The organism is Actinoplanes sp. L3-i22 (assembly GCF_019704555.1).
Taxonomy (GTDB): domain Bacteria; phylum Actinomycetota; class Actinomycetes; order Mycobacteriales; family Micromonosporaceae; genus Actinoplanes.
Window position 1 is genome coordinate 10157501 of record NZ_AP024745.1, and the last position, 57671, is coordinate 10215171.

Genomic DNA, 57671 nt, shown 5'->3' on the forward strand with positions numbered 1-57671 from the left:
GGCGTCGACCGCGCGGCGCACGAGCCGGCGCAGGACGTCCTGGCTGAACGGGCTCTCCCCCGCCGCGGCCTGCCGGATGCCGTTGAGCAGCTCGGTGGGTGGGGCGTCCTTGAGCAGGAACCCGCAGGCGCCGGACTGCAGCGCCGGGTAGAGGTGGTCGTCGTCGCCGAACGTGGTGAGGATCAGGACCCGGGTGGCCGGGCGCTCGGACATGATCCGGCTGGTGGCGGTGATCCCGTCGACGCCGGGCATCCGGATGTCCATCACGACGACGTCCGGGACCAGCTGCGCGGCCAGGGTGACCGCGGTCCGGCCGTCGCCGGCCTCGCCGACCACCTCCATGCCGGCCTCGGCGTCCAGCAGCATGCGCAGGCCGGCCCGGATCAGTTGCTGGTCGTCGACCAGGAGCACCCGGATCACCTGTCCTCCCGGACAACGACAGCATCGGCGGCGACAGCATCGGCGACGGTAGCATCGGCGGCGGCCGGAGCAGTCGCGGGATCCGCGGCAGTGGACCCGGCGACCGCGGAGGCGGGCAGCACGGTGGCGACCCGCCAGCCCGCACCGTCCGGACCGGCGGTGAGCGACCCGCCGAGCACCGCGACCCGTTCCCGCATCCCGGTCAGCCCGTGCCCGCCACCCGGCGGCGGCGCCCCGGGCGCGGACGCGCGCAGCCCGCCGTCGTCCCGCACCGACCAGCACAGGTCGGCGTCGTCCATCACGGCCCGCAGCGAGGCGCGGGCCTCCGGGCCGGCGTGCTTGGCCACGTTCGTCAGCGCCTCCTGGGTCAGCCGGAGCAGCGCCAGCCCCCGGACCGCGTCCAGGGTGGTGATCGCCGGGTCGATCTCGGCCTCCACGATCACTCCGGCGCGGCGGGCCGTCTCGACCGCGCCGTCCATCGCGGCCGGCAGCGCCGTGGGGTCGATGGCGGTGAGCGCGGCATCCCCCCGTACGCGATCGGGGTCTCGAAGAACCGCGACCAATCGGCGGAGGTCGGCCAGCGCGGCGGTCCCGGTGCGGTGCACGTCGTCGAAGACCTCCGCGACCCGCGGATCGGCGTCCGGCATGACGTGCCGCGCGACACCGACCCGCAGCACCATCGAGGCGACGTGGTGCGCGACCACGTCGTGGAGCTCGCGGGCGATCGCGCCGCGCTCGTCGGCGCGGGCCGCCCGCTGCTCGGAGACGGCCTGCTGCTCGGCGCGCTTGCCGAGTTCCTGGGTGGTCCGCACGACCAGGCCGAGCAGGGTCGGGAGTCCGAGATTGATCGCCAGGCCGGCCAGTGAGGGCATGATCTGGCCGGTCTGCTGCGGCAGGTCGCACACCACGTAGGCGGCCGCGACCAGGCTGATCCCGGCGACCAGGTAGCCGGTCCGGGGCGCCCAGAGGGCCAGCTCGCCGACCGCCCACGCGGTGCCCACCTGGTTGATCGTCGCGTCGTCGAGCCGGAGCATCGCGACCGCGAACAGCGCGGTCTGGATGATCAGGTTGACCGGCGGGCGGCGGTGCAGGAACAGGGCGGACGCGAACGCCAACCCCGCCAGCAGCCACTGCAGCGGGGTCGGCGAAGGTCCGGTGTGATTGATGACGAGCAGGTAGCCGAGTCCGCTGCAGTCGAGCAGCACCATGCGCGTGAGCGTGTCCCGCGCATCGAGGAACTTGGCCATGGCGCTCAGCGTAGAGCCCCCAGCTCCGGAGCGGTCGGCGCCGGCAGCGGCCAGCGGGTGCGGGCGGCGAGGTAGGCGGCCAGGCCGAGCGGCCCGAGCAGGATGGTGAGCACCAGGATCGGGGCGACGACCAGGTGCGGGATGCCGCGTTCCCGGGCGTCCAGCCAGGCCCAGCGGCCGACGAACAGGTCGAACGCGATCATGTGGGCCCAGCCGGCCGCCGCGCCGTCCGCGGTGCCGAGCAGGTCCCGGACGCCGCCCAGGGTCGGGTTGGTGACCGCCGGCAGCACCTCGCCGAAGGCCGGGATCACCAACGCCGCGTAGATCAGCACGACCGGGAGCGCGATCAGCGGCGAGGCGATGATCCGCCGGGTCCAGGACCAGCCGGGGAGCAGGATCATCAGCGCCCAGAACGGCGCGGCCAGCAGGAAGGTCAGCTCGAACAGGAACCCGGTCATGCGGTCACCATCTCCGGCTTGCGTGCCCGGTTCAAGACCAGACCGATTCCGGTCAGGGTGGCGACGGCCAGGGCGGCGAACGCGGCGAGGGTGGTCGCGTCCGGCTGCAGCAGCGGTTGCGCGCGTAGCGCCTGCCAGGTCAGCAGCGGCACGAGTACGGCGTAACCGAGCCCGGCCACCAGCACCAGCCGCGCCCGGGTCACCGCGTCGAACCGGCCGCCCGCCCACCGGTTCAGCGCGTACGCCAGCAGCGGCAGCGCCTGCAGCGCGTGCAGTCCGACGAAGTGCCCGATCCGCAGGTCCCCGCCGACCGTGCTCCAGCCGGTGATCGGCAGGCCGGGCCCGCCGTCGGAGACGCCGACGCTGTGCGCGCCGATCGTCCCCTCGAGGCTCTTCCGGGACGTCATGGGGAACGCGGCGGCCATCCCGAGCAGGGAGATGAACAGGCCGAGCCGGATCGCGTACGCGGTGGCCCGGTCCGGGATCCGCTGGATCAGCGCGACGATCGAGATCACCAGCTGGGCCAGGAACAGCACCATGATCGACGCGCCCATGATCGACCAGAGCGTCGCGTTCAGCGGCGTGGTCTCGTTGTAGTGGCTGGTGGTACCGCGGATCACCTGGGTCACGATGACCGCCATCTCGGCGACCAGCATGGCGACGATGACCGTGGCCGACCATTCGGCGACCCGGCTGCGCTTGGGCAGCACCGAGAGCAGCCAGGCCAGCGTCCAGCTGTAGACGACGAACGAGACGGCGAACTTGAACGGCTTGAGCCAGATCGGCACCCCGGTCAGGATGCGCGAGTCGGCGAACAGGCCGACCGCGGTGATCAGGACCAGGGCGACCGAGGCCCAGGTCAGCACGGTGAGCGGCCGGTGACCGCGGGGCGGCTTCAGGACGTCGACGATTGTCATATCGACAGACTCGGTTCCCGGCGGGCCGGAATCGCCCGCCCTGGGGCCGCACCCGCGGCCGTTCGGCCGGACCGTCTCCTACCGGGGTAGGAGACGTCACCCGTAAGGACGACGCGATACTGGCGCGGTGCACCCCGCATCCCCTGGCGTGACCGACTTCCCCTCCGACTCCGACGGACGCCGCAGCAGCGCGGCCCTGGGCCGCGCGGTGGTCGCCGACGCGCTGCGCCCGGTCGACCCGGCCGCCGCCGCGGCCGCCGAGCGCGAGACCGACTGGCGGCGTGGCTACCCGCGGCATTTCCGGGCGCTCGTGGAGGCCGGGCTGAGCGCGGACGGCGCGGCCGGCTACGAGATCGCCGAGGCCGGCCTGCTCTCGCTGCAGTCCCGGATGCGGTACGTCCGCGACGACGGCGAGTTCACCCTGGCCCAGGCGCTGCTCGCGGAGCCGGAGCGGCCGTACGAGTCGATCGAGTTCACCGGCTCGGCCGCGCCGGACCGCGAGCTGGACCTGGTGCCGAGGCTGGACGCCTGGGTCGCCGCCGGGGTGATCGAGGAGTCCTGCGCGGACGCGGTCCGCGAGGTCGCCGCCAACCCGGACTGGCTGGACCTGAGCGACCTGAAGTTCGCGTTGCTCGGCGCCGGCGCCGAGATGGGCCCGCTGAAGTGGCTGCTGAGCTGGGGCGCGACCGTCCTGGCGGTGGACCTGCCCCGGCCGGACCTGTGGGAGCGGATCACCGGGGTGGCGAAGGCCTCGGCCGGGCGGCTGATCGCCCCGGCCGGTAAGGACGGCGCGCTCGGCGCGGACCTGGGCGCCGAGTTCCCGCAGATCGCGAGCTGGCTGCTCGGTTTCGACGGGCAGCTGGTGCTGGGCAACTACGGGTACGCGCCGGGCAACGCGTACCCCAAGCTGGCGGCCGCGGTCGACGCACTCGCCGTGCACGTCCGGCAGCAGCGGCCGGACACCGCGCTCGCGGTGCTGGCCACGCCGACCGACGTCTACGCGGTGCCGGCCGGCGCGGTCGAGGAGTCCCGGGCCCGGTTCGCGGCCCGTGGGCTGCGAGCCCGGGTGACCGCGCCGATCTCCGGCGGGCAGCTGCTGCGACCGAACTATCCGCAGGCGACGGTCCCCGGGATCAACGACAGCCTGGTGCCGCAGCAGGGCCCGAACTACGCCCTCGCCAAGCGGATCCACCGGTGGCGGGCCACTCTCGGGCGGCGGGACGGCCTGGTCAGCTTCGCGGTGGCGCCGCCGACCCGGACCCGGTCGGTGCTGAACAACCGGCTCCTCAAGGCCGCCTACGCCGGGGCGCACCTGTTCGGCGTGGAGGTCTTCGACCCGGCGACGGCCAGCCGGCTGATGGCCGTCCTGATGGTCCATCAGCTGCGGAAACCCCGGGTCGCGGACGCGGCGGCGTGGCGGGACGAGACGATCGCGGCGGCGCACGGCGGGCTGTGGCGGACGGCCTACTTCCCGCGGACCGCGCTGCCGCTGGCCGCGGTGCGAGGTTTCCTGTAACAAACAACGGCACCACGCGCGTAACACGCCGTAGTTAGGCTCGATGGATGATCACGGCCGGTCTTGTCCTGGCGGCCGGGGCGGGACGTCGGTACGGCATGCCGAAGGCGCTCGTTCCGTACCGTAATCGGCTTTTGGTGCGGAGCGCGGCCGCGACCCTGAGCGAAGCCGGTTGCGAGCGGACCTTGGTGGTTCTCGGCGCTCGCGCCGACGAGGTCCGGCAAGCGGCGCCGGACCTGCCGGAAACCGTGCTCAACCCGGACTGGGCGACCGGGATGGGCTCCTCGCTGCGCACCGGGCTGACCACGCTGAGCAGCGACGACTCGCTGACCTCGGTCGTCGTGCTGCTGGTCGACATGCCCGGCGTGACGGCCGAGGCGGTCCGCCGGATCACCGCGCACGCCGCCCCGGACGCCCTCGTGATGGGCGGCTATCAGGGGCGGCGCGGGCATCCGGTGCTGCTCGGGCGGGAGCACTGGGCGGGCGTCGCCGCGAGCGCGACGGGCGATCGGGGCGCGCGGGACTATCTGCGCGCGCACGAGGTGCTGGTGGTCGAGGTCGGTGACGTGGCCGACGACCGGGACCTGGACCACCCGGGGGATCTCGATGCGTGACGTGCTCGGCGACCTGTTGCGCTGGTGGTCGGCGGGCGAGCCGGCCGGGCTGGCGATCGTGACCGCGACCTGGTCGAGCGCGCCCCGGCAGGTGGGCGCGGCGATGGCGGTCGGGCCGGACGGGGTGGCGGTGGGCAGCGTGTCCGGCGGGTGCGTGGAGGCCGCCGTCTACGACCTGTGCCTGGAGGTGGCCGAGACCGGCGAGGCGCGGACCGCCAGTTTCGGGGTGGCCGACGATCTCGCGCTCGGCGTCGGGCTGCCCTGCGGCGGGACGATCGACCTGGCGATCGGCCGGGTCGACCACACCACATTTCCGGATTTGCCGGATTTGACCTCGGCGGTCGAGGCCGAGCGGCCGGTCGCCCTGCTGGTGGAGCAAACCGGATATTCCATTCTTAAAACCGATTTTTACGTACGCTCGGAGCCCGCCGACAACCGCACGGTGATCCCCTTCTTCCCGCCGCCCCGGATGCTGGTCTTCGGCGCCACCGACCACGCCGCCGCGGTCGCCCGGATCGGCGGCTTCCTCGGCTACCGGGTGACCGTGTGTGACGCCCGGCCGATCTTCGCCACCCCCCGCCGCTTCCCCGGCGCGGACCAGGTGGTGGTCGACTGGCCGCACCGCTACCTGGCCGCCGAGGCCGCGGCCGGCCGGATCGACAGCCGCACGGTCCTCTGCGTCCTCACCCACGACCCGAAGTTCGACGTGCCCACCCTGGAGCTGGCGCTCCGGCTGGACGTCGGCTACGTCGGCGCGATGGGCTCCCGGCGCACCCACCACGACCGGCTGGCCCGGCTGCGCGAGGCCGGCCTGGCCGAGCCGGAGCTGGCCCGGCTGTGCTCGCCGATCGGGCTGGACCTGGGCGCGCGCAGCCCGGAGGAGACCGCGGTGAGCATCGCCGCGGAGATCATCGCGCTGCGGCACAGCGGGACCGCCGAACGGCTCTCCACACTCTCCGGGCCGGTCCACAAAAAACTCTGAACCGGCGAGCAACCTTTCCGGGTCGCGGGCGCACTCCCCGGATGTCCCCCGACACCAATCCCCGAAGGGTTCGACGTGTTCAAGAATCTGCGGAAGCGCTGGCGTGCCGGTCTCGTGGCGATCACCGCGGTCGGGCTGGGTCTCGGCGCGGTCGTCTACACCCAGGGCGCCTCGGCGGCGACCTGGCCGACCGCCACCGGAACCACCAAGCTGACCGCGACCAAGGCGGTCTCCGGCACCTTCGACGGCGCCCTCAAGCGGTTCGTCGGCAGCGGCGCGCTCGGCACCGACTCGCAGGACGAGGACCAGGACCCGCTGTTCGAGCTGGCCGACGGCGCCGTGCTGAAGAACGTGATCCTCGGTGACCCGGCCGCCGACGGGGTGCATTGCCTCGGCTCCTGCACGCTGACCAACGTCTGGTGGGACAACGTCGGCGAGGACGCGGCCACCTTCAAGGGCGGCACCTCGGCGGTCTACACGGTGAACGGCGGCGGGGCCAAAGGCGCCGACGACAAGGTGTTCCAGCACAACGGCGGCGGCACGCTGACGATCAAGAACTTCGCGGTCGACGACTTCGGCAAGCTGTACCGCTCGTGCGGCAACTGCAAGACCCAGTACAAGCGCAAGGTCGTGATCGACAACGTGACCGCGACGTACCCGGGGCTGTCGCTGGTCGGCATCAACTCGAACTACGGCGACACCGCGACGCTGTCCAACATCACGATCGTGAACGACACCAAGAAGAAGCTGGCCGTCTGCATCACCTTCAAGGGCAACAACACCGGCGCCGAGCCGACCAAGCTGACGACGTTCACCGGCGCGACCGGCGGCGACGGGGTGAACTGCAAGTTCACCACCGCCAACGTGACCTACAAGTAGTCGGCCAGGTCCCGCAGTGAGCCGATGCGGTGCGGTTCGTCGGCCGGCCCGATCCCCAGCCGGTCCAGGTGAACCGCCCGCAGCCCGGCGGCGCGAGCCGCCAGCACGTCCAGATCGTGCCTGTCCCCAAGACTGAGGACCTCCCCGGGCCTCAGTCCCCAGCGGGCGACTGCCCCGCGGAACGCGCCCGGATCGGGCTTGGCCATCCCCAGATCGTCGGGAGTCCACACGGGCCCGAGATCGGCCAGGCCCATCCGGGCGAGTTTTCCCCGCTGCTGCGTCGCGGCGCCGTTGGTCAGCACGGCGGTCTTCAGACCCTTCGCGGCGACCAGGGCCAGCGCCTCGGCGACGTCGTCGTAGGCGTGGTAGGCCTTCTCATACTCGACGAGATAACCGGCGAAGATCAGATCAAGAGCTTCTTCGCCGTACGGGAAACCGAGCTCCCGCAATCGTCGGCGGCGCTGTTCGGCGTAGTCGACCTCGCGCCGCCGCCAGGCGGCCAGATGCTTCTCGGCGACCGCGTGCCAGCGGGCGATCGCCTCGTCGTCGGCGACCATCCCGACCGTCGGGAGCCAGGCCTTGAGCGCCGTCTCGACCGACGAATCGTGATCCCCGAGCGTGCCGTCCAGATCGAACAAAACTCCTTGTAGCGTCAACCGGCCCTCGCTCGTAGTCTTCGCAGCATCCGTGCGTCGCCGAAACCTACCGCGCGGGCGGCGGCCTCGATCGTCGAGCCGTGGCCGATCAGATATTCCGCGCGCTCGACCCGCAGCGTCTGCTGGTAGCGCAGCGGGGTGCGCCCGGTCGCGGCGGTGAACAGCCTGGTCAGCGTCCGTTCGCTGACGCCGGCGCTGGCGGCCAGCTCGCCCAGCAGCAGCGGCTCGGCGAACGACCCGTCGATCCGGTCCTGCACCCGGTGCACCACGTCGGACAGGTGCGCGCGGTGCCGCAGCATCGCGCTGGCCTGCCGCTCGTCGCCGTTGCGCCGGGCGTAGACGACCATCTCCCGGGCCACCCGGGCGGCCACCGCCGGGCCGTGCCGCAGCGCCACCAGGTGCAGCGCCAGGTCGATGCCGCTGGCGATGCCGGCCGAGGTGACCACCCGGTCGTCGGCGACGTAGAGGACGTCGCGGACCACGCCGGCCTTCGGGAACGTCCGCGCCAGGGTGTCCTGCAGATCGTGGTGGGTGGTGCAGCGGCGGCCGTCGAGCAGGCCGGCCCGGCCGAGCGCGTCGGCGCCGGCACAGACGCTGGCGACCGTGCCGCCGGCCGCGTGATGCCCGGCGATCCGGTGCAGCGTCGCCGCGCCGAACCAGCCGTAACCGGAGCGCCACCCCGGGACGACGACCAGGTCGTCCGGGGTCAGCTCGGGCCACTCCAGCTCGGCGTGCAGCACCGCGCCCTGCCAGGTGGGGACGCTCGTGCTCTCCGCGACGTAGTGCAGCGTGTAGCCGGGCGCGGTGGAGAAGACCTGGGCCGGACCGGCCAGGTCGAGCAGGTGGACCTGTGGGGTGAGCACGAAGACCACCTGGCTCACGATCCGGTCACCCCTTCTCGACCTCGGCGGTGGTCTTGATCGTCGCGAAACGGCCGGCCAGCGCGTACTCCGTCCGGGTCACGATGTCGGCGGACGCCAGCGTACGCGGGTCGGCCAGCAGCTCCGCCACGGTCAGGTCCGCGGGGGCGTCCCAGTGTGGGATCGGGAACGTCGCGGTCGCGTCGGTGACGTAGGTGACCTCGTACCCCAGGTCGGAGCCGACCCGGGCGGTGGTCTCCACGCACTGCTCGGTGCGCAGGCCGCACACGGTGATCTTGTGGACGCCCGCGGTGGTGAGGCGGAACTGCAGGTCGGTGGTGGTGAACGCGTTGTGCACGAACTTGACCAGGGTGGGCTCGCCGTCGGCCGGGACCAGCTCGTCGACCAGGCGGACGAACCCGTTGGCCGGGTCGAACGTGCCGCCGCTGCCCGGCTCCGAGTGCAGCACCCAGATGACCTGGTGGCCGGCGTTGCGGGCGTGGTCGACCAGGCGCTGCACGTTCGCGATCACGTCCGGGTTGTTCAGGGTGGACCAGAGCGGGCGGGCCCGGAACGATTCCTGCACGTCGATGACAATCAGGGCTTCAGTCATGACTCCATCTCACCGCCGGACGGGGCGCCGGGACAGACACCATCCGGCCCGCTGCCGGACCGATCCGGTCACCGGGCCCGGCTGCGGGAACGCCGGTGGGCGTGCGCGATCAGGTCGGTGACGTCCGACTCGGGACAGACGATCGAGCCCCAGCCCTGGGTGGCGTAGACCGGATGCGGGAACCAGCGATCCGCCTCGGCGAAGTCGATCCCGTCCTGGTGGGTGGGGAACTCCTCCGGGCCGTACCCGAAAAGCTCGTTGAATTTTGCCCGGCCGAGCTCGACGTTGAGCCGGAAGACACCGGGGCGGTCCAGGGCGGAGCGTTCGTCGAAGCCGGGCACGTTCTGGACGACGATCGTGGCGAACGGGCGCATCCGCTCCTCGCCGACGAAGAAGAAATGGTCGCCCCAGCTCAGCTCGGGTGCGCCGGTGCCCGGGCCGGCGATCAGCTGGAACACGTCCGGCAGGCTCCGGATCCGGTCGGCGAGGAGGTCGAGGGTCGGGAGATCGGTAGGCATGACCTCTATCGTATCGTTGAGGCACCCGGTGAGGGTTGTCGTGCAGAATGCCTGGAGAGCGATGCCAAAGTCTCAAAGTACGGCGTTCCGGCCGGTGGATCTGGCGCGGCGGCACGGGCTTTCCGCGCAGGCTATTCGTAACTATGAGCAGGACGGGGTGATCCCGCCGGCTCAGCGCACCGCCAGCGGATATCGCGCCTACGAGGAACGGCACATGGTCGCGGTGAGTGCTTTTCTCGCGCTCGCCTCGGCGTATGGGCACGGGCCCGCTGGGGTGATCATGCGGGCGGTGCTCGGCGGTGATCTCGAGGTCGCCTTCACCACGATCGACGCCGGTCACGCCGCCCTGATCCGGGACCGCGAGACCCTGGCCGCGGTCGAGGCCACCGCCGGGCTGCTCACCCAGCCGCCGCCCGCCGCGGCCCTGGGGTTGCCGGCCGGCGCGCCCACCCTGGAGCTGCCGGCCGGCGGGCTCACCCCGCAGCAACCCGCAGGCCGGGGGTTGCCGGTCGGTGCGCTTGCTCACCGGCTCGGGGTTACCCCGGCCACGCTGCGCAAATGGGAGGAGGCCGGGATTCTCGTGCCGGCTCGGGACCGGGCCAGCCAGCAGCGGCTCTACTCCGCGGACGACGTCCGGGACGCCGACCTGGCGCATCTGCTGCGTCGTGGGGGCTACGGGCTGGCGCACATCGCGACGGTGCTGCGGCAGGTCCGTAGCGCGGGCGGGGCGGATTCGCTGGCGTCGTCGCTGGCCGAGTGGCGGACCCGGCTGACCGGGCGAGGGCAAGCGATGCTCACCGCCGCGGCCCGGCTCGCCGAATTCCTCGCCCAGGCATAAGCGCCGCCCCGCGCCCGAGCACCCCTCGCCGCCCCGCCCCGCCCCGCCCCGCGCCCGAACGGCCCTCGCCGCCCCGCCCCTAGCCGGCTCGCGCTGAGAGGCGTCTCCGCGGGCTCACGCTGAAGGGTGCGTCTCCGTCGGCTGGCGCTGAGGCCGCGCCGGCCAGCAGGGGCGAGGCGCCGCTCAGGGCTCGATTGCGGGGGCTGAGGCACCCCGCAGGGCCACCCGACCGCGCGGCCCGGGGCTAGCCGCGCGGCCCGGGGCCAGCCGCGCGGGCCGGGGCCAGCCGCGCGGGCCGGGGTCGGGCGCGCGGGCCGGGGTCAGCGGTGGATGTCGGCGCCGGTGAGGGCGGTGAGCTCGGCTCGGGTGGGGGCCCCGTCGCAGTCCCCCGGGACCGTCACCGCGAAGGCGCCCGCCGCGATCGCCGTCCGCAGGCGCTGCTCCGGCACGGCGCCGAGCAGGCGGTCGGCCAGGTAGCCCGCGACGAAGGCGTCACCCGCGCCGACCGGGTCGATGGCGGTGACCGGGAGCGCCGGGAGGGTGTAGCGGGCGCCGTCGATCAGCGCCACGCAGCCCTTGGCGCCGTCCTTCAGGATCACCTCGGACGGGCCGAGCGCGGCCAGCCCGTCGACCGGGTCGGCGGCGTCGACGAACAGGGCCGCCTCCTCCGGGCTCGCGAAGACCACGTCGGCGAGCGCGGCCAGGTCGCGCAGGACCGGGGTGGCGTCGAAGCGGGACCAGAGCTTGCCGCGGTAGTTCACGTCGAACGAGACCGGGACCCCGGCCGCGCGGGCGGCCTCCACGGCGGCGAACACGGTGGCTCGGGCGGTCGTGCTCAGGGCCGGGGTGATGCCGGTGACGTGCAGGACCCCGGCCGACTCGATCGCCGGCAGCGGCAGGTCGGCGGGGGTCAGGCGGGATCCGGCGCTGCCCGCCCGGTGGTAGTCGGCGTGGATGAACTGGGCGGATCGCCGGTAACGGATCATCAGGCCGGTGGGGGCCTCGTCGGGGACGGCCCACACCCGTACCCCGGAAGCTCTCAACCGCCCGGTGATCAGCGACCCGGTGGAATCCGGACCCAGCCGGCCGAGCCAGGCGGCGGAGCCGCCGAGGCGAGCGACGCCGACCGCGACGTTGCTCTCCGCGCCACCGACCGCGAGGGTGAAGGCCCGGGCGTGCTCGATCGGGCCGATCCCGTCCGCGACGAAGATCCCCATCGCCTCACCGAGCGTGAAGAGCCCCCCGGACGAGCCCGCTGCCGAGCCGGCAGACAAGGCTGCGGCCGGGCCGGCAGACGAGGTTGCGGCCGGGCCGGAGTCAAAAGCCGGCCCCGGAGACGAAGCCGCGGCGGACGGCGAGGTGGTCATGATCGGGCGGTGGCGACGGCGTCGACCGCTCGCCGGGCACGGTCGGCCAGCGCGGTGAGGCTGCCGCCGGTGCCCGCGTCCCCGATCAGCGGGCCGCCCAGCCCGACCGCCGCGGCCCCCGCGCCCAGCCAGGCCCCGATGTCGTCCAGGTTGATCCCGCCGGTCGGCAGGATCCGGACCTGCGGCAACGGACCACGAAGATCTTTGAGGTACGCCGGTGTCAGCCCCCCGGCCGGAAAGAGCTTCACCAGCGGCGCCCCGGCCCGGTACGCGGCGTAGACCTCGGTCGGCGTGTAGGCCCCCGGGTAGCACGGCACGTCCTGCCCGGCGAGGGTGTCCAGCACCGGCGAGACCAGGAACGACGCCCCCGCGGCCACGGCCGCCTCGGCATCGTCCGGGGTGAGCACGGTGCCGGCGCCGATGATCGTGCCCGCCGGCAGCCGGCGCCGCAGATCGGCGATGGCCTCCAGAGCGCCGTTCGACGTGAGGGTGACCTCGAGGGCGGTGATGCCGGCGTCGACCAGCACGTCGGCGATCGCGGCGAACCCACCCGCGGACGGGGCCCGGAGGATGGCGACGATGCCGCTGTCGACGACGGCGGCGGAGACGGGATCGAGCGGAGCGGGTTGGTCGGTCACATCGTCGATCCTGCCCGATGTCCGAGTGCCGGGCCAGCCCCGGCGGTAAGTTTCCCGGGCTGCAGGAAAGCGTATTCCCACGGCCCGGGAGCGATCAGTTCCGATCCTCGGCCGGGGCTTTCCGGGGCAGTCGGCGGACCTTGCCGTTGGACGTGTGCGGGAGCGGCGCCGGCGGCGTGTCCTCGATGCCGAGCTCCTCGCGCACCGCCGCCTCGAACTGCTGCATCACGAGCGGGACCTGGGCCAGCAGCTCCCGGAAGTGGGTCTCCGGCCGGACGCCGCTGACCGCGGCCGGGTTCATCTGGCTGTGCAGGCGCTCCAGCTGGAGGTGCACGGCGAGGGCGGCGCTGCGGACCGGCCCGGAGGCGAGCAGCCGCACCGGCATCAGCGCCGGGCCGATCTCGTCGACGTAGGCGAGCACGGTCGGCGGCTTCTCCCCCGCCTCGAAGGTCGCGCGCAGGCGCACGGTGGCCCGCTCGAAGCCGGCGAGCAGTTGGACGTAGGCCTCCTTGCGCTCGTCGTACCAGCGGCGGGTGCGCCGCCGACGACTCAGCAGAAGATTGTCGCGAGCGGCCACGAACCGCACCGCAGCGGCACCGGCCAGGGCGAACACGGCGGCGACCAGGGGCAGCCCCCACCACGGGATCTGAGACACCCGCATACCGTATCGAGCCCGGCCGGTGCGGTCTGTCAACCACACCCCCTCCGGCCGACCCAGACCCCGATGCCGTCCAGGAAGCGCGCCAGCCCGAACTCGAACAACACATCAAGATCAAATTCAAAGTCCGGCGTACGGAGGAACAGCTCCTCGTACGTCGGCGACGGGTGCTCCGCCACGAACCGGTGGAACGTCGCCTCCTGGGTCTCCATCCACTCGTCCCCGGTCATCCCGGTGTCCCGCATCGCCTCGGCCTCCGGCTGGATCGCCTCGGCCACCCCCCGCACGAAGCTGAACAGCAGCACCTGCACCAGCATCCGGTCGGACGCGGCCAGCCCGGTCGGACCGAGCGACCCCATCACCCACTCGCCGAGCCGCATCCCGTTCAGTGAGAGCTGCGGCCGGGTCAGGGACATCGTCGCGCCCAGCCACGGGTGCCGCTGGAACAGCTCCCACATGACCCGGCCGCACTGTTCCAGGTCGGCCCGCCAGTCCCCGGTGTACCGCGGCGGCACCCGCAGCTCGCCGAGCGCCGCGTCGATCATCGCGACCTCCAGGTCCTCCCGGCTGGGCACGTGCCGGTAGAGCGACATGGTGGCCACGCCCAGGTCGGTGGCGATCCGGCGCATCGACAGCTCGGCCATGCCGAACCGGTCGGCGACCGCCGTCGCGGCCGCCACGATCCGGTCCAGGCCCAGATCGGTGTCGCGGCGCGGGGCCGGGCCGGCCACCACCGTGCCGACGCCGGGGCGGGCCACGGTCAGGCCCTCGTCGCGTAGTACGGCATGCGCCTTGGTAGCGGTCGCAATGGCGACACCGAACTCCCGGGTGATCGCCCGCGCCGACGGGACCCGGTCGCCGGGCCGCAGCTCACCGGCCTCGATCCGGCGCTTCACCTCGGCCACGATCCGCGTGTAGGCCACCTCCGCCACCTAGTACACCCACCCTTCCGTACTAGTGCGGTTTGCCCTGGTCAGAGCGCCGCACCTACCGTCCCTAGTACATCGATATACAGAGTACGCAGAGGAGCGGGGAGATGCGGGTACTGATTTCCGGGAGCAGCATCGCCGGGCCGGCTTGTGCGTTCTGGCTGCACCGGGCCGGCGCCGAGGTGACCGTGGTGGAGAAGTCCCGTGCGCCGCGGCCGGGCGGGCACGCGGTGGACATCCGCGGCGTGGCGCGGCAGATCGTCGAGTGGATGGGGATCCGGGAGGCGATCCGGGCCCGGCAGGTCGACGAGCGCGGCTGGGCGCTGGTGGACGGCCGCAACCGGGTGCTGGGCCGGATGGGCGCGGACGCGTTCGGCGGCGAGGGCATCGTCGCGGAGATCGAGATCTCCCGGGGCGATCTGGCCGAGGTGCTGCGGGACGCGACGGCCGGGTTCACCGAGTACCGCTACGGCGACCGGATCGCCGAGCTGGCACAGGACGCGCGCGGCGTCGACGTGACGTTCGCGAGCGGCGTCAAGGAGCGCTACGACCTGGTGATCGGCGCCGACGGCGTGCATTCCGGGGTCCGCGAGCTGGCCTTCGGCCCGGACTCGGACTACGTCCGCTACCTCGGGGTCTACTCGGCGTACTTCACGGTGACCGATCCGGGCGACATGGACAACTGGTACCTGATGTACAACGAGCCGGGCCGGGTCGCCGGCCTGCGCCCGGAGCGCGGCGGCACCGCCAAGGCCCAGCTCGCCTTTCGCGAGCCGCTGGCCCGCTACCAGCGGCTGAGCCGGGACGAGGAGCGGCGGGTGGTCGCCGAGCGGATGGCCGGCGGCGGCTGGCGGATCCCGGAGTTGCTGGCGCAGATGCCGGACGCGCCGGACTTCTTCTTCGACTCGATCGACCAGGTGCACGTGAAGCGCTGGTGGCGGGGCCGGGTGGCGCTGGTCGGCGACGCCGGCTACTGCGGGTCGCCGCTGGCCGGGCTCGGCACCAGCATGAGCCTGGTCGGCGCGTACGTCCTGGCCGGCGAACTGGCCGGCGCGGCGGACCCGGAACGGGCCCTCGCCGCCTACCAGAACACCATGGCCGACTACGTCGCCGAGGGCCTGAAGCTGCCGCCGGGCGGGGCGAAGGGTTTCGCTCCGAAGAGCCGGCTGCTGATCCGCAGCCGCGCGCTGTCCATGTCGATGATGACCGCGTGGCCGTTCCGGAACATCATGGCCAAGCAGTTCGGCAAGGCCGACGCGATCACCCTCGAGGACTACGGGCTGGGCACGCATGCCCCGGCGGCTCAGCTCAGGTAGGCCAGGCCGTCGATGGTCACGGTGGGCCGTCCGGCCGTGCCCTCCGGCTCCACCTTGACCGTGTGCGTCGCGGTGTCCGGCCACGACTTGCTGAACACCAGCCGGCGGTACTGCGGCGTGGCGGCGTTCAGGTCGGCGTACCCGGCGAGGACGCCGTCGATCGAGACCTTGACCCGGCCGGACGTCGCCGACCTGGCCGCCACCAGGCCGACCGAGCGGCCGGTCACGGTCCAGCTCAGCGAGGCTCCGGCGGCCGCGGCGGCGGCCGCCACCCCACCGAGGTGGTTGGCATCCCGGGCCGCCCGCCAGCTTCCGGTCCGCGTCGCTTGCGCTTCGGCCAGGATCATCGGCGTACGGTCGACCGTCGCGACCCGCCGATTCCCGGCGTGATCGACGACGCCCACCCGCCACGTGCTGGTCACGCCGACCGGCGCCGGCCCGGTCAGCGCGCGGATCGCCCCGTCGAGCACGGTCGCGCTGGTCCCGGCGACGATCGCGGTGCGGATCCCGGCCGGGTCGGTCGCGGACCAGCTCACCTTGATCGGCACGCTGGTCCCGACCGTCCCGCCGGTCAGGTAGACCTGCGGGAGCGCGGTGAAGACGGGCGGCTCGACGTCCGCGACCACCTTGGCGACGGCGGTGGCGGTCCGGCCGGAGAGGTGCCGGGCGCGCACCGCGACGGTGTGCGGGCCGGGGCTGAGCCGGATCGAGCCGGCCCGGATCGAGCCGGCCCGGGAGTCGACCATCTCGCCGTCCACGTAGACGTCGAACCGGTCGATCATCCGGCTCGGGGTGAGCAGGTCCCAGAGCGGGGCGATCGCACCCCGGGTCCAGTACGTGTCGCCCCAGACCCCGGCGCCGTCCACCTTGACGACGTGCAGCCCGGCCGGGGCGCTGCCGGCCAGCTGCCGGATCGCCGGCAGCTGGCGGTAGAGCGAGGTGCCGGGGCACTCGGTGAGCCCGGCGTCGCGGTGCCCGGAGATCCGGTTCAGCACGACCCGGCGGCCGACCGCGAACTTCGGGCCGCCGCCGGAGGTCAGCGCGACCCGGCTGGCCGGCGCGTTGCCGGCCCCGCCCAGCTTGTACGCCGCCAGCTGGGCCACCGACAGCCGGGCCGCCGCCGGGATCGGCGTGGACCGGAAGTCGCCGATCACCGCGACCGCGCTGGCGTTGGTGTTGAAGCCCAGGGTGTGCGCGCCGAGCACGTTCCGGTCCACCCCGCCGCGACGGCCCTCGAAGATCGTGCCGCACTTGTCGACCAGGAAGTTGTAGCCGATGTCGTTCCAGCCCTTGCTCTTCACCTGGTACGCCTCGATCCCCCGCACCACGCTGGTCGAGCTCGCGCAGCTGTAGCCGTTGCCGGTCGCGGTGTGGTGCACGAAGAACACCTGGACCGGCCCGGTGTACGTGGGCGCCTCCTTGACGATCTTCTCGTTCGCGCCCCACGCGGCCCGGCTGAGCAGCTTCGGCTCCGGGCGCGACGGGATCTCCACGCCGTTGACCCGCCGCGGGCGCTGCATCGCGACCGGGGCGATCTCCTCGCGCGGCCGGCCCACCACGTCCGGGTTGATCAGGTCGACCCGCATCCCGGCCGGCAGCGCCCGGACCTCGTCCCCGGCGACCACCCGGGCCCGCACCCCGTTCGACGGGCCCACCCAGAGCGGGTCGCTGGCGCCGCGGGCCGGGCCGCCGTCGGCGCCGCCGGACTCGTCGGGGGCGTCGGTCTCCAGGTCCTGCCAGGGCGTCCAGCTCCGGGCGCCGACCGGCCGGGTCCGCACCTGGATCGTCCCGCCGGTCACCGCGCGCGGGTCGTCCCAGGTCACGCCGACCAGGCTGAACCGTCTGGTGTCCCGTTCCGGCACCTCGGCGGCGACCCCGTCGGTGGCGCCGCCGGTCTCCGCGACCAGGCGCAGCCCGCCGGTGAAGGCGAAGGTCTGCAGCATCGGGTCCGGCCCGGGCGACCTGGTGAGCCCGCCGTAGACGGCCAGGGCCAGCACCGGAAGACCGGCGACCAGGGCGGTGACGAGACGTTTCCGGCGCATGCGAAATATCCCCCAGTCGCCGGTGGAAGGGGTCAATTCGGTCGTGAACCGGCGACCATCTGACACCTTGCCGGGGACTTGAGTGGCGCGTGGTGCCTTCTGCGAAAAAAGCTCTATTTATCCGCGGCGGGCCCGCACCGTCCGGTGCGGGCCCTCGCGGTGGTTTAGCGCCGCGCGGCCATGGGGTAATGCGTCGCCGCCCCACCCCCACGGCTTCGAGGAGTATCCATGTCCACTCAGGGCGTTCTTTACATCATCGCGGTGATCCTTCTGGTCCTGGCCGCGCTGCCGATCGGCACCCGCGGCATCAGCCTGGCCCTGCTCGGCGCGGCGTTCGCGCTGCTCGCCTACTCCTGGCCGGTGCTCACGGCGTGACGCTGCGCCGATAGACGACCGCCTGCCAGGGGGCCAGGGTCAGCGACCCGGACGACGCCCCCGGCAGGTTGGTCAGCACCAGCTCGGCCCCGGACCAGCCGGCCGCGTCGTCGATCTCGGCCGGCACGGTCTCGCCGGTGAAGTTGCCGATCACCAGCAGCTCGGTGTCGCCGAGGCGGCGGGTGAAGGCGTACAGCCGCTCGTCGTGCGGCAGCAGCATGGTGAAGTCGCCCCCGGCCACGGCCGGCTCGGTGCGCCGCAGCTCGATCAGCTGCCGGTAGTAGTGGAACACCGAGTCCGGGTCCTTGCGCTGGGCCGCGGCGTTCACCTCCGGGTAGTTCGGATTGACCGCCAGCCACGGCGTGCCGGTGGTGAACCCGGCCTCCGGCGCGGAGTCCCACTGCATCGGGGTACGGGCGTTGTCCCGCCCCCGGGCGCGGAGCACGGTCAGCACCTCCTCCGGCCGCCGCCCCTCCAGCTCCAGGGCCTGCTTGTACTGCCCGAGTGCCTCGATGTCGCGGAAGTCCTCGATGCCGCGGAACGGGTAGTTGGTCATCCCGAGTTCCTCGCCCTGGTACACGTAGGGCGTGCCGCGGTGCAGGTGGAGCACGGTGCCGAGCATCTTCGCCGAGGCCACCCGGAACTCCGGCGAGTCGTCGCCGTACCGCGAGACGATCCGCGGCTGGTCGTGGTTGTTCCAGTAGAGGCTGTTCCAGCCCACCTCGGCCAGCCCGGCCTGCCAGCGGCCCAGGATCGCCTTGAGGTTGGTGAGCTGGAGTTTCTGCAACAGCCACGGGTCCGGTCCCCGGTCGGCCCAGACGTGGTCGAACTGGAAGACCATGTCGATCTCGTGCCGGTCCGGGTCGGTGTGCAGCCTCGCCTCGTCCACGGTGACGCCGGGCATCTCGCCGACCGTCAGCAGGCCCTCGCGGCCCGCGAAGACCTCCCGGTACATCTCCTGGAGGAACTCGTGCAGGCGCGGGCCGCCGACGAAACCGGCGGAGCCGTCCGCGTACGCCGAGCCGGCCGACAGCCGACCGTCCGGCAGCGGCAGGACCTTGGAGATCATGTTGATCACGTCCATCCGGAAGCCGTCCACGCCCCGGTCCAGCCACCAGCGCATCATCGCGTGGACCGCCTGCCGGACCTCCGGGTTCTCCCAGTTGAGGTCGGGCTGCTTGCGCGAGAACAGGTGCAGGTAGTACTCCCCGGTCCGCTCGTCGAGCTCCCAGGCCGGGCCGCCGAAGACCGAGCCCCAGTTGGTCGGCTCGGCACCGGGCGTGCCGGCCGCCATGCCCTCCCGGGCCGGCTGCCACCAGTACCAATCACGTTTCGGGCTGTCCTTGGACGACCGGCTCTCCACGAACCACGGGTGCTCGTCCGAGCTGTGGTTGACCACCAGATCCATCACGATCTTCATCCCCCGGGCGTGTGCCCCGGCGAGCAGTTCGTCGAAGATCTCCAGGGTCCCGAACATCGGCTCGATGCCCTGGTAATCGCTGATGTCGTAACCGTTGTCGTCCTGCGGCGAGGGATAGATCGGCGACAACCACAACACGTCCACGCCCAGTTCAGCGAGGTGATCCAGGTGGTCGATGACCCCGCGCAGATCGCCCATCCCGTCACCGTCCGAGTCCGCGAAGCTTCGCGGATAGATCTGGTAGACGACCGACTTCTTCCACCATGAATCCGTCATTCCTCTTCTCTAACACGAGAACGCGGAAAGTTTCGGGCGGGCATACTGACCACGTGGTTATCACCGAGAAATGGCTTTTGTCATGAAGATGGCGTTGCTGGGGCCGATCGCCTGGCGAACCCCACCGCTGCACTACGGCCCGTGGGAACTGGTCACCAGCCTGCTCGCCGAGGGGCTGGTCGCGCGCGGGATCGACGTCACCCTCTTCGCCACCCTCGACTCGGTGACCACGGCAACCCTGGCCGGCGTGGTCCCGGCCGGCTACGAGGGCAACGACGACCTGGACGGGCGGGTCTGGGAGGCGATCCACGTCAGTAACGTCCTGGCCCGCTCGGGCGAGTTCGACCTGATCCACAACCACCTGGACTGGCTGCCGCTGGCGTTCTCCGCGCACTGCGCGGCGCCGATGCTGACCACCATCCACGGGTTCTCCGGCGCGAACATCCTGCCGGCGTACCGCCGGGCGAACTCGCACTTCGTGTCCATCTCCGACAGCGACCGCTCGCCCGATCTGGACTATCTGGCCACCGTGCACCACGGCGTGGACGTCGCCGGGCTGCCGTTCCAGGCGGACGGCGGGGACGATCTGATCCTGTTCGGCCGGATCCACCCGGACAAGGGCACCGATCTGGCCATCGAGATCGCCCGCCGGGCCGGCCGGCGGCTGGTGATCTGCGGCATCGTGCAGGACCGGGCGTTCTTCGAGGAGCGGGTGGAGCCGCTGATCGACGGGGAACGCGTGGTCTACCTGGGGTCGGTGGGGCCAGGCGAGCGCGGGGCGATCCTCGGCTCCGGCGCGGCGCTGCTGCACCCGATCCGGTTCGCCGAGCCGTTCGGGCTCTCCGTGGTGGAGTCGATGATCTGCGGGACGCCGGTGATCGCGTACCGGAAAGGCTCTATGCCCGAAGTCGTGGACGAGGGCGTCACCGGGCGTCTGGTCGCGTCCGTCGATGAGGCGGTGGCCGCCGTCGAGGGCATCGCGAGCCTGGACCGCGCGGCCTGCTCGGCCCGCGCGCGGGACCGCTTCTCGGCGGATCGGATGGTCGACGAGTACCTGGCGATTTACCGAAAAATCATCAGCTGAATAGCTTGATCTTGTTACGGTCCCAATGTGAATTGCGCGTTAACCGGGGCATTTTCCCGATACGCCCTTTACGCCGTTCACGCGCGGTGCCCGTTGTGTTGCCCGCGCGCGGTGTCCGCGCTGCGGGGGAGGCAGCCCGGCCGATGAACAGAAAGGCCAGTCATGCCCACGACATACGGGTTTTTGAGCACATATCCGCCCACTCAATGCGGTTTGGCAACGTTCAATGCCGCACTCGCCACCCATCTGACCGCGGGAACGCCCGGAGCGGCCATCGGATCCGGCGTGGTACGCCTGCTCAGTCAGGACAACGCCAGTGGGGGAATCGCACTCGACCGGGCCGCCCCCCGGATCGTGCACACCTGGGACACCGACCGGGCCGGCGGCTGGCCCGGCGCGGCGGACACGCTGAACCGCTACCACGTGGCGATCATCCAGCACGAGTACGGCATCTACCCCGGCCACGCCGGCGCCGAGGTGCTCCCGCTGCTGCACGCCCTCAAGGTCCCCGCCGTCGTGGTGCTGCACACCGTCCTCACCAACCCCGACCCCCAGCAGCGCGCGGTGCTGGAGGAGATCGTCGACGTCGCGGCGGCCATCGTGACCATGACCGACACCGCCCGGCAGCGCCTGACCGCGAACTACGTGGTGAACCCACGCAAGATCACGGTGATCCCGCACGGCGCGGCCAGCCACGCCGGGGTGCCCCGCGAGGACCACGACCGGCCCAACCTGCTCACCTGGGGGCTGCTCGGGCCGGGCAAGGGCATCGAGTGGGGGCTGCGGGCCCTCGCCCTGCTCGGTGACCTGCGGCCGGCCCCGGTCTACACGGTCGCCGGGCGGACCCACCCGAAGGTCATCGAGCACCAGGGCGACGTCTACCGGTCGTCGCTGGTGGAGCTGGCCGCTGAGCTCGGCGTGACCGACTCGGTGCGCTGGGTGGACGCGTACCTGGAGCCGGCCGAGCTGTCCCGGCTGATCCGGTCGGCGGACGCGGTGGTGCTGCCGTACGACTCGACCGAGCAGGTCACCTCCGGGGTGCTGATCGAGGCGGTGGGCGCCGGGATCCCGGTCGTCGCGACCGAGTTCCCGCACGCGGTGGAGCTGCTCGCGGACGGGCCCGGGCTGCTCGTGCCGCATCAGGACCCGGAGGCGATGGCGCTGGCGATCCGGCACGTGCTCGCCGAACCCGGGCTGCCCGGGCGACTGGCCGGGCTGGCCGGCGGACCGACGCTGCGCTGGCCGGCGGTGGCCGCCCGCTACCAGGCCCTGGCCGCCCGCCTGCTCGCCGACCGTGCCCCCTTGGCGTCCGCGACTATTCCGGCATGAGCCAGGGGTTGCGGCTGATTCCGCCGCCGATCCGGCTCACCGACGTTCCCGAGCCCCGCTTCGACCACCTCCTGCGGCTCTCCGACGACACCGGGCTGTTCGAGCACGCGCGCCACGCGATCCCCCGGCGCGAGCACGGCTACTGCGTCGACGACGTCGCCCGGGGCCTGCTGGTGGTGGCCCGGGAGCCGCACCCCGCCCCGGACGTGCTCCGGGCCGCCGAGCGCTACCTGGCCTTCCTCACCCACGCCCAGGACGCCGATGGGGCGTTCCGCAACCGGATGGGCTACGACCGGCGCTGGCAGGACGAGGCGTCGCTGGGCGACTGGTGGGGCCGGGCGCTGTGGGGGCTGGGCACCGCCGCGGCCCGCTGCGGCACCGGGCGGCTCCGCCGGGAGGCGATGTACGCCTTCCGCCTCGGCGCCGGCCGGCGCTCCAGCTGGCCCCGGGCGATGGCCTTCGCCGGGCTGGGCGCGGCCGAGGTGCTGCGCGCCGACCCGCACGACCGGATCGCCGCCGAGCTGCTCGGCGACGCGGCCACCGTGATCGGCCTGCCCGGCTCCGACCCGGAGTGGGTGTGGCCGGAACGGGAGCTGACCTACGCCAACCCGGCCCTGGCCGAGGTGGTGATCGCGGCCGGCGACCTGCTCGGCGACGAGGCGCTGCTCGGCGACGGCCTGCGGATGCTCTCCTGGCTCTGCGACACGCAGGAGCACCAGGGGCACCTGTCGACCGTGCCGGTCGGCGGCTGGCGCCCGGGCATCCCGAAGCACCGGCACGACCAGCAGCCGATCGAGGCGGCGGCGACCGCGGACGCCTGCGCCACGGCCGCCGCGGTCACCGGCGACGAGCGCTGGGACGCCCCGCTCTTTCAGTCGATCGCGTGGTTCCTGGGCGACAACGACACCGGATCGGTGATGTGGGACAGCGAGACTGGCGGTTGTTATGACGGATTGACGGTTGATGGTCCTAATCTGAACCAAGGAGCCGAATCCACCCTCGCGCTGGTCGCCACGCTGCAGCATGCCCGCACGCTGGCGACTCGACGCGCGACCCGACCGTCAGGCGGCTTGGCGTGACAGCGACCGTGAACTCCACCGACATCACCCGCCACAACATCACCATGGCGCCCGACGGCCGCCGCGTGGTCATCAAGCTGTTCGTTCCCGGCGAGGACGCGCACGCCACGCACAACCGCGCGGCCTGCATGATCGAGCGAATGCTGCAACTCGACGAGACCGACATCGGCACGCTGCTCGACGACGTGCTGAACCGCTTCGCCGGGCGGCACCACGACATCCTGTCGGTCTTCCAGCACCACTACGAGGTGGTGCAGCACCGGGTGCCCACCGGCATCGAGCTGTCGCCACAGGCCCGGACACTGATCGGGGCGTACTTCAGCCACGAGTTCTCGGTCGAGGCGGCGGCGCTGTGCAACCCGTCGATCGTCCCGCACCCGGACCAGAGCGACCTGGCCCCCGGCGAGCTGCGCGGGGCGCTGAGCCTGCGGCAGATCGGCGAGGGACACATCTCGTCGATCGGCTTCTGCAGCGTGATCATCGGGCCGGGCGCGGCGATCCGCCTGGAGGACCGGGACGGCCCGCTCGCGATCGGCAGCCGGGTCGGCGCCAAGCACATGAAGCACCAGCTGTTCGCCGCGCTCGGCGACGAGGACATCGACAACGAGGCGTCCGCGTACATCCTGAACGCCCTGCCGGACCGGTACGACGACACCGAGTTCGAGGACACCCTCAGCCACATGCCGCCCGAGCTGCTGGCCCGGCCGACCACCCCGATGACGATGGACCTGATCCGGCGCATCGTGATGGACGACTACGCGGTCACCTTCCCGCCCACCATGCCGCTGCACCAGCGGGTCCTCTGGCCGGCCACGCCCAGCGAGAGCCGGGGCATGGAGGACGCCCGGTTCGTCCAGGTGATCGACCCGGACGGGCGGCCGGCGTACCAGGCGACCTACACCGCGTACGACGGGTTCAACATCTCCGGGCGGGTCATCTACACCCGTGACCTGCGGCACTTCGAGGTGACCGCGCTGCACGGGCCGGCCGCGCAGAACAAGGGCATGGCGCTGTTCCCGCGCTACATCCGGGACAAGAAGTGGGCGCTCTGCCGCTCCGACGGCGAGACGCTCGGCCTCGCCGTCCGCGACGAGCAGCACCGCTGGCAGCCGGTCGGCCCGCTGCTGGTCCCGTCCCGCGGCTGGGACCTGATCCAGGTCGGCAACTGCGGCTCGCCGATCGAGACCGAGGCCGGCTGGCTGGTGCTCACCCACGGCGTCGGGCCGATGCGGCGGTACGCGATCGGCGCCATGCTGCTCGACCTGGACGACCCGTCCAAGGTGATCGCCGACCTCCCGCAGGGGCTGATCGACCCGGACGAGATCGAGCGCGAGGGGTACGTGCCGAACGTGCTCTACTCCTGCGGCGGGATGGTGCACGAGGGGCGGTTCTGGCTGCCGTACGCCTCCAGTGACGTCCGGATCAGCTTCGCCAGCATGCCGCTCGACCGCCTGCTGCACCGGATGCAGCCGGTCGAACGGTAGGTCAGACGGTTCCGGCGACGACCCAGATCGTCAGGACCGCCAGGAAGTCGCCGCGGGCGCCGGCCGCCGCCACCTCGGTCAGCCACTCGTCGCGGAGGGCCGGTGGGGTGTGCCAGGCGTCCGCCGGCACCCGCGGGTTGACCATGGGGAGCACCACACCGGCCGAGTCGGGGCTGCCGAACAGGCAGGTCACCGGGGTCGCGGTCAGGCTGTTCAGGCCGGCCGCGACCAGGCGGCGGCGCAGCGTCCGGCCCATGTCCCGGCCCGGCGGCAGGAAGTGCCCACCGACGTACGTCATCAGGGTCTTCTGCAGTTTGGTGGGCATGCCGTCGAACAGCAGCGACTCCCAATCCGTGTCGACCAGGCAGATCCGGCCGCCCGGGCGGGTCACCCGGCGCAGCTCGGCGATCGCCCGGTCCGGATCCTCGACGTGCTGCAGCACCCGCTCGCACCACACGCCGTCGACACTGTCGTCGGGCAGGTCGAGCGCGGTGACGTCGCCGGTCACGTAGTCCACGTTGCTGTCGTCGTGCTGGGCGATCGCGGCCGCGGTGAGCGCCGCCGACTGGTCCAGCGCGATCACCTCGCCGCGCGGCCCGACCTCGGCGGCCAGCTCGCGGGCCACGTCACCGTTCCCGGAACCCGCGTCCAGCAGCCGCGCCCCGAGCGCCGGCCGCAGCGCGTCGAACCCGGCCCGCCGCACCCGCCGGATCTCCGGATGCCGGCCCATCTCGATCAGCGCGTCGAGCACCATCGTCGACATCTCGGTGGGCAGTCCGTCGATGTCGGAGAACGGCGTACGTTCCCTCTGCGCGGGTTCCATGCGCCGATTGTTCTCTGGGCCAACCCGATTCGCCGGTCCCCGTCATCCATCCGACAGGGGGCTCCACCTGCTTTTCTTTTGATCCGTTCAAGTACCGTGAGGCGCCTGTGAACGAGGAGCACGCGATGACCACACCCCAGCCGGCGCCCGAGACGCCGGCCTGGATCACCTGGCCGATCCGGGCGATCGCCCTGATCGTGGTGTTCCCCTTCCGCCTGCTCTGGGAACTGGCCGTCCTCGTCAAGCGGTTCGTCCTGGTGCCCGTCGGGCGGGCGCTGGGCTGGCTGCTGCGTACCTTCCTGGTGGTGCCGCTGCTGTGGTTGCTCCGGCAGTTCCTGCAGTGGGTGCTGCTGCCGATCTGGCACGCGCTGCGCTGGACGGCGGCCGCGCTGGTCACCGGCGTCGCCTGGGCGCTGCGGGCCCTCCTGCGGTTCGTGCTGCGCCCGGTCGCGCTGGCGATCATGTGGGTGCTGGTGCCGGTCGCGCGGGCCATCTACAACTGGGTGCTCGTGCCGGTCGTCCGGGCGCTCTACAACTGGGTGCTGGCACCGCTCGGGCACGGGCTGGCGTGGGTGCTGATGGCGCTGTTCCGCTGGGTGCTGGTGCCGCTCGGGCAGGGGACCGTGTGGGCGGGCCTGATGTCCGGCCGGGCGATCGGGTGGACGGCCCGGGCCGTCTACCGGTGGGTGCTGCGCCCGGCCGGCCTCGCGATCGCCTGGCTGGCCGTGCGCTTCTACCGGGGAATCGCCTGGTTGGCCGTGGCCTTCTACCGGGGAATCGCCTGGCTGGTCGTGGCGTTCTACCGCTGGCTCCTGCGCCCGATCGGCCTGGCCATCGCCTGGGCCTGCTGGGCTGTCTACCGCTTCGTGCTGCGCCCCGTCGGCCTCGCGATCGCCTGGGCCTCCCGGGTCATCTACCGGTTCGTGCTGCGCCCGATCGGCATCGCGATCCGGTTCGCCTGGCGGAATACGTTCGGCGCGCTGTTCCGCGGCATCGCGGCGTCCGGCCGCTGGCTTCGCGACGAGGTTCTCCGCCCGGCCGGGAGTGTGGTGCGCGCCGCTCTGGGACAGCGCCGCTGATACCACATTTCGTGACGCGGCGTCATGCGGGCGTTATCACAAGTAACGGCCGGGTGCACCCGTAACGGTCTGGCAATCGATGTGAAAAACTTCCGGCATGATCGAGCAGGTGCGGTTCGGGCTGGTGGGGTACGGCAGCGGTGGGCGGATCTTCCACGCCCCCCTGATCTCGTCGGCGGCGAACATTGATTTCGCCGGCGTCGTCACCACCTCGGAGGAGCGCCGCAAGCAGGTCGCCGAGCAGCTCCCCGGCGTCGGGACCTACGACTCGCTGGCCGCGCTGGCCGCCGACGGGGTGCGCGCCGTCGCCATCTCCACGCCCGCGGCGACCCACGCCGACCTGGCCCTCGAAGCCATCCGGCTGGGCCTGGCCGTGGTCGTCGACAAGCCGTTCACGCTGGACGCGCCGACCGCCCGCGAGCTGGTCAAGGCCGCCGAGGCCGCCGAGGTCCCGCTGACGGTCTACCAGAACCGGCGCTACGACTCGGACTACCTCACCATCCGCAAGCTCATCGAGCAGGGCTCGCTCGGCACGATCCGCCGCTTCGAGTCCCGGATGGAACGCTGGGCCCCGGACCGTCTCCCCGGCGCGGCCGGCGGCGGCACCCTCCTCGACTTCGGCTCCCACCTGGTCGACCAGGCCCTCAAGCTGCACGGCCCGGCCCAGCGCGTCTACGCCGAGGTCCGCGGCGACACCGAGCTGGACGACGACTTCTTCCTGGCCATGCACCACCTCAGCGGCGTCGAGTCGCACCTGTGGGGCAGCTGGCGCCAGGGCGGCCCCGGCCCCCGTTTCCGGGTGACCGGCTCGTCCGGCACGTTCATCTCCCCCGAGCTCGACGGCCAGGAGGAACTCCTCAAGGCCGGCAAGACCCCGGCCAAGCTGGGCGACCGCTGGGGCATCGAGCACGAGCACCGCTGGGGCCACCTGTGGCGCGGCAAGACCGGCGCCCCGGTGGAGAGCTGCCGCGGCCGGTGGGACCTGTTCTACCCCGCCTTCGCCGACGCGGTGCTGGGCAACGGCCCGCTGCCGGTGGACCCGTGGGACACGGTCCGCGCCATGGAAATCCTGGACGCGGCCCGGGTCAGCGCTTCCACAGGCCGCTCCGTCACCCTCTGACAGCCCGTTCCGCCCCGGCGACGGCCACGCGCGGCACACTCCCGGCCCGATCGCAGCCTGATCAACCGGGCCCGACCACCCCGGCCTGACCGCCGCTGCTCACCCGGCCCGACCACCCGGCCTGACCGCCGCTGCTCACCCGGCCCGACCACCCGGCCTGACCGCCGCTGCTCACCCGGCCCCGGGCCTGACCGCCGCCGGCTAAGTCGACCCATAGCTCCACCCGTGCTCGGACCGCTCTCCCTTGCGGTCCGAGCACTGCCGTTTGCGCCTGAACCACCACATCCGGCAGCCCGACCGCCGTCCCCCGCGCCGCCCACCGCCCCTCGCTGTCCGCCCACCTCTCCAGGCAGTTCCGGCCCTCGCCACCGGCCGACCCAGCAAAACACAACTCCGATGATCAACGCGGTTATCCACAGTGGCGGGTTATCCACAGGGCGCCAGCACGATCTTGAACTTCCTCGGCAGAATGCTCACCGGGCGGCAGCGTGCTGGAATTGCATTTCCGCAGCCTGAGAAGCTTTTACGAATGCGGAAACATATGTCTTCGCATTAGCCGAGAATGGCATGATCGAATACTTACACGGCGGGCCTGAAGGGCGGGAGAATTGTCGCATGACTCAGCTGCCACTGTTCAAACGGAGTGAGATCGCCGGCATGCGGCACCGGACGGCCTCGCGCAATTACTCGGCAGCACGTGACGAGTTTCGTCGCGAACACGAAAGGCATCGCGCCTGGGGCCTGAAACGTCGCCACGCCGAGCGCCTACGCCAAATCCGCGAACGGGACGCCGCGCCACCAGCAGCCCCTAACCCGCCCCTGGACCCCGCACCCGGACCCCGCACCAGCGGAGGACACCAACACCGCGGATGAGGCTGGCCCAGGGATGACACCCACTCACCCTCAAGAGGCCGGTCTCACGCCAAGCACGGAGGTCAAGCCGATGGCGCATGGCCTCCGCTCGCAGAATTCAGCATAACCGCGAACCAGTGGAGGCAGCCAGACCAATGGCCGCTTTTCGCCGAAAGCGAAAGGCAACTGCCGAGGCAACCGGAAATAGATGCCGAACGCGGTCGGCACGACGAAAGATATTAACGCGGCGCTGACGGTAATAAAGGATTCACAATAGGACGAACAGGAGAGTGACCCACGAGCGGCAGAAGGGCTAGAAAGGCGTGCCCGCGTCCGGACGGTGGACGCGGGCACGCGGTGCGGTGCTGCGGTGCGCAGGCGACGGCTGGGGGCTTGGTGTGGTGTTGTTCAGGGGGCCGCGACCGGCAGGAAGCCGGTCGCGGCCTGGGTAAGGCGGGCCAGTTGCGGCCCGGTCGGATGGGCTAGTTGCGGCCCGGCGGGCTGGGCCAGGTGCGGCCCGGGTGAGGCGGGCCGGGTGCGGCCCGGCCCGGTGGCTAGTTGCGGGTGATGGTGAACGTGCTCGTGGGGTTCTCGATGTCCTTGTAGTTGTTGCTCAGGGTGAGGTTCGTGAAGGTGGCCGATCCGACCGCCGGGCCCTGGCCCGCCTCCGGGAGCGGGTTCGCCCAGATGCCGTAGCCGGACTTGGCGTCGTAGGCGTCGCCGCTCTTCTGCGCGCCCGTGATGCTGACGTTGGTGAAGACCGAGTCGGTGATCGGGTTGACCGGGTTGCCGCCGATGTACTGGGTCTGGAACATGATTCCGGAGTAGGTCGGGTCGACGATGTCGACGTTGCTGACCCGGATGCCCTGGAAGACCTTCGACGCGCTGAACATCCAGATCGCCGGGAAGACCTGGGCGCCCCAGAAGTGGCCGCCGGCCCGGACGATCGAGATGTTGTCGAACACCGTGGGCGGGTTGGCGCCGAAGCCGTTCATCGGGTAGCCGAAGTCCAGCGAGCTGATCGTGATGCCGGAGTAGACCAGCGTGTCGGCGATGTAGATGTTCTTGAACGTGTTCGCGTAGCCGCCGTAGACCGCGACGCTCGCGGCCCGCCAGGTCAGCGTCGACGACAGATTCGAGAACGTGTTGTTGATCTCGTCGGAGCCGCCCGCGTCGATCGCGGAGAACAGCGCGAACGAGTCGTCCCCGGTGGCCCGGGCGTCGTTGTTGTCGACCAGGTTGCCGGTGCTGCCGTTGGTCATGTTGATGCCGTCGGCGAACGTGTCCCGGATCCGCGAATTCTTGATCACCATGTTGTCGGTGTTCGCGCCCCAGTACAGGCAGACCACGTGCTCGGCCCAGATGTTGTCGATCGTCACGTTGGCCACGTTGGCGAAGTCGAACACCTTGCCGGGCCCGTCGATCCGGGTCGTGTAGTTGCCGAAGAACGCGAAGTTCGCGAACGTCGACCCGTTGGCGGTGGCGTCGGCCCGGAAGCCGGCGTCCGTCTCGGACTGGGTGGCCGGGGTGTAGAACCGGGTGTACCAGGGTCCGGCGCCGACGACCTTGAGCGCCTTGCCGTACACCTGGAACTTGTTCGAGGTCTGGTAGTCACCGGCGGGCAGGTAGACGCCGACCTTGGTGGTGTCCTGGCGCGCGGCGTCCAGGGCGTTCTGCACCGACTGCTGGTCGAAACCGGCCGGCACCACGTACTTGGTGGCGTCCGGGTTCGTGACCGGGGCGACCTGCTCCAGGTTGATGAAGTCGATCGCGATGTTGCCGCTGTTGCCGGAGTCCTTCTGCAGCTTGATCGTGCTGCCGGCCGGGAACGAGCCGTTCAGCAGGATGTTCGCCTCGTCGTAGATGTGCCGCGGGTCGGAGCCGGAGTTCTGCGGCGCCGTCTCGTTGCCGTACAGCCACGCGTACTTCGAGGTCAGCGGCAGGGTCTTGTTCAGGGTGCCGTTGACGTACACGTTGATCGAGCTGGTCGTGCCGTCCGGGATGGAGAACCGCGCGACGACCGTGTTGGTGGCGTTGCGGGTGGTCCACTGGACGTACGAGCCGGTCTGGTTCAGCGTGACGGCCTTGCGCCCGGACGCCTCGCCGGCCAGGTCGCCGACGGTGCGGTTGGGTCCGACGACGTTCGCGCCGCCGCCGGTCGTGCCGTCCTCGGCCTCGTACATGTCGTACGGCATGTTCGCCCCGCGACCGACGAAGAACGACTTCTCACTGGTGTTGTTGGCCTGCTTGACCGGCAGTTCGTTGGTGTCCGTGGCGACCACCGTACGAACCGTGTACTTGCCGTTCACCGCGGTCCAGGTGCCCAGGCTGATCGACGGCGACGACGCGCCGGCGGCCAGGGTCCCGGTGTACGACCCGGTGAACGTCTTGACCGTGGTCGACCCGTTCAGCACGGTGACCGTGACGTTGTGCGCGCCGCTGCCGCTGGCCGCGGTGCCCTGGTTCTTCAGGGTCGCCGCGAACGTGACGGTCTGGCCGGCCGACGGGTTCCCGGGCGACCAGGAGACCGCCGAGGCGACCAGGTCGGAGCTGCTGACCGGCGCGACGACCAGGCTGGCCGGGTTGGTGTACGAGTTGTTGGCGTCGTTCGTCTCGACGACCGTGTTCGCCTCGTCGACGATGGCGGAGAGCGCGTAACTGCCCGCGTCCCGCGCGCCGATCGACGCCGAGACGGTCGAGCTGGCACCCGCGGCGAGCGCGCCGACCGTGGCGGTGCCGACTTTCGCCGTACCCAGGTAGAAGTTGATCGAAGAGGCGGGGGAAGCGGCCGTGCCGGCGTTGCGGACCGTGCCGGACAGCGTGATCGCGTCGGTTTCGACCGGCGACGCCGGCGCGAAGGACAGCCCGGTGACCGTCAGGTCCGGGTTCGGCGCGGCGGTCCCGATGACCTGCAGTTCCGCGACCTGGCCGCTGGGCGCGCCGGTGTTCGCGGTGAAGGAGAGGCGCAGGTCCGCGGTGGTCGCGGAGACCGGGATGGTCACCGTGTTGCCACTCGAGGGATTGAAGGTGTACGTCGCGGAGCCCACGATCGTGGTGTAGCTCGACGAGGACTGCTCCCGGCCGAGGACCGCGAACGTCTGCTGCCGGGTGCCCCAGTCGGTCGCCGGGTTCAGCTTGACGACCACCGAGGAGACGGTCGCGTTCGCGCCCAGCTTCACGGTCAGGTTCGCCGGGTAGGCGGAACCCTCCCAGTAGGTGGCGGTGTCGTTGTCGTTCGCGTTGGTGGCGACGAACGTGAACACCGACGAGGACGCGTCGATCGGCTTGCCGACCGCGAGGTTCGTGCCGGTGCCCGGGTTGCCGGTACGCGTCACCGTGTTGCTCGCCGCGGACTCGTTGCCGGCCGCGTCACGCGCCTTCACGTAGTACGAGACGGTCGCCGTGTCGGCCTGGCTGTCGGTGTACGTCGTCCCGGTGACCGTCGTCTTGAGGGTCCCGTTGGCGTACACGTTGTAGCCGGTCACGCCCACGTTGTCGGTCGAGGCGCCCCAGGCGAGCCGGATCTGCCCGCTGGCCGGCGTCGTGTAGGACAGCGTCCCGGGCGTGGTCGGCGCCTGGGTGTCCCCGGTCGCACCGGTCCGGGTGACGGTGTTGCTGTTGCCGGAGACGTTGCCGGCGGCGTCCTTGGCGCGCACGTAGTACGCCACGGTCGCGGTGTCCGGCTGGCTGTCGGTGTAGGTGAGCACGTTCCCGGCGACCGAGGTCCGGAGCACGCCGTTCGCGTAGATGTCGTACCCGGTGACGCCCACGTTGTCGGTCGAGGCGTTCCAGTTGAGCCGGATCTGACCGCTGGCCGGCTCGGTGTAGCTGAGGCTGCCGGGCGCGCTCGGCGCCTGGCTGTCCCCGCTGACCGGGCCGTAGAGCTCGACCTCGGAGAGCTGACCGGCGGGCCAGGACGTGTTCGCGGTGAAGTTCAGGCGCACGAAACGCGCGCTCGCGGCGGTGAAATCGACGGTCACGATGTTGCCCGAGGCCGGGTTGAACGTGTAGCCGGCGCTCGCCTTGAGGTCGCTGAACGACGTGCCGTTCGTGCTGCCCTGGATCGAAAGTGTCTCGGTCCGGGTGCTCCAGGCGGTGGCCGGCGGCAGCTTGAGCACGGCCTGGTTGACCTGGGTGGCGGTGCCGAGGTCGACCTGCAGCCACTGCGGGAAGGCGTTGTTGTTGCTCTCCCAGTACGTGTTGGCGTTGCCGTCACCGGCGTTTCCGGCCGGGTAGACGTCGGTGTAGCTGCTGGCGCTGAACGTCTTTCCGGCGGCCAGGTTGGGTCCGGCGGCGAGCGCCGCCGGGGCGTGGACGAGCGCGGCGACCACGCTCGCGGCCGCCGTGGCAGCCACTATGAGCCTGAATCTGGACATGCGGGAGCGCACCTTTCTTCCATGAGAGGTGAGGGGGACGCCGGGCGGGCGGTTATCGGTGGGAGCCACCCGCCCGGACGAATCAGGAGGTGTAGACCTCGAACTCGGACAGCTGACCCGCTGGCCAGCCGGTGTTCCCCGTGAAAGTGAGGCGCAGATAGCGCTGCGTCGTGGCCATCGAGACGGTCACCGTGTTGCCGCTCGCCGGGTCGAACGCGTAGCCGGCGCTCGCCTTGACCGTGCTGTAGCTCGAGCCGTCGGTGCTGCCCAGGACGGACAGCGTCTCGGTCCGGGCGGCCCACGCCGTGGCCGGCGGGAGCTTCAGGACGACCCGGCCGACCGCCCGGTTCTGGCCCAGGTCGACCGTGACCGACTGCGGGAAGGCGTTGCTGCCGCTCTCCCAGTAGCTGTTCGCGTTGCCGTCGGTCAGGTTCGCCGGCGTGTAGACGTCCGCCTGGCTGGTCGCGGTGACGGTCTTTCCAGCCGCGAGGTTGCCGGTCGGAACCGGCGGGGTGGTCGTGGGCGGGGTGCTGGTCGGCGGCGTGGTGGTCGGCGGCGTCGTGGTTCCGCCGCTCGCGTAGAGCTCCAGCTCAGAGAGCTGCGCTGCGGGCCAGCCGGTGTTGGCCGAGAAAGTCAGCCGCACATATCGGAAGTTTCCGGTCGTCAGGGCGACAGTCGCGCTGTTCCCGCTCGCCGGGTCCAGCGTGACCCCGGTGGCTCCGGCCAGTGGCGTCCAGTTGGACCCATCCGTGGATCCGGCGATCGCGACGGTCTCGGTCCGCTTCTCCCAGCCTGCCGGCAGCTTCAGTACGGCTTTGCCGACGGTCTGCGCCGAGCCGAGATCCACGGTGTACGTCTGCGGGAACGCGTTGTTCGCGCTCTCCCAGTACGTCGCCGCGTTGCCGTCCACCGCGTTGGCGCCCGGGTAGGGCCCGTTCGCGGAGGAGACGGCGACGGTCTTGCCCTGCGCCAGGTTGCCGTTGGCCGGCGGCGGCGTGGTGCTGGTCGACGGCGAGGGGGTCGGCGAGGACGAGGTCGGCGGGTTGGACGGCGTCGTGGTGGTGTTGCCCCACTTCGGCGCCGGCCACGGCCCGCAGTACGGTGTCGCCGTCTGCCACCCGGAGTTCCCGCCACCGTCGGTGATGGCCAAGCCCGAGCCGGTGCAGTTGTAGGTCGGCGGGTTCTGGGCGATCCCGCTGGCCTTGACGTTGGTGAACGTCGCGGTGGCCGGGGCCTGCGCCTGCAGCGCGAACGTACCGGCGCCGACGATGTTCACGTTGGTCAGGTTCAGCCCGCTGGTGCCGTTGCCGATCCACTGGATCGCGGCGTACGAGCTGTCCAGGATGTCGGTGTCGGTGATGTTCAGGGTGGCCCCGGTGATCGCGCCCGAGTCCGGCCAGAACCAGATCGCGCCGATCCCGAAGTTCCAGTTGTAGTCGGAGTTGCCGGTCCGGATCAGCGTGTTGCGGGCCATCGTCCAGGTGCCGGCGACCGCGGTCGCGCCCTGGACCCCCGGGTACCGGTTGCCGATGTGCAGGCCACCACCGTTGGAGACGGTCTCGGCCATCACGTTGTCGCTGATCGTGATGTCCCGGCCGCCGTAGCTGACGATGTTGTTCGCCAGGATCGGCGCGACCACGGTGTTGTGGGTGAAGGAGTTGCCGACGTTCGGCGTGTTCTCCGCCCACATGGCCAGGCCGTCGTCACCGGTGTTGCGGACGAACGTGTTGGTCACCGTCGAGTTGGTGACGCCGATGTGGAAGTTCACGCCGTCCGCGGTCTGGTCCAGGATGCGGCTGTTCTTGATGGTGAACCGGTCCATCGGGCCGTCCATCCAGGCGCCGACCTTGGTGTGCTGCATCCACACGTCGTCGATCGTCGAGTTCGACATGGCCCCGCCGAACGCGTTGACCTGGTCCTCGTCGACCCGCTCCTGGATGTCGCCGATGACCGCGAGGTCCTTGACGGTGACGTTCTGGCTCGGGCCGCCCTGGCCGACGTACTTGCCGTAGATGCCGGCCGCCAGGTTGCGCTGGGTGGGGTGCCGGCCGCCGAGCACGGTGTACCAGGGACCGGCCCCGGCCAGCGTGACCCGGTCGACGATGACGTGGCTGTACAGCGTGAAGTTGCCCTGCGGGAGGTAGACGACGCGCCCGGAGGCGGCCCCGGCGTCGACCGCGGCCTGGATCTTCGCGGTCGAATCGGTGGCCCCGGTCGGGTCCGCGCCGTAGTCGGCGACCGCGTCGATCGCGCCGGACGGCTTGCCGATCGGTCCCGCCACGTTCTCGAAATCGGCCAGGTCGACGGTGAAACTCGGCGACTGCGCGGTCGAGCTGACCTGGATCCGGATCTTCGTACCGGCCGCGTACGTGGTCCCGAACAGCGCCCGGGCCTCGTCGTAGAAGTGGTGCGGGCGGCCGTCGCCGGCGTTGTTGGTGAACGGGTAGTAGCCGTAGTACCAGCTGTACTTCGAGGTCACCGGCACGGTCTTGATCAGCGTCGAGCCGGTCCGCAGGTCCAGCGTCGCGCTCTTGCCGTCCGGCACGCTGTACCGGAAGGTGACCGCGTTGGCCGGCTTGGTGAGGGTGAACTCGACGTACTCACCCGCGGCGTCGAGGGTGACCGCCTCCCGCCCGGAGGCCTCCGAGGAGAGGGTGCCGTAGGTCCGGTCGGTACCGGTGGACGTGCCGTTGGTCGCGGCCTTCTCGGCCTCGATCTCGGTGAACGGCACGGTCGCGCCCCGCCCGGCGACGTCGAACGGGGAGAGCCCGGCGGCCTGAGCCGCGGGCGATTGCCAGATCACGGTGGTGACGGCTGCCGCGAGGACGGCGGCGAGCGTCGCTAGTGGGGCGGTGCGGTTGGCCATTGTGCCCTTCCTTGGTGTGGCCAGCCCCCGGTGTGTCCGGTCCTGCTCGTAGGCGCCTCCAGCGGTGGAACCGGAGGCGCCTTCGGGTTTAGAGACGCAGCCAGATCGCGGTGTCCTGGGGGAGGAGGTCACCGTCGAGCGGGCCGCTGGCGAGCAGGATGGTCTCGTGCTCCGGCAGGGGAACGGGTGCGCCGGAGAGGTTGAGCACGCAGGCGAACTCGGCGCCGCGGGTGTAGGCGAGCACCGTGTTGCCACGGTCCAGCCAGGTGAATCCGGCGCCCTGCGAGCCGCGCAGGCGGATCGCCGAGCGGTACAGCTCGAGCATCGAGTTCGGGTCGCCGGTCTGCGCCTGGACCGTGCGGTCCTTCCACTCGGCGGGCTGCGGCAGCCACGGTCCGGCGGTGCTGAATCCGTACGGCGGCTCGTCGCCCGACCACGGCAGCGGGACCCGGCAACCGTCCCGGGTGTGCCCGCGACGGGCGTACATCGGGTCCTGGATCTGCTCTTCCGGAATGTTCTCGTTCTCCCAGAGACCCAGTTCCTCGCCCTGGTAGACGTAGGTCGCGCCGGGCAGGGAGAGCGACAGCAGGGCGGCCGCGCGGGCCCGGCGGGTGCCGAGCTCCAGGTCGACCGGGGTGCCGTCGAGGTTGTTCTCGAAGCTGAACGTGGTGTCCGTGCGGCCGTAGCGGGTCACGTGCCGGGTCACGTCATGGTTCGACAACACCCAGGTGGGCGGCGCGCCGACGGTGGCATGGGCGTCCAGTGTCCGATCGATACAAGCCTTCATGAGGTACGGATCCCACGCGCACCCGAGGAAGTCGAAGTTGAACGCCGCGTGCAGTTCGTCGGGTCGCAGATAGTTCGTGAAGCGCTCCACCTCCGGCATCCACACCTCGCCGATCAGCGCCCGGCCCTGGTACTCGTCGGCGACGCGACGCCACGCCCGGTACACGTCGTGCACCGCGTCGAGGTCGTGGAACGGGTGCGGTTCGCCGTCCCGTACCTCAGGGAAGTTGGTGTCCTTGAAGAGCAGTGCGGCCGAGTCGATCCGGATGCCGTCGGCGCCCCGGTCGAACCAGAACCGCAGGATGTCCTCGAACTCGGCCTTGACGTCCGGGTGCTCCCAGTTCAGGTCCGGCTGCTCCGGGGTGAACAGGTGCAGGTACCAGGAGCCGTCGGGCGCCGTGGACCAGGTCGTCCCGCCGAACTCGCCGGTCCAGTCGGTCGGCATCTTCTCGGACGCCGGCCGGAACCAGAAGTAGTCCCGCTCGGGCGCGTCCGGCGAGGCGATGGCGGCCTTGAACCACGGGTGCTCGGAGGAGATGTGGTTCGGCACGATGTCGACGATCATCTTGATCCCGGCCGCGTGCGCCTCGGCGATCAGCGCCTCGGCCCCGGCGAGCGTGCCGAAGGCCGGGTCGATGTCCCGGAAGTCGGCCACGTCGTAGCCGGCGTCCGCCATCGGCGAGGGGTACCACGGGCTCATCCAGATCGCGTCCACCCCGAGGTCGCGGAGGTGACCCAGGTGCGCGCGGATGCCGTCGATGTCGCCGACGCCGTCACCGTCGGAGTCGGCGAAACTCCGCGGATACACCTGGTAGATGACCGCGTCGCGCCACCACGCACTGTCTTTTGCGGACACGAAAACTCGCTTTCTGCGTATTATTGCCGCATTTTTTGCGCTTTGGCGGGCGCGCTCGCCTCGATCGGAGGCGGCGCTCAGCCCTTCAAGCTGCCCGAGGTCAGGCCGGACATGATGTTCCGCTGGAAGATCAGGAAGATGATCACGGTCGGAATCGCCGCGATGACCGAGGCGGCGACGATCTCGTTCATCGCCGTGCCGCCGGAGAAGGCGTAGATGCCGACGCTGACCGTGCGCGTCTCCGGTGACGGCATGACCAGCTTCGGCCAGAGGAAGTCCTTCCACACGTAGGTCACCGCGAAGATCGAGACCACCCCGAGGATCGGCCGGGACATCGGCAGGATGATCGACCAGAGCGTGCGCAGCGGGCCCGCGCCGTCCACCTGCGCCGCCGACATCAGTTCCTCCGGGATGGAGTCGAAGAACCGCTTCAACAGGAAGATGTTGAAGGCGTTGGCGACCAGCGGCAGCCAGATCGCGAACGGCGAGTCGAGCATGTTGACGTGCACGAACGGCAGGTTGATCACGGTGACGTACTGCGGGACGACCAGCACGATCGCCGGGATCATCAGGGTCGCCAGCATCGCGCCGAGGATCACGTTGCCGAGGATCGGGCGGAGCTTGGAGAGGGCGTACGCCGCGGCGGTGTCCAGGACCAGCTGGAACAGCACCGCGCCGATCGCGTAGTAGAACGTGTTGAACAGCAGCTTCGCCAGGTCGAGGTTCTGCCACGCGTTGGTGTAGTTGGCGATCTCCGGGTGCTTCGGGAACAGCGTCGGCGGGGTCTGCGCGATCTCGTTACCCGACTTGAGCGCGCCGGTGACCATCCAGTACAGCGGCCCGATGAAGACCAGGGTGAACGCGAGGACGACGAGCGCCAGCAGCGCCCAGTAGACGTACCTGCCCTTGCCGCGCCGCAGCTGCGCCTGCGAGACCAGCGTGCGGGTGCCGGAATCCTGTGCCATCTCCTACCGTCCTAATCGTTCTTCGTCGTCAGGCGCAGGTAGAACGCCGAGAAGGCGGCCAGGACGACGAGCATGATCACGCCGAGCGCCGCGGCGCCGTTGAGATCGTTCTGGAAGAAGCCGTGCTGGTAGATCAGGTACGCGACGGTGGTCGCGGAGTCCTGGGTGCCGGCGCCGTTGGCCAGGATCAGCGGCTCGACGAAGACCTGCATGGTGGCGACGATCTGCATCATGGCCAGCAGGCCCAGGATCAGCTTGGTCTGCGGGATCGTGACGTTCCAGATCCGCCGCCAGAGGCCGGCGCCGTCCAGCTCGGCCGCCTCGTACAACTCACCGGGGATGTTCTGCAGCGACGCCAGGTAGATCAGCACCGCGCCGCCCATGTTCATCCAGGTCGAGGCGAGCACCATGGCCGGCATGGTGGCGTCGGCCGACTGCATCCACTGCGAGGTCGGCAGGTGCAGGAACTTCAGGATCGCGTTGAACAGGCCGGCGTCGCTCGGGTCGTACGCGTAGAACTTGAAGAGGAACAGCGCCGAGGCCGGCGGCAGCATGACCGGCAGGTAGACCAGGACGCGCAGGTAACCCTTGGCGTGCCGCAGCTCGTTGAGCAGGATCGCCACGAAGAACGGCACCGCGTACCCGATGATCAGCGCCAGCAGGGTGAAGTAGACGGTGTTCTTCCAGGCGGGCCAGAAGCTCGGGTCGGCGAGGATCCGGGTGTAGTTGTCCCAGCCGACCCAGGTGGTCACGCCGCGCCGGGTCTTCTGGAAGCTCATGACGATCCCGCGGATCATCGGGTACCAGGTGAAGAGCGCGAAGCAGAGGACCGCGCCGATCAGGAAAGCGTGCCCGGTGATGTTGTCGCGGATCTTGCGGCTGCGCCGCGCGCTGGTCCCGGCCCGCGTCGCGCTGCGGGTCAGCTGCTCGGTCGTGCCCGGGGCGGTGATGGTCGCCAACGGAAAACTCCTGCGGTGAGTCGGAAGGGTGCGGGCCGGTCGGTGACCGGCCCGCACTCCTCGCGGGATCAGCTACCGGCGGCCAGCAGCTGGTTGACCTTCTCCTCGGCGGTCTTGAGCAGCGCCGTGGGGTCGGCCTTCGGGTCGGTCAGCACCCCGGACATCGCCGAGTCGAGCACCGCGTAGATCGCCTGGGCGTTCGCCGGCTCACCCTTGATCGGCAGCTGCTGCTGCTCGAAGAGCGAGTAGATCGACGGGTCGACGTTCGCGTTCGCCTTGCGCAGGTCGAACTCGGCCTTGGCGGTCGCGCTGTCCTTGGCGAACAGCAGCGGCTGCGGCACCCCGACCGGGTAGTTCTGCGGCTTGGCCCGCGGGTAGTCGAACTGACCCTTGCCGACGGTCAGCTTCTCGTACGCGATCCACTTCAGGCCGGCCTTGACCTGGGCGTCGGTCAGGCCCTTCTTGAAGAAGTAGCCGTCACCGCCACCGAGGGTGGCCTTGGCCAGGCCGTCCTGGCCGGGCAGCGGGGCCACGGCCCAGTCGTCGTACTTGCCCTTGAACTGGGAGACGATCGCCTGGGTGGTGTCCGGCGCGCCGACGAACATGCCGACCTTGCCGGCCGCCGCGTTGGTCAGCAGGTCGCCCCACTGGAGCAGCTGACGCGAGCCCATGCTGTTGTCGCCGTACCGCATGTCCTTGAGGTTCTGCAGGACCTGCTTGCCCTGGGCGTTGTTGAAGTCGGCCTTCTTGCCGTCCGCGCTCAGGATCTGGCCGCCCTGCGAGTACATCTCGGCGGTGAAGTGCCAGCCACCGGTGTTGCCCGCGCTGTACTCGGCGTAGCCGGCCACGCTCTTGTCCGCGTCGGCGATCTTCTTGGCTGCGGCGCGCACCTCGGCCCAGGTCTTCGGCGGGCTGGCCGGGTCGAGACCGGCCTTCTGGAACAGGACCTTGTTGTAGACCAGGCCCATCGAGTAGTTCTTGACCGGCAGCGCGTAGGTCTTGCCGCCGTCGGTGAACACCGCCTTGAGGGCCGGGTCGACGTCCTTCCAGGCCGGCAGGTTCGCGTCGGTCAGGTACGACGTGATGTCCATCGCCTGGCCGGAGTCCAGCACCTGCTGCAGGTCGGTCATGTAGCCGTAGAACACGTCGGTGGTGGTGCCACCGGCGAGCCGGGCGGTGAAGTCCGGCGGGTTGTTGCACTGGGTGCCGACGCTCACGCTCTTGATCGTGATGTCGGGGTTGTCCTTCTGGAACGCGGCGACGTCCGCGTTCCAGTTCGCCAGCAGGTCCTTCTCGGTGCCGACCGGCATGCAGTCGACCGTGATGGTGACCTTGCCGTCGGCGCTGGTGCTGTCGTCGTTGCTCTTCGTGGAGCACGCCGACAGGCCAAGTCCCAGGCCGGCCGCCAGCGCGAACGCCGCGACCCTCCGGTACTGCGGTGCGGACATCTGTCCATCCCTTCGGGAACGGTTATCCAAGACGTATTGATCTGCTTCGAGTTCGCCGTTGTCTCGCAGAGTCGACATCCGGGCACTCGCCGTGGTCAGCTCTGTGAGTGGAGTCACCGTAGCGAGACCGACTCATTTCCGCAAGGTTTCGATCGTGCGCTGAAAAGACACGACAATGAAGTGGCAGATGTTGACCGCGCGCTGATTCGCGAGACTATGTCAGCTTTCGCCCGAACTGTGGGCATGAAAAAACGGCCGCCGACCGCAAGACGCGGTCGTCGGCCGTTCCGTTTTTGCAGCGCTTACCTGGGAGCCCTTGCTCGGGAGCTCTTACTTGGGAGCTCTTACCTGGGAGCGGGCCCGGTCGAGCCCCGGACCACCAGCTCCGGCTCGAAGAGCAGCTCGTCGTGCAGGACGCCGGCCTCCTCGATCTGGCTGACCAGGATGTCCACCGCGGCCTGGCCCATCGTCTCGATCGGCTGCCGGACCGTGGTCAGCGGCGGATCGGTGCAGGTCATGAACGCGGAATCGTCGAAACCGACCACCGAGACGTCGGCCGGCACCGACTTGCCCAGCCGCCGGACGGCCCGGATCGCGCCCAGGGCGAGCACGTCGCTGGCGCAGATGATGCCGGTCGCGCCGCGCTCGATCAGCTTGGTCGCGGCGACCCGGGCACCCTCCATGGAGAAGCTGGAGCGCTCCACCCAGGCGTCGTCGGACCAGTTCCCCGCCGCGAACATCGCGGCCAGCTTGCGGCGCGACGGGATGTGCCCCTCCGGGCCGAGCACCATGCCGATCCGCTCATGACCCAGGGACCGCAGATGCCCGTACGCCTGCTCGACGGCGACCGCGTCGTCGGTCGACACCCGCGGGAACCCGAGCTCGTCGACGCCCGCGTTGACCAGCACCACCGGCAGGCCCCGGTCGGTCAGCCGGCGGTAGTGCTCGTGCGAGGCGTCGGCCAGCGCGTAGGAGCCACCGGCGAAGATCACGCCGGAGACCTGGTGGTCGAGCAGCATCTCCACGTAGTCCGACTCGGGGACGCCGCCGATGGTCCGGGCGCACAGCGCCGGGGTGAACCCGCGCTGGGCCAGCGACGCGGTCACCACCTCGGCGAGCGCCGGGAAGATCGGGTTCTGCAGCTCGGGGAGCACCAGGCCGACCAGCCGGGCCCGCTCGCCGCGCAGCTTGGTGGGGCGCTCGTAGCCCAGGACATCGAGAGCGGTCAGCACCGACGCGCGGGTGGCCTCGGAGACGCCGTCGCGCCCGTTGAGCACCCGGCTGACGGTCGCCTCACTGACCCCGGCCTTCTTCGCCACTTCGGCTAGACGTTTGGTCACGGCGGAATCCTACGTCAAGCTCTTGCAAAAACTGAACCGCCGTTTGCGCCATCTTTTGAAATCGATGACAGTGCTTACCGATTCTTGCAGGAGTCCTAACCGTTTCGGCCCGACGTTTCGGCGATGTTTCACGGCGGGTGACAGACGCTCCCGAACTTACCCGGTTCAGTCGTCGCGCTTCGTGCTGATCCGGCTTACCTCACGCTTCCATAACGGGCGACGGCCGGGACCGGCCCGTCCTCTCGTCACCGGCCATCGGATCGTCGAAAACACCACGCGACGGGTGTGCCGGGTGGGATGTTGGGAGCTACCGGTAAGAAAGGGATCACCACGACATGACCGACTGGGATCAGAACGACAGCTGGTCGTCCGGAAACGGCGGCCAGGGAGACCGGTCGGCGCAGGACCGGCAGCGCGACTCGGTGTTCCGGCTGGCCAACGTGAGCAACGACATGGCGACCGCGACCCTGGCCGCGGTGCACGCGGCGGAGACCGCGGTGCAGGTGATCCAGCGGCTCGAGGCGAGCAGCACCGAGATCGGCAAAGTCGTGCAACTGATCGCCACGATCGCCAAGCAGACCAACCTGCTGGCGCTGAACGCCACCATCGAGGCGGCCCGGGCCGGCGAGGCGGGCCGCGGCTTCGCCGTGGTGGCCAGCGAGGTCAAGGACCTGGCGAACGAGACCGCCACCGCGACCAGCGAGATCGGCACCCAGGTCGGCGGGATCCGCACCGACACCCAGAACGCGGTCTCCGCGATCGAGGAGATGCAGGGGCTGATCGAGGAGCTGGACCGCTGCCAGAAGGTGATCAGTGGGATCGTCGTGGAGCAACAGGCCGGCTGAGGAAGACTGTCCGGCATGGCTGGGAAGCGAACACCCCGCGCGAGAGCATGCCCGTGCGGGTCACCGGCGTACGCGCAATGTTGTGGTCCTCTGCATGACGGCAAGCCGGCGGAGAACCCGCAAGCTCTGATGCGATCGCGCTTCAGCGCGTTCGCCCTTGATCTGTCCGATTACGTCCTGGCGACGTGGCATCCGGACACCCGCCCGGAGACGCTCGAGAGTGATCCCGGCCTACGCTGGGTACGCCTGGAAGTGCTGGAGAGCACAGGCGGCACGCTGTTCGACGCGGAGGGAACCGTGACGTTCCGGGCGCACTTCCGGGACGACGGCACACCCGGCGTCCTCGACGAGAAGAGCAGATTCGTCCGGCACCACGCCCGCTGGGTCTACCACGGCCCGATGTGATCTCCTGGTCCAAACGAGGTAGGTGGTCGCATGTCGGCAACGAGGCCGATCGAGGACGGGATCGTCCGTGATTTCAAGGTCAATCTCTCCTACGGGGAGTACCTGCACCTGGACGAGGTCCTCAACGCCCAGCATCCGGTCAGCGTCCCCGAGCACCACGACGAGCTGCTGTTCATCCTCCAGCACCAGACGTCCGAGCTCTGGCTGAAACTGATCATCCACGAGCTGCGTGCGGTGCTGGCGCATCTCGCCAAGGACGAGCTGAAACCGGCGCTCAAGGGGATGGCCCGGGTCAAGCACATCCAGCGCACGCTGACCGAACAGTGGTCCGTGCTGGCCACCCTGACCCCGACCGAGTACGCGCAGTTCCGCAGCTTCCTCGGCACGTCGTCCGGGTTCCAGTCGTACCAGTACCGCGCGGTCGAGTTCCTGCTCGGCAACAAGGACCGCCACATGCTGCGGATCTTCGACGACCAGCCGGCCGCGCTCGTGCTGCTCGAGGAGCTGCTCGGCACGCCGAGCGTGTACGACGAGTTCCTGCGCTACCTGGCCCGGCACGGGCACCCGATCCCGGCCGCGGTCCTGACCCGGGACATCACCGAGGCCTGGTCGTTCACCGAAGAGCTCGTCCCGGTCTTCCAGACCATCTACGAGAAGGCCGAGCAGAACTGGGAGGCGTACGAGGCCTGCGAGGAACTCGTCGACCTGGAGGAGAACTTCCAGTTCTGGCGCTTCCGGCACCTCAAGACGGTGGAGCGCACGATCGGCTTCAAGCGGGGCAGCGGCGGCTCCAGCGGGGTCACGTTCCTGAAGGCGGCGCTCGATCTGACATTCTTCCCCGAGCTCTACGCCGTCCGCACCGAGATCGGAGTTCCCCGTTGAGCCTGCTCGCCCGCGCCGCCGACCTGGACGCCGCCGATCCGCTGGCGGCGTACCGGGACAGGTTCCTGCCGGCCCCGTCGGTGGTCTCCTACCTCGACGGGAACTCGCTCGGCCGGCCGCTGGCGGCGACCGCCGACCTGCTCGACGACTTCGTCCGCGACCAGTGGGGCGGCCGGCTGATCCGCGGCTGGACCGACGGCTGGCTGGACTGGCCGCTCACCCTCGGTGACCGGCTCGGCGCGGTCGCGCTCGGTGCGGCGCCCGGCCAGACCGTCGTCGCGGACTCGACCACGGTGCTGCTCTACAAACTGGCGCGGGCCGCGGTCGACGCGCGACCCGGCCGCCGCAAGGTCATCCTGGACACCGACAACTTCCCCACCGATCGGTACGTCCTGGAGGGCATCGCCGCCGAGCGAGGCCTCACCCTGGTCTGGATCTCCACCGACCCGGCCGCCGGCGTCCTGGCCGATCAGCTCCGCGAGGTGCTCGACGAGGACACCGCCCTGGTCCTGTTCTCGCACGTGGCCTACCGCTCCGGCTGGCTCGCCGACGTGCCGGAGATCAACCGGATCGCGCACCAGGCCGGGGCGCTGACCCTCTGGGACCTGTGCCACTCGGCCGGCTCGGTGCCGATCCGGCTCGACGAGTGGGGGGTGGACCTCGCGGTCGGCTGCTCGTACAAATACCTCAACGGCGGGCCCGGCGCGCCGGCCTTCGCCTACCTGCGGCACGAGCTGCAGGACTCGGTCCGGCAGCCGATCCAGGGCTGGATGGGCCACCGGGCGGCGTTCGAGATGGGCCCCGGCTACGAGCCCGCGCCCGGCATCCGCGCGCTGCTCAGCGGCACCCCGCCGATCCTCGGCATGGTCCCGATGCACGCCAACCTGGACCTGCTCGCCGAGGCCGGCATCGACGCGGTCCGCACCAAGTCGCTGCTGCTCACCGGCTTCATCCTGGACTTCGCCGACGAACGCCTGGCCCCGCTCGACGTCACGGTCGCCGGCCCCCGCGACCCGGCCCGCCGCGGCGGCCACGTCACGCTCCGCCGCCCCGGCTTCGAGCAGCTCCTCGCCCCGCTCTGGGACAGCGGCGTCATCCCGGACTACCGCCGCCCGGACGGCCTGCGCATCGGGCCGGCGCCGTTGAGCACCAGTTTCAGCGAGCTCTACCAGGGCCTGACCACCCTCCACGACCTGGCCGAGAAGCACCGGTGACCACCCCCTCCCCCACCCCGCCGCCGCCCACGCCGCCCGCGTCGCCCGCATCGCCCACGCCGCCGCCGCCCACGCCACCCGCGCCGCCCACGTCGCCGCCGCTGCCCACGTCGCCGCCGCTGCCCACGTCGCCGGCGTCGCCCGCGTCGTCGGACCTCGCTTCTGATCCGGCGGACCCGGGCCACTCCCCCGCGCGGCCGGCGGACCCGGACTGTTCTTCCACCTCGCCTGCGGCTTCGGCGGCGAGCCCCTGCGGCGGTGCGGGCTGCGGCGCCGAAAGCTGCTTCTCCCGTACGGCGAGAGCCCCGCGCCCCGGCGAGCCCCGCCCCACCGTGACCGCGGTCCCGGACCCTCGCGAGGACACCCGCATCGACTGGCTGACCGCCGACTCGATCTGGTGGGGCGGCCGCCTCCGCAAGGGCGTAGCCCTCCGAGTCGGCCCGAACGGCCAGGCCAAGCCGGTCCCCGCCGAGATGGCCCCGCGGGACGGCACCCGCCACTTCCCGGGAACCCTCCTCCCGGGCCTGATCGACGCCCACGTCCACGCTGCCCTGGTCGACCTCGCCACCGTCCGGGCCGGCGGAATCGCCGCGGTCTGGGACCTCGGCGGCGTCCCCACCACCCTCCGCGCCCTCGCCACCCGAGCCGACCGCCAAGCCCAACGCGCCGCCCCCGGCCCCGGCCAACGCGCCGCGTCCGCCCCCGGTACCGGCTCCGGCCAACCCACCGCATCCGCCTCCAGCCCCGGCTCCGGCTCCGGCTCCGGCTCCGGCTCCGGCTCCGGCCAACGCGAGGCCGACCCCGCCGGCACTGCCCAGCGGGATGTCGGTGCCGACCGCGGTGCCGGGCCGGGTGAGGCGAGGCTGCCTCTGATCCGCTACGCGGGTCAGTTTCTGATCGCGCCCGGTGGCTATCCGAGCGACCGCTCGTGGGCCCCGGCCGGCAGCTGGCGCGAGGTCACCTCGGCCGCCGACGCCGGCGCCGCCGTGGCCGAGGCCTGGTCCGCCGGCGCCACCCTGATCAAGGTCACCGCGCACACCGGTGGCCCGACGCTCCCCCAGCCCACGCTCCGTGCCCTGGTCGACGCCGCGCACGCGGCCGCCCTGCGGGTGGTCGTCCACGCCGAGGGCCCGGGCACCGTGGCCGCGGCCTTCGAAGCCGGCGCCGACCTGCTCGCCCACACCCCGTGGACCGAGCCGCTGCCGGACAACCTGATCCGCGCCTGCGCCTCCCGGATGACCTGGATCAGCACCCTGGACATCCACGGCTACGGCGAGCCGGATCCGGCGCACGAGGTGGCGCTCGACAACCTGCGGCGCTTCATCGAACACGGCGGGACCGTCCGCTACGGCACCGACCTCGGCAACGGCCCACTGCCGCCGGCGGTCAACCCGCGTGAGCTCCGCGCACTGCGCTCAGCCGGCCTGGCCCCGGACGAGATCCTGCTGTCGATGACCGAATCCGACAGCCCCACCATCAGCTGGATCCCCGGCGGTCTGACCCTGTCTCCCGACACCTTCGCCGACACCCTGGCCACCGCCCGCGTCGTCGACGACTCCATCCACCTCCGTCCACTCTGATCGCCCGCGCCCAAGGTAGCTCGCCCGGCCGGGCCCCCAAGGGTTATCCACACCAGAGGGTTATCCACAGCCCACCCACATGATCTTCGAGCTTTTTGCCAGAATGACCCCGGTGGACCAAGCCCCCTGGGAGGGCGGGCCATGTGCGGACGCGACCGGCCCGCCTGACGACCCGGGTCGTGCAGTCTGCTGCCGCGAGCCACGGACGTTGCGGGCCACGCGCCGCCACCTGCCGGCAGCAAGACGCGAGCCGCCAGCCCAAATCGCGGCGCGGGCACGGCGCGAGGCCGCGGGCACGGCGCGAGGCCGTCAGCACAGCGCGGCGCGAGGGCGCGGAGTGTGAGGCGCGGCGCGGCGCGAGGGCGCGGCGCGGCGCGAGGGCGCGGCGCGGCGCGAGGGCGCGGCGCGGCGCGAGGGCGCGGCGCGGCGCGAGGGCGCGGCGCGGCGCGAGGGCGCGGCGCGGCGCGAGGGCGCGGCGCGGCGCGAGGGCGCGGCGCGGCGCGAGGGCGCGGCGCGGCGCGAGGGCGCGGCGCGGCGCGAGGGCGCGGCGCGGCGCGAGGGCGCGGCGCGGCGCGAGGGCGCGGCGCGGCGCGAGGGCGCGGCGCGGCGCGAGGGCGCGGCGCGGCGCGAGGGCGCGGCGCGGCGCGAGGGCGCGGCGCGGCGCGAGGGCGCGGAGTGTGAGGCGAGGGCGCGGCGCGGCGCGAGGGCGCGGAGTGTGAGGCGAGGGCGCGGGCGCGAGGGCGCGGGCGCGAAGGCGCGGGCAAGCGCGCGAAGCCGGATCCGAGCGCGAAAGGACGGCACCCGCCGCAGACCGAAGTCCGCGACGGGTGCGGGCGAAAACAAACAAAGCCGACAACGGCTGGTGGAAACCTCTCAAGCAGCCTGGGTCCGGACCGCGCGGTGGACGCCGAGGATCGGGTCCACCTCGTACATCCGGGCCTCCGCGATGTCGAAGTACATCCCGGTCAACCGCAAACGCCCAGCCGCCTCCGCCGTCTGCACGACCGGATGGCTGCGGAGGTTGGCCAACTGCTGGACCACGTTGTCCGTGCAGCACCGCTCCTCGTCGCCCGGGTCGGTGAAGTGCACCCCGGACATCCCGAGCCAGTCTCCGAGCGACGACCCCGGCGCCGCCGCCCCGGACATCAGGGCCCGGACGGCGCCGCACCCGGAGTGGCCGCAGACCGTGATCGTGGTGACCCCGAGGACCTCGACGGCGTACTCGATGGCCGCGCCGACCGACGCGTCCCCGACGCCGGGCAGCGCCGACGATCCGAGCGGGCGCTGGGCGGAGGCGTGCGGTGGGACGATGTTGCCCACGTTGCGGACGCAGAACAGGTCGCCCGGACCACTGGCGGTGATCAGGTTGGGCACCAGCCGGGAGTCCGCGCACGTGATGAAGAGCTGTTCCGGCCGCTGGCCGTCGCGGGCGAGGGCGGCCAGGTGCGGCCGTACCATCGGCGCGACGTTGCGTTCGAACTCGGCGATGCCGGCCGCCATCGCGTCCCGGCGCTGGTGGTCGATGCCCTGCCAGCGGGTCCAGGAGCCGACCAGGCGGGGGGTGCTCCGGCTGCCGCCGAGCCGGCCCGAGGTGGCCCGGTGGAACCAGGAGTCGTGCACCTCGTGGATGCGGACCCGGCCGCCGGCTTTCCGGTACTGGTCCTCCCACGTCTTGATCGTCTCGAACGCCCCGTGGTCGAGGTAGTCGAGGTGCAGTTCGACGTCGACGTCCCCGTTCGGCGGGATCGCGCCGAACTCGCGGGTGAGCCGGGCCGACTCGATGAACGCGAGCGTGCCGCTGATCCGGACCAGCCATTCACCCGGGGCGCGCTGCACGGTGCGGATCTCGCACCGGGTGAGCCGCCACAGGATCAGGACCGCGGCGGTCGCCATGCCGAGCGCCACGCCCGTGAGCAGGTCGACAAGAACCACACCCAAAGCCGTGATCAGGTACGTCGGTAGCTCCCCGTGCCGGGCGTAGGTGCGGATCTGGGCCAGGTTGATCAGCTTGACCCCGACCACGATCAGCACCGCGGCCAGCACCGCCATCGGGATCTTCTCCAGCAGGGCCGCGCAGAGCAGCACGAACACCGCGACCCACACGCCGTGCAGGATCGCCGACGCCCGGGTCTTCGCGCCGGCCGCCACGTTCGTCGAGCTGCGCACGATCACGCCGGTCACCGGCAGGCCGCCGAGCAGCCCGGAGACGGTGTTGGCGGCGCCCTGCCCGATCAGCTCCTTGTTGAGCCGGGCCCGCGGCCCGTCGTGCATCCGGTCGACGGCGACCGCGGAGAGCAGCGATTCCACGCTGGCGACCAGGGCGATGGTGAGGACGGCGACGGTGATCCGGCGCAGCGGCGCGTCCGGCCAGACCGGGGTGATGAGTTCGGCGAGCGGCTCCTCGGGCAGGTTGACCCGGACCAGTTGGGCGCCGGTCACCCAGGCCAGCGTGGTGACGCCGACGACCGCGACCAGCGCGGCCGGCAGCACCGAGACTTTCACGAGGCGCGGCCAGAGCACCAGGATCGCCACGGTGAGCAGGCCGAGCAGGGTGGCGGTGCCGTGGTGGTCGGCGATCTGGGCGGGCAGTTCCCGGATGTTCTCCCAGGCGCTGCTCCGCGGTGCGCCGCCGAGCAGCACGTGCACCTGGCTGAGCGCGATGACCAGGCCGATGCCGGCCAGCATGCCGTGCACGACGGCGGGTGAGAGGGCGAGTGCGGCGCGTCCCAGGCGGGAGACGCCGAGCAGGATCTGGACGATTCCGGCGACGGCCACGATCGCCGCGGTGCCGGCGAACCCGAAGTCCGCCACAGCTCCCGCCACGATCACGGTCAACCCGGCGGCCGGGCCGCTGACCTGCAATGGGGCGCCACCTAGAGCGCCCGCGACAATGCCGCCGACAACCGCGGCGACCAACCCCGCCAGCAGCGGGGCCCCGGACGCGGCGGCGATGCCGAGCGACAGGGGGATGGCGATCAGGAACACGACGATCGACGCCGGCAAGTCCCGGCGCAACAACTGCGTCAAGTCGGACATTAGGTAAAAATACCTAAAAATAATTAACTGCGGATTATCAGACGCGCACCCACAGGTAAACCACAGTGATTTGCCGACCATTTCTCAGCCAGTGGGAGCAAGTCGCACATCGTGTGCGGCAACGCCGAAAAGCTGCTCCGGAAATGGGAAAAGGGCCTCGCGGCCCTTTTCTCCGGGAAAACGCCCGGCACGATCCTACGGTTTGTCAGCGCCCTGATCAGGCCTTCCAGACATCCTGGTTCGCCTCGTACATCTCGCGAAGGATGGCCGGAACATCGTAGGTGAGCTTCCATTCCGGGTAGTGCTCCTCGAACCGCGCGGTGCTGCTGATCCACCACTGGTGGTCGCCCATCCGGCTCTCGTCGACATATTCGGTGCGCGCCTCGAGGCCGGTGATCTCCTCGGCGATCTTGAAAGCCTCGATGTGGCTGCAGTTCGAGAAACGACCGCCGCCCATGTTGTAGATCTCGGCGACCCGGGGCGCCCGCTGGAACGCCTCGAACGCCGACACCAGGTCGTGCGAGTGGATCGCGTCGCGGACCATCTTGCCCTTGTAGCCGTAGATCTTGTAGAGCCGGCCCTCCATGACGCAGCGCATCACGTACGCCAGGAAGCCGTGCAGCTCGGCCGCCGAGTGCCCGGGACCGGTCAGCGTGCCGCCCCGGAACACCGCGGTCGGCATGTCGAAGTACCGCCCGTACTCCTGGACCATCACGTCGGCGGCGACCTTGCTGGCGCCGAAGACCGAGTGCATGCTGTTGTCGATCGTCATCGTCTCGTCGATGCCGCCGAACCACTTGTGGTCCTCGGGCAGCTCCCAGCGGGTCTCCTTCTCGACCAGCGGCAGGGAGTTCGGCGTGTCGCCGTACACCTTGTTGGTCGAGGTGAAGATGAAGGGCGCCGCGATCGCGTGCCGGCGGGCCGCCTCGAGCATGTTGAGCGTGCCGACCGCGTTGACGTCGAAGTCGGTGAACGGCTCGCGGGCCGCCCAGTCGTGGCTCGGCTGCGCGGCGGCGTGGATCACCAGGCCGATGTTCTTGCCGTACTCGGCGAACAGCTTGCCGAGGCCCTCGCGGTCCCGGATGTCCAGCGAGTAGTGGGTGTACTTCGCGCCGATGTCCTTGGTCAGGCGGTCCAGGTTCCACTTGGTGGAGCCGTCCGCGCCGAAGAAGTAGCCGCGCATGTCGTTGTCGACACCGACGACGTCCATGCCGAGGGCGGCGAAGTGGCGAACCGACTCCGAACCGATCAGACCGGCCGAGCCGGTGATGACGACGACGCTGCCCATCAGGACCTCCGCTGGATGTGGGTGCCGACACAGGAGGTTACCGGTAGCGACGAAACCTCCGCCGGGCCGGTGGCGGCTGTGGTGATCACGATGCTTGGCGAGCGCACGAAATGGGCACGTCACACATCTGCCACAACAGATCGAAACGCTGGGCGGAGTTCACCACATGAAGGCGGTCGCTATGACGGAGTCCCTTCCGGCGCTGGAGTCCCCCCTGCCCGACGACCCCGACGCGCTCACCCTCGGCGCCGAGGAGGAGCTGCACGTCGTCGATCTGGCCACCCGAGAACTCGTCCCCCGGGCCCCGGAGATCCTCGATCAGCTCGACCCGCAGCACTTCTCGGCCGAGCTGCACCGCTCGGTGGTGGAGACGAACACGCCGGTCAGCACCACGCTGGACGGTCTGCGTGAGGGCATCACGGCTCGACGCCGTACGGCGATCGGGGTTGCCGAATCGCTCGGCCTGGGCCTGGTCGCGGCCGGCACGGTCCCCCTGGTCGACCTGGACGCGCTGCCGGTCACCCCGACCACCCGCTACCGCCGGATGCTCAGCGAGTACCAGATGCTCGTCCGCGAGCAGCTGATCTGCGGCGCCCAGGTGCACGTCGGCGTGCCGGACCGGGACGAGGCGGTCTCGGTGGCGCAGCGGGTCTCGCCGTCACTCCCCGTGCTGCTGGCCCTGTCGACCAGCTCGCCGTTCTGGATGGGCGAGGACTCCGGGTACGCCAGTGCCCGCTCGCTGGTCTGGACCCGCTGGCCGACGGCCGGCGACAGCGGCGCGCTGCACTCCGCCGAGGAGTTCGACATGCTGGTCAACGACCTGATCGCGTCCGGGACGATCAGCGACCCGAAGATGGTCTACTTCGACGTGCGCCCGTCCGCGCACGTGCCGACCGTGGAGCTGCGCGTCACCGACGCCTGCCCGGACGTGGACACCGTGGTGCTGCTGGCCGGCCTGTTCCGGGCGCTGGTCCGGCGCGCCCAGGAGGACTACCGGGCCGGTCGGCCGCTGCCGGCGGCCCGCCCGCCGCTGCACCGGGCCGCGATGTGGCGGGCGGCGCGCTCCGGCCTGGAGGGCGACCTGCTCGACCTGCCCCGCTCCCCGGTGCCGGTCCCGGCCGCGCTGGCGGTCGAGCACCTGGTCGGCGAGCTGCGGCCGCATCTGGAGGCGCTCGGCGACTGGGAGCAGGTCTTCGACCTGTCGGTACGGGCCCTGAGCCGGGGCAGCTCGGCCTCCCGGCAGCGGCGCGCGCTGGCCCGCCGGGGCCGGATCGCGGACGTGGTGGACCTGCTGGTGGCCGAGACCCGGGGCGGCACGGCGACCAGCACCCCGGTGGCGCCGACCCGGCTCAGCCCCTACACGGTCGACGGCGACGAGGCGTTCCCCGGCGAGGTCGCCGCGGAGTACACCGGCATCGTCCCGGTGCTGACCGCGCTCGGCGCGACCGGGCTGCGGCACCGCGAGGACGCCCGGGACGAGGAGCAGCGGGCCAACGGCGTCACGTTCAGCGTGGCCGGCGAGGCGGCCACCCGGCTGTTCCCGTTCGACCTGGTCCCGCGGGTGGTCCCGGCCGCCGACTGGGCGGCGCTGCGGGGCGGGCTGACCCAGCGGGTGCGCGCGCTGAACGCGTTCCTCGCCGACGTCTACAACGGGCGGCAGATCGTCGCGGACGGGATCGTCCCGGAGTGGGTGATCGACGGCTCGCCCGAGCTGCGGGCCAGCGGCGCGCTGGCGGCGAACGCCGGGGTCCGCGCCCAGGTGGCCGGCGTCGACCTGGTCCGGGACGCGAACGGCCAGTGGTGCGTGCTGGAGGACAACCTGCGGGTGCCGTCCGGGATCGCGTACGCCATGCAGAACCGCCGCCTGACCGAGAGCATCCTGCCCGAGCTGCCCCGCCCGGGCGGTCTGATCTCGGTCGAGGACACGCCCCGGCTGCTCAGGGAGGCGCTGCTGGCCGCGGCCGGCCCGGCGGCCGGCGACGACCCGGCGCTGGTCGTGCTCAGCCAGGGCCCGGACGACTCGGCCTGGTTCGAGCACCGGATGCTGGCCGAGGCGATGGACGTGCCGGTGGTCCGCAGCACCGAGCTGTTCGTCGAGGACGGCCGGGTGCAGCGGCTGCGGGACGGCAAGCGGTACCCGGTGGACGTGATCTACCTGCGGATGGGCGAGGACAGCCTGGTGCACTCCCCCGGCGCGGACGGGATGCCGCTGGGCCCGAGCCTGGTCGCCGCGCTGCACGCGAAGACCGTCACGCTGGCCAACGCGCTGGGCAACGGGATCGGCGACGACAAGGCGGTCTACGCCTACGTGCCGAAGATGATCGAGTTCTACCTGAACGAGAAGCCGCTGCTGGCCGACGTGCCGACCTACCTGTGCGGGCTCCCGGAGCAGCTCTCCGAGGTGCTGTCCCGGCTGAACGAGCTGGTCAGCAAGCCGGTCGACGGCTACGGCGGGGACCGGATCGTGATCGGCCCGCACGCCTCGGCCGACGAGCTGGACGCGCTGCGCCGGCAGATCCGGGCGGCGCCGCACCGCTGGGTGGCGCAGGAGCTGGTCCAGCTCTCCACCCACCCGGTCTTCGACGGCCACCAGCTCGCGCCGCGGCACGTGGACCTGCGCGCCTTCGTCTTCTCCGGCGCGGGCGAGCCGGTCGTCGCGCCGGCCGCGCTGACCCGGGTGGCCCCGGCCGGCTCCATGATCGTCAACTCGTCGCGCGGCGGCGGGTCCAAGGACACCTGGCTACTGGGAGGCTGATGATGTGTGGCATCGCCGGTGAGATCCGTTACGGCGAGCGTTCCGCGGACGTGGAGGCGGTCCGCCGGATGCTGCCCGCGCTCGAGTCCCGGGGGCCGGACGGTGAGGGCGTCTGGTCGCAGGGGCGGATCGCTTTCGGTCATCGGCGCCTGAGAATCATCGACCTGAGCGAGACCGGCGCGCAGCCGATGACCGACGCCGAGCTCGGGCTGACGGTGGTCTTCAACGGCTGCATCTACAACTACCGTCAGTTGCGCGAGGAGCTCCGGGGGTACGGCTACCGGTTCTTCTCCACCTCGGACACCGAGGTGATCCTCAAGGCGTACCACCGGTGGGGCGCGGACTGCGTCACGCACTTCCTGGGGATGTTCGCGTTCGCCGTCGCCGAGCACGACACCGGGACCGTCACGCTGGCCCGGGACCGGCTCGGGATCAAGCCGTTGTACCTGGCCGAGACGCCCGGCGGGGTGCGCTTCGCGTCGACCCTGCCGGCGCTGCTCGCGGCCGGCGGGGTGGACACCACGATCGACGAGGTCGCGCTGCAGCACTACATGACGTTCCACTCGGTGGTGCCGGCGCCGCGGACCATCCTGTCCGGGATCCGGAAACTGCCACCCGCGACGGTGCGGGTGGTCAAGGCCGACGGCGCGGTCACCGACCGCTGCTATTGGGAGGCAGATTTCCGCCGTACGTCGTCAATCGCCAAGGACGAGTGGGCCGCAGCCGTAAGGGAGAAGTTGAATCTCGCCGTGCAACGGCGGATGGTCGCGGACGTGCCGGTGGGCGTGCTGCTCTCCGGCGGCCTGGACTCCAGCCTGATCGTCGCGCTCCTCGCCGAGCAGGGCCAGCACGGGCTCACCACGTTCAGCATCGGGTTCGAGTCGGGGGGCGGCGAGAGCGGTGACGAGTTCGCTTACTCGGATCTGATCGCCAAGCAGTTCGGGACCGAGCACCACCAGATCAGAATCGGCCAGGACCGCTTCCTGCCGGCCGTCGACCGGACCGTGGCGGCGATGAGCGAGCCGATGGTCAGCCACGACTGCATCGCGTTCCACCTGCTCAGTGAGGACGTGGCGAAGCAGGTCAAGGTGGTGCAGTCCGGGCAGGGCGCGGACGAGATCTTCGCGGGTTACAGCTGGTATCCGCCGCTCGCCGGAGTGCCGCGCGAGCGGGCCGCCGAGGCGTACGCGAAAGAATTCTTCGATCGTCGGCACGACGAGCTCGGCACCCAGCTCAACCCGGCCTGGCACCTCGACCGGGACCACGCCATGGCGTTCGTCGCGGAGAGCTTCGGCCGCCCCGGCGCGGAGACCGCGGTCGATGCGGCGCTGCGGCTCGACTCCCAGGTGATGCTCGTCGACGATCCGGTCAAGCGGGTCGACAACATGACTATGGCGTGGGGGCTGGAAGCGCGCGTACCCTTCCTCGATCACGAGCTGGTCGAGCTCGCCGCGGCCTGCCCGCCCGAGCTGAAGCTGGCCTCGGACGGCAAGGGGGTGCTCAAGGACGCGGCGCGCGGGCTCGTGCCGGACGAGGTGATCGACCGGACCAAGGGTTACTTCCCGGTTCCCGGGATCCGGCACCTGGAGGGCGCGATGCTGGCGAGGGTGCGCGACGCGCTGCACGACCCGGCGGCCCGGCACCGCGGGCTGTTCCGGCCGGAGTACGTGGACGCGCTGCTCGCCGACCCGAACACCCCGCGGACCACGCTCGGGGCGAACCAGCTGTGGCAGATCGCGCTGCTGGAGATGTGGTTGCAGGACAAAAAGCTTTAGGAGGTACGTCTTGGAGGGTCAGCTCCACCGCGTCGACGTCACCGTGCTGCCGTCGTTCTCGCTGTACACCTCGGCGATCGCCGGGAACTGGTCGGTGACGCTGTCACCGGACGGGCGGCATGCGGCGTACGTCTCGGACCGCAGCGGCACCCCGAGCGTGTGGGTGCAGCCGATCGGGAGCGAGCTGGCCTTCCAGATAGCGTTCGCCGAACCGGTGAGCGCGGTCGCCTGGTCGTCCGGCGGCGGCTGGCTGGCCTGCCAGATCGCCCCCGGCGGGGCACCCCGGCAGGAGGTCTGGCTGGTCCGGCCGGACGGCTCCGACCTGCACCAGGTGGCCGGGTTCGGCGCCGACACCGCGGACAACCCGCGGTGGCTGCCGGGGCGGCCGGTGCTCGCGCTGACCGAGAACCTGACCGAGGCCGTGCTGATCGACGTGGTCGCCGGGACCCGGACCGTGGTCGCCTCCGGTGACCTGATCTCGCTCTGCGACGTCGACCCGGCCGGCCGGGCCGTCCTGCTCCGGCGCGGGCCGCGCGGCGACCGCCGGATCGTGTCCACCCAGGGGGAGACGATCTGCCGGGGCGAGCAGGCCGTGTTCAGCCCGGGTGGCGGGTGCGTCTACGCGCGCAGCGAGGACGGCGAGTTCCCGGCCCTGGTCCGGGTGGCCGGCGGCACCACCGAGGTGCTCGCCGCCGGCGACCGCGAGGTGGAGACGTTCGCGGTGACCGCGGACGGGCGGACCGCCGCGGTGCTGTGGAACGTGCACGGCGGCGAGTCGGCGCTCTCGCTGCTCGACCTGGACCACTCCGGGTCCGGTGAGCTGATCGACGTGCCGCTGCCCGGCCCGGTGGTCTCCGGCCTGACCTGGAGTTTCGACGGGTCGGCGCTGGCCTTCACCGCGGAGGGCCCGGGGCAGCCGCACGGCGTCTGGGTCTGTGCCCGGGACGGGAGCGACCTGCGGGCGATCTCCGCCGAGCCGGCCGCGGCCGACGCCGTCCGGCCCGCCCTGGTGAGCTTCCCCGCGCACGACGGCCTCACCCTGACCGGCTGGCTGTTCACCCCGCCCGGTCCCGGCCCGCATCCCACGGTGATCTGGCTGCACGGCGGCCCGGAAGCGCAGGAGCGGCCCGGTCACGGACCGCTGTTCCAGTCACTCGCCCAGCGCGGGATCGCGGTGCTGGCGCCGAACGTCCGCGGGTCCTCCGGCTTCGGCCGCACCTTCGTGAACGCGGACAACGTGAAGCTGCGGTACGACGCGATCGAGGACGTCCGGACCTGCGCCGCCTTCCTGGCCGGCGCCCCGCGGATCGGGGTGATGGGACGCTCCTACGGCGGATATCTGACGCTGGCCGCGCTCTGCGCCTATCCCGACCTGTTCGACGTCGGCATCGACGTCTGCGGCATGTCCGACTTCGCCACCTTCTACGAGCACACCGAGCCGTGGATCGCGTCCGCCGCGATCAGCAAGTACGGCGACCCGGTGGCCGACGCCGACCTGCTGCGCGACCTGTCGCCGATCCACCGGCTGGACCGGCTGCGGGCGCCGCTGATGGTGGTGCACGGCGAGAACGACAGCAACGTCCCGGTGATCGAGGCCGAGCAGGTGGTCGCCGCCCTCGCCGCGCGCGACCACCCGCACCGGTACCTGCTCTTCCCGGGTGAGGGGCACGAGCTGCTGCACCGGTCGTCGCGGGCGTCCTACCTGCGCGAGACGATCGACTGGCTGACCACCCACCTGCTGCGCTGAGCGTTCCCCGGTGGCGCGCCGCTCCCCGGTGTGCCGGCGCGCCACCGGGTCACTGCCGCTGCTCGAGTCGCTCGATCCGCTCGATCAGCGGCTGCAGGGCCGCGGCCAGCAGCTGGGCCGGGTCGGCGCTGCCCGCGTTGCGCAGCTCGGAGTAGCCCG

The 57671-nt window shown here is 71.2% G+C and carries 46 protein-coding genes (2 of these 46 running past the window's edge); 21 read left to right on the top strand and 25 right to left on the bottom strand.

Translation table 11 applies throughout. The annotated features are described in order from the left end of the window. The 4 genes in view from L3i22_RS45070 to L3i22_RS45085 are tightly spaced (at most 5 nt apart) and all read right to left on the bottom strand, a layout consistent with a single transcriptional unit that may run on beyond the window. Window positions 1-420: the 5' portion of a response regulator transcription factor gene (locus tag L3i22_RS45070; RefSeq protein ID WP_221323548.1), read on the bottom strand. It extends 207 nt beyond the left edge of the window; 420 of the gene's 627 nt are visible here — the first part of the coding sequence; it begins with the start codon at window positions 418-420; its stop codon lies off the left edge, out of view. Continuing rightward, window positions 417-1667, bottom strand: coding sequence for a sensor histidine kinase (locus L3i22_RS45075; protein WP_221323549.1), 1251 nt, complete (start codon window positions 1665-1667; stop codon window positions 417-419). The genes L3i22_RS45070 and L3i22_RS45075 overlap by 4 nt, the downstream gene beginning before the upstream one ends. A 5-nt stretch (window positions 1668-1672) precedes the next feature. After that, the gene (locus L3i22_RS45080) at window positions 1673-2125 is read right to left on the bottom strand and encodes an ABA4-like family protein (RefSeq protein WP_221323550.1); all 453 of its coding nucleotides are present in this window, start codon (window positions 2123-2125) and stop codon (window positions 1673-1675) included. After that, window positions 2122-3042, bottom strand: coding sequence for a hypothetical protein (locus tag L3i22_RS45085; protein ID WP_221323551.1), 921 nt, complete (start codon window positions 3040-3042; stop codon window positions 2122-2124). The genes L3i22_RS45080 and L3i22_RS45085 overlap by 4 nt, the downstream gene beginning before the upstream one ends. A 148-nt stretch (window positions 3043-3190) precedes the next feature. On the opposite strand from L3i22_RS45085, the gene L3i22_RS45090 reads away from it, so the two are divergent. The 4 genes from L3i22_RS45090 (at window position 3191) to L3i22_RS45105 (ending at window position 7033) form a co-directional block, all read left to right on the top strand. Further along, window positions 3191-4558: a hypothetical protein gene (locus tag L3i22_RS45090; protein WP_221323552.1), complete on the top strand. Its 1368-nt coding sequence runs from the start codon at window positions 3191-3193 to the stop codon at window positions 4556-4558. A gap of 47 nt (window positions 4559-4605) precedes the next feature. Further along, window positions 4606-5172 carry an NTP transferase domain-containing protein gene (locus L3i22_RS45095; RefSeq protein WP_221323553.1) on the top strand — a complete coding sequence of 189 codons (567 nt, stop codon included), beginning with the start codon at window positions 4606-4608 and terminating at the stop codon, window positions 5170-5172. Beyond that, window positions 5120-6154 (top strand): XdhC family protein, encoded by a 1035-nt coding sequence (locus L3i22_RS45100; protein WP_370644303.1) that lies wholly within the window; start codon window positions 5120-5122, stop codon window positions 6152-6154. Before L3i22_RS45095 ends, L3i22_RS45100 begins: the two co-directional genes overlap by 53 nt. A 75-nt stretch (window positions 6155-6229) precedes the next feature. Beyond that, the gene (locus L3i22_RS45105; protein WP_255657634.1) at window positions 6230-7033 is read left to right on the top strand and encodes a pectate lyase; all 804 of its coding nucleotides are present in this window, start codon (window positions 6230-6232) and stop codon (window positions 7031-7033) included. Here the strand turns inward: L3i22_RS45105 and L3i22_RS45110 are convergent. The 4 genes from L3i22_RS45110 to L3i22_RS45125 form a co-directional block, all read right to left on the bottom strand. Next, on the bottom strand, window positions 7024-7671 hold the full coding sequence (locus L3i22_RS45110; RefSeq protein ID WP_255657635.1) for an HAD family hydrolase: 648 nt from the start codon (window positions 7669-7671) through the stop codon (window positions 7024-7026). The genes L3i22_RS45105 and L3i22_RS45110 overlap by 10 nt on opposite strands. Before the next feature lie 14 nt (window positions 7672-7685). Continuing rightward, complete coding sequence (locus L3i22_RS45115; RefSeq protein ID WP_221323555.1) at window positions 7686-8570, bottom strand: GlxA family transcriptional regulator; 885 nt, start codon at window positions 8568-8570, stop codon at window positions 7686-7688. A 7-nt stretch (window positions 8571-8577) separates the two neighbouring features. Then, entirely contained in the window at window positions 8578-9162 is a 585-nt protein-coding gene (locus L3i22_RS45120) for an isochorismatase family protein (RefSeq protein WP_221323556.1), read from the bottom strand. A gap of 68 nt (window positions 9163-9230) precedes the next feature. Then, window positions 9231-9680, bottom strand: coding sequence for a DUF6194 family protein (locus L3i22_RS45125; protein WP_221323557.1), 450 nt, complete (start codon window positions 9678-9680; stop codon window positions 9231-9233). 61 nt (window positions 9681-9741) lie between these two features. On the opposite strand from L3i22_RS45125, the gene L3i22_RS45130 reads away from it, so the two are divergent. Beyond that, window positions 9742-10518: a MerR family DNA-binding transcriptional regulator gene (locus L3i22_RS45130; protein ID WP_221323558.1), complete on the top strand. Its 777-nt coding sequence runs from the start codon at window positions 9742-9744 to the stop codon at window positions 10516-10518. 320 nt (window positions 10519-10838) lie between these two features. Here the strand turns inward: L3i22_RS45130 and L3i22_RS45135 are convergent, their stop codons facing one another. From L3i22_RS45135 to L3i22_RS45150, 4 genes are all read right to left on the bottom strand, one after another. Then, entirely contained in the window at window positions 10839-11735 is an 897-nt protein-coding gene (locus L3i22_RS45135; protein ID WP_221323559.1) for a sugar kinase, read from the bottom strand. Window positions 11736-11881: 146 nt separating this feature from the next. Further along, window positions 11882-12523 carry a bifunctional 4-hydroxy-2-oxoglutarate aldolase/2-dehydro-3-deoxy-phosphogluconate aldolase gene (locus tag L3i22_RS45140; RefSeq protein WP_221323560.1) on the bottom strand — a complete coding sequence of 214 codons (642 nt, stop codon included), beginning with the start codon at window positions 12521-12523 and terminating at the stop codon, window positions 11882-11884. Between the two features lie 94 nt (window positions 12524-12617). After that, window positions 12618-13184 carry a hypothetical protein gene (locus L3i22_RS45145; protein WP_255657636.1) on the bottom strand — a complete coding sequence of 189 codons (567 nt, stop codon included), beginning with the start codon at window positions 13182-13184 and terminating at the stop codon, window positions 12618-12620. Between the two features lie 29 nt (window positions 13185-13213). After that, a complete protein-coding gene (locus L3i22_RS45150) occupies window positions 13214-14113 on the bottom strand; it encodes a GntR family transcriptional regulator (RefSeq protein ID WP_221323562.1) in 900 nt (299 codons plus the stop codon). Between the two features lie 104 nt (window positions 14114-14217). Here L3i22_RS45150 and L3i22_RS45155 point away from each other — a divergent pair, with 104 nt between their 5' ends. After that, a complete protein-coding gene (locus L3i22_RS45155) occupies window positions 14218-15426 on the top strand; it encodes an FAD-dependent monooxygenase (RefSeq protein ID WP_221323563.1) in 1209 nt (402 codons plus the stop codon). Here L3i22_RS45155 and L3i22_RS45160 read toward each other — a convergent pair. Next, window positions 15414-17468, bottom strand: coding sequence for an N-acetylmuramoyl-L-alanine amidase (locus tag L3i22_RS45160; RefSeq protein WP_221323564.1), 2055 nt, complete (start codon window positions 17466-17468; stop codon window positions 15414-15416). The two genes, L3i22_RS45155 and L3i22_RS45160, sit on opposite strands and share 13 nt — an antisense overlap. 228 nt (window positions 17469-17696) lie before the next feature. On the opposite strand from L3i22_RS45160, the gene L3i22_RS45165 reads away from it, so the two are divergent. Next, complete coding sequence (locus tag L3i22_RS45165; protein ID WP_221323565.1) at window positions 17697-17843, top strand: hypothetical protein; 147 nt, start codon at window positions 17697-17699, stop codon at window positions 17841-17843. Here the strand turns inward: L3i22_RS45165 and L3i22_RS45170 are convergent. After that, window positions 17833-19539 (bottom strand): alpha-glucosidase, encoded by a 1707-nt coding sequence (locus tag L3i22_RS45170; RefSeq protein WP_221323566.1) that lies wholly within the window; start codon window positions 19537-19539, stop codon window positions 17833-17835. The genes L3i22_RS45165 and L3i22_RS45170 overlap by 11 nt on opposite strands. 82 nt (window positions 19540-19621) lie before the next feature. Here L3i22_RS45170 and L3i22_RS45175 point away from each other — a divergent pair, with 82 nt between their 5' ends. The 4 genes from L3i22_RS45175 (at window position 19622) to L3i22_RS45190 (ending at window position 24515) form a co-directional block, all read left to right on the top strand. After that, window positions 19622-20623, top strand: a complete 1002-nt coding sequence (locus L3i22_RS45175) for a glycosyltransferase family 4 protein (RefSeq protein WP_221330461.1) — start codon at window positions 19622-19624, stop codon at window positions 20621-20623. Between the two features lie 162 nt (window positions 20624-20785). Continuing rightward, the gene (locus L3i22_RS45180) at window positions 20786-21952 is read left to right on the top strand and encodes a glycosyltransferase (protein ID WP_221323567.1); all 1167 of its coding nucleotides are present in this window, start codon (window positions 20786-20788) and stop codon (window positions 21950-21952) included. Beyond that, window positions 21949-23031 (top strand): glycosyltransferase, encoded by a 1083-nt coding sequence (locus tag L3i22_RS45185; protein ID WP_221323568.1) that lies wholly within the window; start codon window positions 21949-21951, stop codon window positions 23029-23031. The genes L3i22_RS45180 and L3i22_RS45185 overlap by 4 nt, the downstream gene beginning before the upstream one ends. Continuing rightward, on the top strand, window positions 23028-24515 hold the full coding sequence (locus L3i22_RS45190; protein WP_221323569.1) for a glycoside hydrolase family 130 protein: 1488 nt from the start codon (window positions 23028-23030) through the stop codon (window positions 24513-24515). The genes L3i22_RS45185 and L3i22_RS45190 overlap by 4 nt, the downstream gene beginning before the upstream one ends. Window position 24516: 1 nt before the next feature. On the opposite strand, the gene L3i22_RS45195 is transcribed toward L3i22_RS45190, so the two are convergent. Beyond that, the gene (locus L3i22_RS45195; RefSeq protein ID WP_221323570.1) at window positions 24517-25338 is read right to left on the bottom strand and encodes a methyltransferase domain-containing protein; all 822 of its coding nucleotides are present in this window, start codon (window positions 25336-25338) and stop codon (window positions 24517-24519) included. Window positions 25339-25463: 125 nt separating this feature from the next. Here L3i22_RS45195 and L3i22_RS45200 point away from each other — a divergent pair, with 125 nt between their 5' ends. Both L3i22_RS45200 and L3i22_RS45205 read left to right on the top strand, forming a co-directional pair. After that, the gene (locus L3i22_RS45200; protein WP_221323571.1) at window positions 25464-26417 is read left to right on the top strand and encodes a hypothetical protein; all 954 of its coding nucleotides are present in this window, start codon (window positions 25464-25466) and stop codon (window positions 26415-26417) included. 97 nt (window positions 26418-26514) lie between these two features. Next, window positions 26515-27537 (top strand): Gfo/Idh/MocA family protein, encoded by a 1023-nt coding sequence (locus tag L3i22_RS45205; RefSeq protein ID WP_221323572.1) that lies wholly within the window; start codon window positions 26515-26517, stop codon window positions 27535-27537. A 1406-nt stretch (window positions 27538-28943) separates the two neighbouring features. On the opposite strand, the gene L3i22_RS45210 is transcribed toward L3i22_RS45205, so the two are convergent. The 7 genes from L3i22_RS45210 to L3i22_RS45240 form a co-directional block, all read right to left on the bottom strand. Beyond that, window positions 28944-32765, bottom strand: a complete 3822-nt coding sequence (locus L3i22_RS45210) for a discoidin domain-containing protein (protein WP_255657637.1) — start codon at window positions 32763-32765, stop codon at window positions 28944-28946. Window positions 32766-32847: 82 nt separating this feature from the next. Continuing rightward, window positions 32848-35631 (bottom strand): discoidin domain-containing protein, encoded by a 2784-nt coding sequence (locus tag L3i22_RS45215; RefSeq protein WP_221323573.1) that lies wholly within the window; start codon window positions 35629-35631, stop codon window positions 32848-32850. A gap of 88 nt (window positions 35632-35719) precedes the next feature. After that, window positions 35720-37273, bottom strand: coding sequence for a glycoside hydrolase family 13 protein (locus L3i22_RS45220; RefSeq protein WP_221323574.1), 1554 nt, complete (start codon window positions 37271-37273; stop codon window positions 35720-35722). A gap of 77 nt (window positions 37274-37350) precedes the next feature. After that, complete coding sequence (locus tag L3i22_RS45225) at window positions 37351-38238, bottom strand: carbohydrate ABC transporter permease (protein WP_221323575.1); 888 nt, start codon at window positions 38236-38238, stop codon at window positions 37351-37353. An 11-nt stretch (window positions 38239-38249) separates the two neighbouring features. Further along, entirely contained in the window at window positions 38250-39197 is a 948-nt protein-coding gene (locus tag L3i22_RS45230) for a carbohydrate ABC transporter permease (protein ID WP_221323576.1), read from the bottom strand. A 68-nt stretch (window positions 39198-39265) separates the two neighbouring features. Beyond that, window positions 39266-40645, bottom strand: coding sequence for an extracellular solute-binding protein (locus tag L3i22_RS45235; RefSeq protein WP_221323577.1), 1380 nt, complete (start codon window positions 40643-40645; stop codon window positions 39266-39268). A gap of 344 nt (window positions 40646-40989) precedes the next feature. Continuing rightward, window positions 40990-41985 carry a LacI family DNA-binding transcriptional regulator gene (locus L3i22_RS45240; RefSeq protein WP_221323578.1) on the bottom strand — a complete coding sequence of 332 codons (996 nt, stop codon included), beginning with the start codon at window positions 41983-41985 and terminating at the stop codon, window positions 40990-40992. 452 nt (window positions 41986-42437) lie between these two features. Here L3i22_RS45240 and L3i22_RS45245 point away from each other — a divergent pair, with 452 nt between their 5' ends. The 5 genes from L3i22_RS45245 (at window position 42438) to L3i22_RS54165 (ending at window position 46911) form a co-directional block, all read left to right on the top strand. Further along, the gene (locus L3i22_RS45245; protein WP_370644576.1) at window positions 42438-42830 is read left to right on the top strand and encodes a methyl-accepting chemotaxis protein; all 393 of its coding nucleotides are present in this window, start codon (window positions 42438-42440) and stop codon (window positions 42828-42830) included. A 15-nt stretch (window positions 42831-42845) separates the two neighbouring features. Continuing rightward, window positions 42846-43235, top strand: a complete 390-nt coding sequence (locus L3i22_RS45250; protein WP_221323580.1) for a YchJ family protein — start codon at window positions 42846-42848, stop codon at window positions 43233-43235. Between the two features lie 30 nt (window positions 43236-43265). Continuing rightward, entirely contained in the window at window positions 43266-44117 is an 852-nt protein-coding gene (locus tag L3i22_RS45255) for a tryptophan 2,3-dioxygenase (RefSeq protein WP_221323581.1), read from the top strand. Further along, complete coding sequence (kynU, locus tag L3i22_RS45260; RefSeq protein WP_221323582.1) at window positions 44114-45331, top strand: kynureninase; 1218 nt, start codon at window positions 44114-44116, stop codon at window positions 45329-45331. The genes L3i22_RS45255 and kynU overlap by 4 nt, the downstream gene beginning before the upstream one ends. A gap of 332 nt (window positions 45332-45663) precedes the next feature. Then, window positions 45664-46911 carry an amidohydrolase gene (locus L3i22_RS54165; RefSeq protein ID WP_255657638.1) on the top strand — a complete coding sequence of 416 codons (1248 nt, stop codon included), beginning with the start codon at window positions 45664-45666 and terminating at the stop codon, window positions 46909-46911. A gap of 873 nt (window positions 46912-47784) precedes the next feature. On the opposite strand, the gene L3i22_RS45270 is transcribed toward L3i22_RS54165, so the two are convergent. Further along, a complete protein-coding gene (locus L3i22_RS45270) occupies window positions 47785-49947 on the bottom strand; it encodes a bifunctional SulP family inorganic anion transporter/carbonic anhydrase (RefSeq protein WP_221323583.1) in 2163 nt (720 codons plus the stop codon). A 217-nt stretch (window positions 49948-50164) separates the two neighbouring features. Next, window positions 50165-51235: an NAD-dependent epimerase/dehydratase family protein gene (locus L3i22_RS45275; protein ID WP_221323584.1), complete on the bottom strand. Its 1071-nt coding sequence runs from the start codon at window positions 51233-51235 to the stop codon at window positions 50165-50167. 181 nt (window positions 51236-51416) lie between these two features. On the opposite strand from L3i22_RS45275, the gene L3i22_RS45280 reads away from it, so the two are divergent. The 3 genes from L3i22_RS45280 to L3i22_RS45290 are packed head-to-tail and all read left to right on the top strand — an operon-like array spanning window position 51417 to window position 57512. Then, window positions 51417-53990, top strand: a complete 2574-nt coding sequence (locus L3i22_RS45280; RefSeq protein WP_221323585.1) for a carboxylate--amine ligase/circularly permuted type 2 ATP-grasp protein — start codon at window positions 51417-51419, stop codon at window positions 53988-53990. A 2-nt stretch (window positions 53991-53992) separates the two neighbouring features. Further along, window positions 53993-55765 (top strand): N-acetylglutaminylglutamine amidotransferase, encoded by a 1773-nt coding sequence (locus tag L3i22_RS45285; RefSeq protein ID WP_221323586.1) that lies wholly within the window; start codon window positions 53993-53995, stop codon window positions 55763-55765. A gap of 10 nt (window positions 55766-55775) precedes the next feature. Then, entirely contained in the window at window positions 55776-57512 is a 1737-nt protein-coding gene (locus L3i22_RS45290) for a prolyl oligopeptidase family serine peptidase (RefSeq protein ID WP_221323587.1), read from the top strand. Window positions 57513-57561: 49 nt separating this feature from the next. On the opposite strand, the gene L3i22_RS45295 is transcribed toward L3i22_RS45290, so the two are convergent. Continuing rightward, window positions 57562-57671: the 3' portion of a Clp protease N-terminal domain-containing protein gene (locus tag L3i22_RS45295; RefSeq protein WP_221323588.1), read on the bottom strand. It continues 634 nt past the right edge of the window; 110 of the gene's 744 nt are visible here — the last part of the coding sequence; its start codon lies beyond the right edge, outside the window; its stop codon occupies window positions 57562-57564.

Bases quoted from the DNA above. Each gene is read 5' to 3' on its own strand.
- L3i22_RS45165 (WP_221323565.1), top strand. From the start codon at position 17,697: ATGTCCACTCAGGGCGTTCTTTACATCATCGCGGTGATCCTTCTGGTC.
- L3i22_RS45175 (WP_221330461.1), top strand. From the start codon at position 19,622: ATGAAGATGGCGTTGCTGGGGCCGATCGCCTGGCGAACCCCACCGCTG.
- L3i22_RS45225 (WP_221323575.1), bottom strand. From the start codon at position 38,238: ATGGCACAGGATTCCGGCACCCGCACGCTGGTCTCGCAGGCGCAGCTG.
- L3i22_RS45235 (WP_221323577.1), bottom strand. From the start codon at position 40,645: ATGTCCGCACCGCAGTACCGGAGGGTCGCGGCGTTCGCGCTGGCGGCC.
- L3i22_RS45250 (WP_221323580.1), top strand. From the start codon at position 42,846: ATGGCTGGGAAGCGAACACCCCGCGCGAGAGCATGCCCGTGCGGGTCA.
- L3i22_RS45075 (WP_221323549.1), bottom strand. From the start codon at position 1,667: ATGGCCAAGTTCCTCGATGCGCGGGACACGCTCACGCGCATGGTGCTG.
- L3i22_RS45155 (WP_221323563.1), top strand. From the start codon at position 14,218: ATGCGGGTACTGATTTCCGGGAGCAGCATCGCCGGGCCGGCTTGTGCG.
- L3i22_RS45200 (WP_221323571.1), top strand. From the start codon at position 25,464: ATGACCACACCCCAGCCGGCGCCCGAGACGCCGGCCTGGATCACCTGG.
- L3i22_RS45210 (WP_255657637.1), bottom strand. From the start codon at position 32,765: ATGTCCAGATTCAGGCTCATAGTGGCTGCCACGGCGGCCGCGAGCGTG.
- L3i22_RS45275 (WP_221323584.1), bottom strand. From the start codon at position 51,235: ATGGGCAGCGTCGTCGTCATCACCGGCTCGGCCGGTCTGATCGGTTCG.
- L3i22_RS45280 (WP_221323585.1), top strand. From the start codon at position 51,417: ATGACGGAGTCCCTTCCGGCGCTGGAGTCCCCCCTGCCCGACGACCCC.
- L3i22_RS45215 (WP_221323573.1), bottom strand. From the start codon at position 35,631: ATGGCCAACCGCACCGCCCCACTAGCGACGCTCGCCGCCGTCCTCGCG.
- L3i22_RS45255 (WP_221323581.1), top strand. From the start codon at position 43,266: ATGTCGGCAACGAGGCCGATCGAGGACGGGATCGTCCGTGATTTCAAG.
- L3i22_RS45160 (WP_221323564.1), bottom strand. From the start codon at position 17,468: ATGCGCCGGAAACGTCTCGTCACCGCCCTGGTCGCCGGTCTTCCGGTG.
- L3i22_RS45170 (WP_221323566.1), bottom strand. From the start codon at position 19,539: ATGACGGATTCATGGTGGAAGAAGTCGGTCGTCTACCAGATCTATCCG.
- L3i22_RS45125 (WP_221323557.1), bottom strand. From the start codon at position 9,680: ATGCCTACCGATCTCCCGACCCTCGACCTCCTCGCCGACCGGATCCGG.
- L3i22_RS45185 (WP_221323568.1), top strand. From the start codon at position 21,949: ATGAGCCAGGGGTTGCGGCTGATTCCGCCGCCGATCCGGCTCACCGAC.
- L3i22_RS45195 (WP_221323570.1), bottom strand. From the start codon at position 25,338: ATGGAACCCGCGCAGAGGGAACGTACGCCGTTCTCCGACATCGACGGA.
- L3i22_RS45205 (WP_221323572.1), top strand. From the start codon at position 26,515: ATGATCGAGCAGGTGCGGTTCGGGCTGGTGGGGTACGGCAGCGGTGGG.
- L3i22_RS45270 (WP_221323583.1), bottom strand. From the start codon at position 49,947: ATGTCCGACTTGACGCAGTTGTTGCGCCGGGACTTGCCGGCGTCGATC.
- L3i22_RS45285 (WP_221323586.1), top strand. From the start codon at position 53,993: ATGTGTGGCATCGCCGGTGAGATCCGTTACGGCGAGCGTTCCGCGGAC.
- L3i22_RS45095 (WP_221323553.1), top strand. From the start codon at position 4,606: ATGATCACGGCCGGTCTTGTCCTGGCGGCCGGGGCGGGACGTCGGTAC.
- L3i22_RS45120 (WP_221323556.1), bottom strand. From the start codon at position 9,162: ATGACTGAAGCCCTGATTGTCATCGACGTGCAGGAATCGTTCCGGGCC.
- L3i22_RS45080 (WP_221323550.1), bottom strand. From the start codon at position 2,125: ATGACCGGGTTCCTGTTCGAGCTGACCTTCCTGCTGGCCGCGCCGTTC.
- L3i22_RS45145 (WP_255657636.1), bottom strand. From the start codon at position 13,184: ATGCGGGTGTCTCAGATCCCGTGGTGGGGGCTGCCCCTGGTCGCCGCC.
- L3i22_RS45245 (WP_370644576.1), top strand. From the start codon at position 42,438: ATGGCGACCGCGACCCTGGCCGCGGTGCACGCGGCGGAGACCGCGGTG.
- L3i22_RS45130 (WP_221323558.1), top strand. From the start codon at position 9,742: ATGCCAAAGTCTCAAAGTACGGCGTTCCGGCCGGTGGATCTGGCGCGG.
- L3i22_RS45135 (WP_221323559.1), bottom strand. From the start codon at position 11,735: ATGGGGATCTTCGTCGCGGACGGGATCGGCCCGATCGAGCACGCCCGG.
- L3i22_RS45085 (WP_221323551.1), bottom strand. From the start codon at position 3,042: ATGACAATCGTCGACGTCCTGAAGCCGCCCCGCGGTCACCGGCCGCTC.
- L3i22_RS45180 (WP_221323567.1), top strand. From the start codon at position 20,786: ATGCCCACGACATACGGGTTTTTGAGCACATATCCGCCCACTCAATGC.